Genomic DNA, 57,671 nt, shown 5'->3' with positions numbered 1-57,671 from the left:
GTTTAAAGCCATAGTTGCGATCACTGCCTTTCAGTAAATCTAACGCATCTACTGTTTTTGCTACAATCGCACCGTTGGTTGCACCAATACCTGCACTGGCTGAGCCCGCCCCTTTCTTGACAGACACATTTTTCAACAACGACGGATCAATAATAAAACGCCCTTGGTGATATAGAATCTGGCTATCCGATGACGCACCGTCTACGACAATATCCACCGAGTTCTGCCCCATTCCACGAATGGTTAAAAACTGCGAGGTACCGTTACCGCCGCCAAACTCAATGGATGGTTCAGGGCTGAATAAACTGCGCAGATCCGTTTCAGTACTCTGATTGCGTTGTTCTAAAGTAACCACATCCGTTGCCGTTTTTGTGCCGGAATTAGCGATTACTTCAACCATATCAAGCGTTTCCGATTGGTTGGCGTAGAGGCTGGAAGAGACGGCGCACAAAATCGCCACGGTTAATTTGTTTTTATTAAACTGCATAATAACTCCATTTAGGCTTTTAAGTAATGAGATACGTTATAGAGTATACAACACCAAAATTGATAATCAATCTCTTTTGCATTATATTCGTAAAAAATCCCCAAAATCTCACCGCTTGTCATTCAAAAAATGCCTGTTTTACGCTATCCTATGAGACAATTTTTTTCACAAATTCAAGGTTAAAGTTTATGCAACAACACTATAATCCCAGTGCGATCGAGCCGAAAGTGCAACAGTACTGGGCGGAAAACAAGGTTTTTAAAGCGGTAAAAGATGCGTCTAAAGAGAAATATTATTGTTTATCAATGTTGCCGTACCCGTCCGGTCGCTTACATATGGGGCACGTTCGCAACTACACCATTGGCGATGTCGTCTCCCGCTATCAGCGAATGATCGGCAAAAACGTGTTACAGCCGATGGGCTGGGACGCTTTCGGCTTGCCGGCGGAAGGTGCTGCGGTTAAAAATAATACCGCACCGGCAAAATGGACATACGAAAATATCGAATATATGAAAAACCAGCTCAAAGTGCTGGGCTTTAGTTATGACTGGGATCGGGAAGTTACCACCTGCCGTCCGGAATATTACAAATGGGAGCAGTGGTTTTTCACGGAATTGTACAAAAAGGGGTTGGTTTACAAAAAAACCTCCACAGTAAACTGGTGCCCGAACGACGAAACGGTACTTGCCAACGAGCAAGTTCACGAAGGCTGCTGCTGGCGTTGTGATACACCGGTAGAGCAGCGTGAAATCCCGCAATGGTTTATCAAAATTACCGATTATGCCGAGCAATTATTAAACGGTTTGGATAGCTTACCGCAGTGGCCGGATCAGGTTAAAACAATGCAACGCAACTGGATCGGGCGTTCCGAAGGGGTACAAATCACCTTTAAAGTGAAAGACAGCGATGATACGGTGGACGTTTACACCACCCGTCCGGATACGTTCTACGGCGTAACCTATATGGCTGTGGCAGCGGCTCACCCGCTGGCAACCCGTGCCGCCGAAACTAATCCCGCACTTGCCGCATTTATTCAAGAGTGTAAAAACACCAAAGTGGCAGAAGCCGAACTTGCCACAATGGAGAAAAAAGGGATGGCAACTGGCTTATATGCGATTCACCCAATCACCCAAAAAGCCGTACCTATCTGGGTGGCAAACTTCGTCTTGATGCACTACGGCACGGGAGCCGTAATGGCTGTACCGGCACACGACCCGCGAGATTACGAATTTGCCGGCAAATACGGTTTGCCGATTTCACCGGTAATCGCACCGCTTGACGGCAGCGACTGGGATTACAGCCAAGCCGTTTTTGCCGAACACGGTAAATTGATCAACTCCGATGAATTTAACGGCTTAGGCTTTGAAGCGGCATTCAACGGGATAGCCGATAAATTAGAAGCAATGGGCGTGGCAAAACGCCAAGTCAATTACCGCTTGCGTGATTGGGGGGTCTCCCGCCAACGCTACTGGGGTGCGCCAATCCCAATGATGACCTTAGAAGACGGCGAAGTCGTTACCGTGCCGTTAAAGGATCTCCCGATTATTTTGCCGGAAGACGTGCAAATGGACGGCGTAAAAAGCCCGATTAAAGCCGATCCAAACTGGGCGAAAACCACCTTTGAGGGTAAACCGGCACTCAAAGAAACGGATACGTTCGACACCTTTATGGAATCCTCTTGGTACTATGCACGCTACACTTGCCCGCAATTTGACCAAGCAATGCTAGATGCAGACGAGGCAAATTACTGGTTGCCGGTCGATCAATATATCGGCGGGATTGAACACGCCACAATGCACTTGCTCTACTTCCGTTTCTTCCACAAATTGCTACGAGACGCAGGGTTTGTTAATAGCGATGAACCGGCGGAAAAATTGCTCTGTCAAGGAATGGTGCTTGCCGATGCCTTCTACTACACCAGCCCGACCAACGAACGTATTTGGGTTTCACCAACGGAAGTTACCCTCGAAAAAGACGAAAAAGGGCGGATTTTAAAAGCCTTCGACAAAACAGGGCGTGAGTTAGTGCATAGCGGAATGACCAAAATGTCCAAATCCAAAAATAACGGTATCGATCCGCAAGAAATGGTGGACAAATACGGTGCGGATACGGTTCGCCTGTTTATGATGTTCGCCAGCCCGGCAGAAATGACGTTGGAATGGCAAGAATCCGGCGTAGAAGGGGCAAAACGTTTCCTTGGTCGCTTGTGGAACTTAGCTTATGAATATCAACAAAATCCGGCAAATGTTGCCTTAGATCCCGCTGCATTATCCGCTGCTCAAAAAACGCTCCGCCGTGATGTGCATAAAACGATTGCCAAAGTGAGCGATGATATTGGCCGCCGCCAAACGTTCAACACGGCGATTGCGGCGATTATGGAATTGATGAATAAGCTCACGAAAGCACCGCTTGCAGACGAACAAGATCGGGCGGTAATGGCGGAAGCCTTGAGTGCGGTGGTACGAATGCTCTACCCAATCACCCCGCATATCTGCTTTGAACTGTGGCACGCCCTCGGCAATAAAGACACCATCGACTTCGCCCCGTGGGTGCAAGCCGATGAATCAGCGATGGTCGAAGACGAAAAATTAGTGGTGGTACAAATCAACGGTAAAGTGCGTGGCAAAATCACCGTATCAGCCAATGCCACCGAAGCCGAAGTCAAAGCCCTTGCCAAAGCCGATGAAAATGTCGCCAAATATTTGGAAAATGTCGAAATCGTCAAAGAAATCTACGTTCCGTTAAAAATGGTGAGTTTTGCAGTAAAAGGCTAATTGAATAGAAAATATAAATAAGGCTCGCTAGGCGAGCCTTTAATTTAAGAGAAAGATACGGAAATATTCGTTGGCAACAGTGGCTTGAAAATTATAAAAAAGCAGTTAATCAACTCCATAGTGCCAAATAATATGGCAACAGGATTAAATTAGGAAAAGTAAAACCAAACATCACAAAAAACATAGCACAATATATTGAAATTTAAGATAATACCCGACCTTAATTGATGACCAAACAAGGCATAAAATGGCGAAACGACAATCTATTGAACCGAATATTGCAGATTTAGCAAACGGCTGGCTAAAAAAATATCAATTAGATTATAAATTAGAACAAGAAACACTCAATGATGAAATTGATAAAGCGTTAAAAGATTATTTTTCTAAAAATGGTGGTGTAGGGGTAAATCGTCCTGACGCAAAATTGTTGTTACAGGCAGCCAATACCGAATATTACCCTATTTTAATTGAGTACAAAGGCTATGGCGACAAGTTGGCAAAATTAGATGCCGAAGGTAATGTAGATAATCGCACGGCGAAAAACCAACCAAATTTCAAGCATATCAACGGCTATGCGGTTAATGGTGCAGTGCATTATGCTAATGCTTTACTTCATCACACCAGCTACACCGAAATTATCGCCATTGGTATGACGGGCGAAAAAGACGAAAAAGGCAAAATTCGTCATCAAATTGGGGTTTATTATGTGGCGAAATCCAATCTTGGTGTAGGACAAAAAGTCGGCGAATTTTCCGATTTTTCTTTTCTTGCCAAAGAAAACTTTGACGATTTTATCGCACAAGTTAAGCAATTAACGCTTTCTTCCGAAGAATTAGAAAAAATCAAAGAAAAGCGTGAAAAAGAGATCGATGCTAGTCTGACCAAACTTAATAACGATATTTACCAAAACGAAAAAGGTTTGGGCGAAAACGACCGTGTTTATCTTGTTGCAGCTTCAATCATTGCGACACTTGGCGTACCCAACAAGGTAAAACCTTTAGAAAAAGAAGATTTAAAATCATCTGAAGAAGAGGGTAATCGAGATGGTGATATTATTATTCGTAAAATAAACGCTTTTTTTAATAAAAAGCAATTACCACAAGATAAAAAAGATTTAATTATCCGCACTTTGTCTAATACACTCTTAACCGACAACATCAACAAACCGCAAAAAGGCGAAAGCCAGCTTAAACGTGTGTTTACCAAAATTGTTGATGATTTGGGTATTTATTACAAAATCGGCTTAACCACCGATTTCACAGGCAAGCTGTTTAACGAAATGTACTCTTGGCTCGGGTTTACGCAAGACAAACTCAACGATGTGGTTTTAACACCGTCTTATGTGGCTACTTTGCTGGTTAAATTGGCGCGGGTGAATAGAGACAGCTATGTTTGGGATTTCGCCACAGGTTCGGCTGGGCTATTAGTTGCTGCGATGAATGAAATGCTTAAAGATGCTAAAGCCAATATTCAATCCCCCGAAGAACTGCGCCAAAAAGAAGCTCATATCAAAGCCAAACAACTGTTGGGTTTGGAATTACTTTCTAGCGTTTATATGCTTGCCATTTTGAATATGATTATGATGGGCGATGGCAGCTCAAATATTATCAACAAAAACTCACTGACCGATTTTGACGGTAAATATGGTTTTGGTAATACCAATGACAAATTCCCCGCAGACGCTTTTATTCTTAATCCGCCTTATTCCGCGACTGGTAATGGAATGAACTTCGTGGAAACCGCCTTAAATATGATGAACAAAGGCTATGCAGCGATTATTATTCAAAATTCTGCTGGTAGCGGTAAGGCAAAAGAAATCAATCAACGCATTTTGCAAAAACATACTCTAATTGCCAGTATTAAAATGCCGATTGATTTGTTTATCGGAAAATCCAGCGTACAAACCAATGTTTATGTGTTTAAGATTGGCGAAAAACACCACGCCGATAAAATGGTGAAATTCATTGATTTTAGCAATGATGGCTATACCCGAACCAATCGTAAAAAAGCCAGCAATAATCTGAAAGATACCGATAACGCTCGTGAACGCTATGAGGAAGTCGTTAATTTAGTGCGTTTTGGCAAGTCTAAATTGAAGTTGTTTACCGAAAAAGAGTATTACGAAAATACCATAGACCCGAAAAACGGCGCAGACTGGAACCAAACCGCTCCGATAGACACCAAACCTACGCTTGAGGATTTTAAAAAGACAGTTAGCGATTATTTAGCGTGGGAAGTGGCAAATATTCTAAAAAAACAAGACTTAAGCAACGAACATTTGGGAAAATAGAAGCCCATTTAACACAAGCATTGCAGCAAGTTAAATGGGCAGAATTTGAGTTGCAGGAGTTGTTTGAAAAAATAAAAGTAAAAAAACTCAACTATAAAACTAATAATTTACCGGATAAACCAGAAGGAGATTTTAATTTACCGGCTCTAACTGCAGGTATTCAAAATCAAGGATTGAAAATTATGTGCCTAGAAATAATGCAACTATTTTAAAAAATGTTATTTCTATTTCAGCTAATGGTGCAAATACGGGCGCAACCTTTTATCAAAATAAAGAATTTACGGTTTTACAAGATGCTTACGCTATTAAATGGATATATACCAATGATATTTTGACGGATAATCAGCACATTTTTTTAACAGCAAGCATTTCAAAAGCAATTTATGGTAACTATGAATGGACGAACAAAGCCGGTTGGGAAAAAATTAAAGGAAATAAAATTCCTCTCCCAATAAAACCCAACGCCAATTTGGATAAGATTTCCCAAATTGATTTTGAGTTTATGGAAAATTTCATCTCACAGCTTGAGGTACTCCGCATCTCGCAACTTGAAGCATATTTATTATTTACAGGTTTAAAAGACTATACACTCACTACCGCTGAACAACAGGCACTTGTCGATTTTGAAAACAGCAAGGTGGTTTGGGGAGAGTATAATCTTGAAAAACTATTTGGCAAATCCACTAGAGGTAAACGCCTAAAAAGTGCGGATAGAATAGCCGGAGATTTACCTTTCGTTACGGCAGGAGAAGCCGAAACAGGCGTATCTGCATTTATCGGTAATGAAGTAGAAATATTTAAAGCCAACACAACGACAATTGATATGTTTGGTTCTGCCAAATATCGCAACTATGATTATGGAGGAGATGATCATATTGCTGTAGTTCATACCGAGGATTTAAATAAATATGCGGCGATTTTTATGACTTCGGCAATACATAAATCGTCCTATACAGGTAAATTTAGCTATGCACGAAATTTTTATGCTAAAGATGCTGACGAGCTAAATATCCAACTTCCCACAAATAACCAACAACCTGATTACAGTTTTATGGAAACCTTAATTTCTGCTGTGCAAAAGTTAGTAATTAAAGATGTGGTGCGTTATGCCGATAATAAAATCGCAACTACAAAACAAGTAATTAGTAGCTAATGAAAGCGGTCAATTTTTTGCAGTTTATTGCAAGAAATTGACTGTTTTAAATATTTCAGGCTCCCTAAATATCAATCCCCCTATTCCTTCAACCACTCCGTCAAATGCTCCATTACTTATACATTATCGGTATCAGACATTGAGAAATATGTGCTGCCTTTAATACCTACTTTAGTCAGTTAGATTACTACCATATTGCCTTTGTATTTGTTTACCCCCGTCCATTATTTGAATAAGCTCAAACATACATACTATTATTCTTCTCCTTAGTTTAAATTCGGATAAATGCCGATACAAAATTGGGCAAACCAAAACTGGTCGTCCGGCATAGCTTTTACTTATACCTTTTTAGCCACAGGGATTTATGCTAAAGTAGCATTCGTTTTAATATGATAGGGCATTGTATTGCCCGGTATTCAAGGAAATCCTCAATGTTAAAAAAATGCTTTGCAATCTTTGCGCTGTTTCTGACCGCTTGCAGTTGGCAATTCCAAAATAGTGAAACTCTGCCTGAACAGCTACGCACATTGCGTTTTGAAAGTGCCGATCAATATAGCGAGATGTCTCGAACACTACGCAGTCAGTTACTGCTGCACAATATTCGCCTTGTGCCGTCAGACAGCACACAGCAAGCGGCGACTTTACGGCTAAATTCTGCAAATAGCGGATCTCGTGTTGCCTCGGTGTTTAAACAAGCCCGTGAAGCCGAGAAAATTTTAAGCCTGACGGTGCAAGCTACGGTAACAACTCTGAATAATCAGCACTATCCGCTGGAAGTGTCCGTACACCGCACTTTCTTTGATGACTCCCGTGCTGCCTTAGCAAAATCGGAAGAACAAGAGGCGATTATGCGGCAAATGTATGAGCAAGCCTCACGCCAGTTGATCATCAAAATGGCGGCATTGCCGCTTTCCCATCCGGCAAAATAATGCTGCAACGCATTTTCTCCGAAGGGCTGAATGCTCAACTTGAAAAAGGTTTAGCCCCTTGCTACTTATTGAGCGGGCAAGATTTGTTGTTGGTGAATGAAAGTAAGGATGCAATTGTCAAGCACGCCCGCCAACAACAATTTGATGACAAAATCGAAGCGGCGTTAAATAATGAAACCAAATGGGACGATCTCTTCGAGCAAGTGCAATCTAACGGTCTTTTTTCCCAACGGCAAATCGTGATGCTGAATTTGCCGGATGCTCTCACTACACCGCAACAAAAGCAACTGGCTGCGTTATTGGCATTCAGCCACACCGATCTGCTCTTCATTTTACACGCTCCGAAATTCAACAAGCAGACGGAAAAACAGGCGTGGTTTAGCCAAATTGAAGCAGATACAACGGTGGTGAACTGCCAAACGCCGGACATCAGCAAGTTGCCAATGTGGTTGAACCACCGAGCAAAATCAATGCAGTTACAGCTTGAACCGGAGACAATACAATTCCTCTGTTACAGCTATGAAGGCAATTTATTGGCGTTAAAGCAAGTTTTAGCTATCTTGCAATTGCAGTATGCCGATAAACCGATTGGGTTAAATCGAGCCAAAGAAGTGGTGGAGCAGTCGGCACAATTTACTCCGTTTCAGTGGGTAGATGCGTTACTGGGCGGCAAAACGGCTCGAGCGGTGCGTATTCTCAATCATCTGCAAAATGAAGAAGTGCAACCGGTGGTGCTATTGCGGATTATGCAAAAAGAGCTGCATATTTTACTGGAGATCACCCATCAGCCCGACAGAGTAACCTTGAGCGAGCAGCCACTGGCAACGGGCAATTTACGCACGGAATTTGACCGCTTAAAGATTTGGCAAAACCGCCGCACGCTCTATCAACAATTTGTGCAACGCCATACTTACCGCAAACTTTATCAACTGATTCAAGATCTTGCCGAGCTGGAACGGCAAGTGAAACACGATTTCAGCGATACGGTTTGGCTAGATCTGGTGCGTTTTTCCAGCCAATTCAGTTAGCCAAAAACAGCGGTCCAAGCGGATTTTTCGGCAAGGCATATTTTTCCGGATACAGTACATCAACTAAATACAGCCCTTCGGCTTTGGCGGTCGGTGCGGCAAGGGTACGATCTTTTTGTGCCAACAGCCATTTAATCCACTCGACCGGCTGCCTGCCCTGCCCAACCTCAATCAAGCTGCCGACAATGTTACGCACCATATGATGCACAAACGCATTGGCTTGAATATCTATCACAATATAATCCTGCATACGGCTGACATTCAGATGATGCACATTCCGCCACGGCGTATGCGATTGGCATTGCGCCGCCCGAAAGCTGCTGAAATCGTTCTCGCCAAGCAAAAACTGCCCTGCCTCGTGCATTTTGTCTGCCTCTAACGGGTGATAATAGTGGGAGATCCCCTGCGGCAAAATGGCAGAACGCAACTTATGATTATAAATAATGTAGCGGTAACGGCGGGCGGTCGCACTAAAGCGAGCGTGAAAATCGTCCGCCACCTCCGCCGCCCAACGCACCGCAATGTCGTTCGGCAAATGGGTATTCGTCCCGAAGCACCAGCTTTGGAGCGGGCGTTTAACTGTGGTTTCAAAATGCACCACTTGCCCCGTGCCGTGTACGCCGGCATCGGTTCGACCGGCACAAAACACTTCACAAAGGGCATTGGCGATAATCGACAACGCCTCTTCCAATTTTTGTTGCACGGAGGCGACATTCTGCTGCCGTTGCCAGCCGAAATAACGGCTACCGTCATATTCAATGCCAAGGGCGATTTTCATAGCGTATCCCAAAGAAGACAAGCGGTCGGTTCAGGGCAATTTTTTGCGAGAGGATGTCGCCGTTTCGCAACTTGAGATAACGGCTCACTCTGCACATTTTTGCCACAAACCGACCGCTTGCAACGGTTATTTGTTGATCAGGGTTAAAAACTCTTTGCGGGTATCCCGATCCTGCAAGAAAATCCCGCCGTAAGCCGAGGTAATCGTTTGGCTGTTAGTGTCTTTCACACCACGGCACTTCACGCAGAAATGGGTCGCTTTCACATACACCGCCACATCTTCCGTTTCCAAAATAGTCTGAAAAGCGGTTAAAATCTGCTCGGTAAAGCGTTCCTGCACTTGCGGGCGTTGCGCAAAAAATTGCACGACACGGTTGATTTTCGATAAACCAATCACCCAATTTTTCGGGTAATATGCCACCGCGACTTTGCCGTCAATCGTTACAAAATGATGCTCGCAGGTACTGGTGAGAGTAATATCGTCTACCAACACCATTTCGCTCACCTTCATCTGATTTTTGATTTTGGTGATTTTCGGGAAAGTTTGGTAGTCCAGCCCACTAAAAATTTCGTCCACAAACATTTTTGCCAAACGGTGTGGGGTTTCCTCAAGGCTGTCATCTCGCAGATCCAAGCCAAGTAGCTCAAGCACCGCCCGCATATGCTGTTGAATTTCGGCACGGCGGCTGTCCTTATCTTTTTGATGATTGATGATCGGGGTTTCAATTCCCTTTGTAATCAGTGCATCACGCACGCTTCGGGCTTCCGGTGAGATGTCGCTCATTGATTATCCTCTAAAAATTTGAACGCAGGATTTTACCAAATTGCCCTAAAAAAACAACGAAAGCCCCCAAATTCGTGTAAAATCTTTGTTTTAATTTGCTCGCTTAACCTTATGTTTTATCAATTTAATCCCGAGATTGTCCCGGCAGCACAACAAGCCTTTGTCCGCCAACTGTTAGATTGCAAAAATTTCAGCATATCCGAGCGCTTGCAAGGATCGTCCAAAGGGCGTGGCATCACTTGGTTTTTACATACGCAAGATAAACTGGGGGTGGACGCTGTCCATCGCCACTACTATCGTGGCGGCTTATTCGGCAAAATAATTCGGGATCGCTACTGGTTTAACGGCTATGCCGACACACGAGCGGCAAAAGAATTTGCCTTGCTGTGCCAACTGCATCAATGGAGTTTGCCTGTCCCACAGCCGATAGCCTTTAAAATTGAGCGTAGTTGCGGTTGCTATCAAGCGGATATTTTGTTGCAAAAAATTGCAAACACGCACGATTTAAGCCAACTTCTCCAAACTGCGCCGCTGGCTGAGCAACAGTATCACCATATTGGCAAGCTGATCCGCCGTTTGCACGATCACCAAGTGCATCATTCCGATCTGAATATCCACAACATTTTGTTAGACGATCAAGGCAAATTTTGGTTGATTGATTTCGATAAATGCCGCATTGAACAAGGAGAACAGTGGAAAGCCGCTAACTTAGCCCGCTTGCTCCGCTCGTTCCGAAAAGAACAAAAACGTCTGGCAATTCATTTCAGCGATGTGCATTGGCAAGCCTTACTCACTGGTTATCACTCATAAAAAAACGCCGAGCATTGCTCGGCGTTTGTCCGTTTTCATTATTGTTTAGCAACTACTTGCCCGTCTTGGAAATCCAAGACGACCGGCAAATTCGGCAACAATTTGCCGGACAAAATTTGCTGTGCCAATGGGTTTTCCAGTTCTTGCTGAATTGCCCGTTTGAGCGGTCTTGCCCCAAATAACGGGTCGAAACCGGCTTTGCCGATATGATCGAGTGCCGCATCGGTTACGCTAACTTTGTAGCCTCGTTCCGCCATTCGTTTGATTAAGCGTTGAAGCTGAATGTCGGCAATTGCACGGATTTGAGCTTGACCAAGTGGGTGGAATACCACCGTTTCATCAATTCGGTTGATAAATTCCGGGCGGAAATGCTGCCCAACCACTTCCATTACCTGCGCTTTCATTGCCTCATAATCGCCAAGGTGCGCATTTTCTTGGATCAGGTGCGAACCAAGGTTTGAGGTCATAATCACCACGGTATTGCGGAAATCCACCGTGCGACCTTGACCGTCCGTTAAACGCCCGTCATCTAACACCTGCAATAAAATGTTAAACACATCGCTGTGGGCTTTTTCCACTTCGTCCAACAAAATCACGGAATATGGACGGCGGCGAACCGCTTCGGTCAAATAACCGCCTTCTTCGTAGCCAACATAACCCGGAGGCGCACCAACAAGCCGTGCCACGCTGTGTTTTTCCATAAATTCCGACATATCAATGCGGATCATCGCCTCTTCACTGTCAAATAAGAAGGTGGCTAAGGTTTTGCATAGCTCGGTTTTCCCAACGCCGGTCGGCCCTAAGAACAAGAAAGAACCAATCGGGCGGTTCGGATCGGACAACCCTGCACGGCTACGGCGGATAGCATTAGCCACCGCATCGACCGCTTCATTCTGCCCAATCACCCGTTTATGTAACACTTCCTCCATTCGCAATAGTTTCTCTTTTTCCCCCTCCATCATTTTGGCTACCGGAATGCCGGTCGCACGGGAAAGCACTTCGGCGATCTCCTCATCGGTTACTTTGGTGCGCAGCAACTGATTGTCTGCATTATCATCGCCACGGGCTTGGGCTTCGGCAAGCTGTTTTTCCAAGTTCGGAATGACGCCGTATTGTAATTCCGCCATTTTTTCAAAATTATTTTCACGGCGTGCCTGCTCCATTTTTAAGCGTGCCGTTTCCAACTCTTCCTTAATATGCTGCGTGCCGAGCAATGCTGATTTCTCCGCTTTCCACACCTCTTCCAGCTCAGCATATTCACGCTCACGAGCGGTCAGATCATCGGTTAATTTTGCAAGACGCTGACGGCTCGCTTCATCGTCTTCTTTCTGTAACGCCTGTTGCTCTAATTTGAGTTGGATAATCCGGCGTTCCAAGCGGTCGAGCGGCTCCGGTTTTGAGTCAATTTCCATTCGCAAGCTCGATGCCGCCTCGTCAATCAAATCAATCGCTTTATCCGGTAGCTGACGATCGGACACATAACAGTGGGAAAGGGTTGCCGCCGCCACAATCGCCGGATCGGTAATTTGAACGTGGTGGTGAATTTCATAGCGCTCTTTCAAACCACGTAAAATTGCAATCGTGTCTTCCACGCTCGGTTCATCAACCAGCACTTTTTGGAAACGGCGCTCAAGGGCGGCATCTTTCTCAATATATTGGCGATACTCGTCCAACGTCGTCGCCCCCACACAATGCAACTCGCCACGGGCAAGGGACGGTTTGAGCAAATTGCCTGCGTCCATTGCGCCATCGGTTTTGCCTGCGCCGACCATTGTGTGAATTTCATCAATAAACAGAATGACTTGCCCTTCCTCTTTTGCCAATTCATTCAACACCGCTTTTAAGCGTTCCTCAAATTCACCACGATATTTCGCACCGGCAATCAATGCGCCCATATCCAACGAAAGCACCCGTTTGTTTTTCAAGCCTTCTGGCACTTCGCCATTGACAATCCGTTGTGCCAAACCTTCCACAATCGCTGTTTTGCCAACACCCGGTTCGCCGATCAGCACAGGGTTATTTTTGGTACGGCGCTGTAATACTTGAATGGCACGGCGGATTTCTTCATCACGCCCGATAACCGGATCGAGCTTGCCGTTTCTGGCACGTTCGGTTAAATCAATCGTATATTTTTGCAATGCTTGACGGGTCTCTTCTGCATTTTGATTATTCACTTGCTCGCCTCCTCGAATTTGTTGAATAGCTTGAGTAACGTTCTGCTTGGTCAAGCCCCATTTTTTCAATAATTTGCCGACATCGCCGTTATCATCCAATGCCGCCAGCACAAATAATTCTGACGAAATAAAGCTGTCGCCAAATTGCTGGGCTAACTTATCGCATTGATTTAATAGGCGAAATAACGCTTGGGACGGTTGGACATTCACGCCCTCAACTTGCGGCAAACGCTGAATAATCGCCGCCAATTCATCGGCAAGCTGTTTTGGCGGCACATTCAACGCCGTAACAAGCGGTGCGATACTGCCGTCATTTTGCAACAATAAGGTGTAGAGTAAATGCGCCGGTTCAATATAGGCATTGTCTTTGCCGACCGCTAAAGATTGCGCTTCCGCCAACGCTTCCTGAAATTTGTGAGTTAATTTATCAATGTTCATTTTCATTCCTTAACATTCGGTTGATCTTTTCTGACTACGAGAGCCACTCTCGCTTGACGAAAAGATAAATTGGGCTTGTCAAGTCAATTTCAAGAAAAAATGTGAACAAGCTCACAAAAACTCAATCAATCGCATAAAATTTCAGCGCATTTTGTGTCGTTTGATGGGCGACAAACTCAGTAGGGAGGGATTTTAGGGCAGCGATTTGTTCAACCACAGCAAGTAACTGCTCGGAAATCGCGTGCGGCGCAAAGCCTTGATGTTGCCACGGCGCGTCCGTTTCAATCAGCAAACGCTCGATCGGAAACCGTTTCACCACCGCTTGTGTTTTGACATTCCAAAGAATATCAGGGGTAATGCTGACGACATAATCGCTTGCCAATAATTTTTCGATGACACTGTCATTGGCTTTGAACCAATGAAAATGGGCTTTTTTGATCTGATACTTCGCCAACAATTCAAGCGCAATCAACGCATCATCATAAACAATATGCAAATTTATCGGCAAATCATACCGCTTGCTCAAGCGGATAAACTGTTCAAGCAGGGCAATATAGGGGCGGTAATCTAAATTGGGGTGTTCACGCTGACGATAATGGGGCAAACCAACCTCACCGCAAGCGGTTAGCTGAGTACGATTTTTTGCAATCCAATCAAACAGTTGCTGTTGCTCTACCTCGCTCGGCAATGGTTGTTCGGGGTGAAAACCGGCGGCAATATGAATATGCGGATAGCGCTGTTTTAACGCTAACAAGCGCTGACAACTGGCGAGATCCGTTGCAACCGCCAACACACTGCATAATTTAAGGTCATTCAGTATTGCGGTAATTTGGGTATCACTGAATTGATCGAGGTGAATATGGCTGTCGAATACTTTATTCATTAGGTATATTTGCCAGGATAAAACTCAATATTATCAATAAATTTATCCTTTAATCAGTTCAATAATCTGTTTTAAAGACGCTATTTCATTTTGTTTTTGTCGCAAAAATTCATCTTTATTTTTAATTATTTCATCTATTAGCAATAAAAAACGGCAGGTAATAACCTGCCATTTTCGTATTAATTTACTTCACCCCTGCTGCTTGGCGTAGCGCATCAGCTTTGTCAGTTTTTTCCCAAGGGAAATGTTCACGACCAAAGTGTCCGTAAGCAGCTGTTTCACGGTAAATCGGGCGGATTAAATCCAGCATTTGGATTAATCCGTACGGACGCAAATCAAAATGCTCACGCACTAAAGCGACCAATAATTCGTTCGCCACTTTGCCTGTGCCAAAGGTTTCCACCATAATTGAAGTCGGTTCGGCAATGCCGATAGCGTAGGAAAGTTGGATTTCACAACGATCCGCCAAGCCCGCTGCCACGATATTTTTCGCCACATAGCGTGCCGCATACGCCGCCGAGCGATCCACTTTTGACGGGTCTTTACCGGAGAATGCCCCGCCACCGTGGCGTGCCGCACCGCCATAGGTATCGACAATAATTTTACGACCGGTTAAACCGCAGTCGCCCATTGGGCCGCCAATCACAAAACGTCCGGTTGGGTTGATGAAATATTTAGTGCTTTGGCTTAACCATTCGCTTGGCAGTACCGGCTTGATGATCTCTTCCATCACGCCTTCGTACACCTCTTTTTGCGACACGGATTCAGCGTGTTGGGTAGAAAGTACAACCGCATCAATCCCTTTGATTTTGTTATCTTCGTAGATAAAGGTGAGCTGGCTTTTGGCATCAGGGCGTAACCACGCTAATTTGCCGCTTTTCCGCACCTTCGCCTGTTGTTCCATTAGGCGATGTGCATAAGTAATCGGTGCCGGCATTAACACGTCGGTTTCATTGGTGGCATAGCCAAACATAATGCCTTGGTCGCCCGCGCCTTGCGCGAGCGGGTCGGCACGATCCACGCCCTGATTGATGTCCGGCGATTGTTTGCCGATTGCATTTAATACCGCACAAGAGTGGGCATCAAAGCCCATATCCGAGTGAGTGTAACCGATATCGCAAATCACTTTGCGAGTAAGGTTTTCAATATCCACCCACGCCGAAGTGGTGATCTCTCCGCCGACTAACGCCATACCGGTTTTCACATAGGTTTCGCACGCTACACGAGCTTTTGGATCTTGTTTTAAAATTTCATCTAACACCGCATCGGAAATTTGGTCGGCGATTTTATCCGGATGCCCTTCGGAGACGGATTCAGAAGTAAATAAGTTGATTGCCATTTTTCTATCCTATTGATTTATCACTACTTTAATTTAAAAATACGCTTGTTTTTCACTAAGACAAGCGGTCGGATTTTTGCAAAAAATTTGCCGTTACCGACCGCTTGCGATCCATTTATTCTTTAGATGTATTGCCATCTAGACGGCTATAATACGTTTTTTATCCGATAATGACAAACAATTTTTCAAATAGGTAAACTAGCACACGCAGATTATGTTCGTCTCCCTTTTTTTTTAGGGTAAAATTGCGAGTTTGTATTTTTTCAAAGGTTTTCAAATGTCTAAGGACAAAATCGGTTTATTTTCGCTCACTGCATTGGTGCTAAGCTCAATGATTGGCTCCGGTATTTTCAGCCTGCCTCAAAATATGGCGGAGGTTGCCGGTGCGCAAGCATTGATTATCGGCTGGCTTATCACCGGTGTCGGCATCATTTTTTTGGGCTTATCGTTCTTTTTTCTTTCCCGTCTTAAACCCGAACTGGAGGGCGGTGTGTACCCCTATGCCCGTGAGGGATTTGGGGATTTAGCCGGTGGGCTGACCGCTTGGGGCTATTGGCTCTGCACCGCTATCGGTAGTGTCGGTTATTTGGTGGTTGCCTTTGAGGGCATCGGCACTTTTGTGGATAGCGAAACAAACGTGATCTTCGGGCAGGGCAATACGCCGTGGGCAATCTTCGGCGCATCGGTTATCGTCTGGCTGGTGCATATTTTAATTACGCAAGGGATTCGGGAAGCGGCGGCGGTCAATTTAATCGCAACGATTGTGAAAACGCTGCCCCTGTTTCTGTTCATCGGTTTAGCCCTTTGGTATTTCTCGCCCGATCAATTTTCGCAGGATTTTGCGGGGGAAAGTTTAAACCGTCCGGTATTGGATCAAATTAAAAGTACAATGCTGATTACCTTGTGGGTGTTTGTCGGGGTTGAGGGAGCGTCTATTTTATCCGCCCACGCAAAAAAGAAAACGGATGTCGGTTTGGCTACCTTACTCGGTATCTTGATCACCCTTGTACTTTATGTGACGATTACCGTGTTGTCGCTAGGCATTTTACCCCGTGAAGTCATCGCTCAACTGCCCAATCCCTCTATGGCGGCAATTTTAGAGCAGTTAATCGGCACAAGCGGTAAGATCATCATTACTTTTTGCTTGATTGTGTCGGTGTTGGCATCTTATATGAGCTGGACAATGTTTTCTTCCGAAATTCCTTACCAAGCGGCAAAAACGGCGGTCTTTCCGGCAATCCTTGCCCGTAAAAATCAGCGTAATGCCCGCATCGGCGGCTTGTGGATGACCAACCTTGCCATTCAGTTCAGCCTGTTATTAGTGCTGTTTACCGGCAAAGGCTATACGGTGCTGATCCAAATTTCCACCGCAATGATTTTAGTTCCCTACGTTTTAGTCGGGACATATTTGCTTAAAATTGCCTTACAGCAAGGTGCGGCGTGGTATATCCAATTTACCGGTTTAATGGCAAGCCTTTACGGGCTGTGGATCGTCTATGCCGCCGGCTTGGATTATTTATTACTCTCATTCTTGCTTTACTTACCGGGGATTGCGGTGTTTATCTACGCCCGCTATCAACATCAAGGTAGATTGTATTTCCACCACAGCGAAAAAATCTGGCTTGTTGCGATTTCCCTGCTCTTTATTTGGGCAAGTTATTACAGTTTAACCACATTTGAATGGGGCTAACCAGAGTGAAACAGAACATTCTCGCCGTGCTACAACGGCTTGCGAAGGCTTATCACGCAGTAGAGCAGTATTTTACAAGCGGGTCGTTCGGGGTGAAATTTTACCCGTTCTTAATGCCCCCGTGCGTACGCCGTAGCCACGCTCTTCTTATTCGCCTGATCGCCGTTATTTCGGCATTTATCGGGCTTTACTACTTTTTCGCAGAGCTTGTTGCGGTGCTGTTCAGCCAAGGGACGAAAGTCTATCTTAACCATTCAACCCTTGAGTTATTATTGCCGATTGGTACACTGGTTGATACGCAAACTAGCCAACTCTCACCGCTCTCGTATATGATGCGGGTAGCTTTTATGCTGCAAGGCATTTTCTTCGTTTGGATTTATCTACTCGGCATCTCCCAAATTACCGCCCCCAAATACCGCTTAATCGGTACTGTGTCAGCACTCTGCTTTAGTCTCGGCGCAACACTGATCGCCTCCAGTCAAGGTGGCAAATATGTAGAGGGCGGCTTACATAATCTCGGCGCAAGCATCACCTTTATATTCGGGCATCTTACCCTCTTGGCAACCGGCTTGGGCATTGTCAGCCGCTCTTTTTACCGGTTAAAGCGTTACGCAATCCTTGCTTCGATCTGCGGTATAAGTGCGATTTTAGCCACCATTTTTATCCCGACCGCCTATTTTGCGCTTCTTGAACGGTTCGGCATTTATACCATTTTAATTTGGGAAATCGCCGTCAGCTTTGCAATTTTAAAACAGGTAAAATAATGAAGACACTTTCCTTTATCGAACGTTATCGCCAGTTAATTGAGCTTCCGACAATCAGCAGCTTGGAAGCCCGGCAGGATCAATCTAACCAAGCGCTAATCGAACGGCTCGCCGGCTGGCTGGCGGATTTCGGCTTTCACACCGACATCATCGCCGTTGAAAATAGCCGTAATAAGTATAATTTGCTGGCAACCTATGGCACAGGCGAGGGCGGTTTATTATTAGCCGGACACTCTGATACCGTCCCGTTTGATGAAGGACGTTGGCAGTGCGATCCCTTTACACTCACCGAACAAAACGGACGTTTTTACGGCTTAGGTACTGCGGATATGAAAGGCTTTTTCGCCTTTGTGGTGGAAGCAGTCAGCCGGTTAGATCTGAGTAAACTACAAAAGCCATTGCGTATTCTTGCAACCGCAGACGAAGAAACCACAATGCTCGGCGCAAGAACATTTGCTCAACACAGCCATATTCGACCGGATTGTGCGATTATTGGCGAACCGACTTCACTCAAACCGATTCGGGCACATAAAGGGCATATGGGCGAGGCAATTCGCATTATCGGGCAATCGGGGCATTCCAGCGATCCGGCTCAAGGGATCAACGCGATTGAAGTGATGCACAGTGTAACCGATCGCTTGCTATCGCTGCGGGATCAGCTTAAAACCCGTTACCATAACCCACTGTTTCAAGTGCCTTACCCAACAATGAATTTAGGTAATATTCACGGCGGCGATGCGATTAACCGGATTTGTTCCTGCTGTGAATTGCAGCTTGATATACGCCCATTACCCAATTTAGCGCTACAAGATTTGGAAGATTTATTGCGGGAGCAACTTGCACCGTTAATTGAGCAATGGGGCGATCGGATTCAAATTCGCTCACTGCATAGCGGTATTCCCGGCTATGAGTGCGAACATTCCGCCCAAGTGGTGCAAGTGGTGGAAAAATTGTTAGGCGAGCCGTGTCAAGCGGTCAATTACTGCACCGAAGCCCCGTTTATTCAGCAGCTCTGCCCAACGCTTGTGCTTGGGCCGGGCTCGATTGAACAAGCTCACCAACCCGATGAATATTTGGACAGCCGATTTATCACCCCGACGATTGATCTGCTCACCAAACTCATTCACCATTTTTGTTTCAACACGCGGTAGGATAACAGCGATTTTTTGCAATACGACTGATCAGACTTAGCTTGATAAATACTAACGTCTTACAATGATTATCTCTCATTACGGCACAACCATTGCGCCCCTTTCGTGAAAGAAGTCAATGTCTGCAATGGCTAGATCATTTTGAATTTTGCCTAAAATACCGCTCAACCGACCGCTTGCCATAGGAGGAGAGAATGTTTTTAGATGCGTTGTGGTTTAGCCTTGGCGTTACCCTACCGACCATTTTGATGCTGATTTTAGGTATTGTGTTATACCGCCGCCAAATGATTGACGACCATTTTTGCCACACGGCATCAAAGTTTGTCTTCAACATTACCCTCCCCTGTTTACTGTTTATCAACATCGTCAAACAGCCCACCGATTACGGCAGCCAATTATGGCTTGTCAGTGCAGGGGTAGTCGGCACAATGGCGGTTTACCTTGGTGGTGAATGGCTGGCAGCACGCTACATTGCCAAGCGGGAACATCGAGGCATTTTCGTGCAAGGTATTTTTCGGGGAAACAGCGGTATTTTAGGGCTGGCATTGTGTGTTAATGCTTACGGCACGGCTGCCACCGCGCCGGCTTCCGTGTATGTTGCTTGTTTGACCCTGTTGTTCAATGTCCTCGCCATAATTACCTTGACACACTCGCTAGGCGATGGGAAGTTAAATGGCGGTAAAATGCTTGCCTCATTAGCCAAAAATCCGTTAATTCTTGCCATTCTATGCGGGCTGATTGTCAGCAAATTTGAGATTACGATCCCCGTTCCGCTTATCCGCACAGGCGATTATCTTGCCCATATCACCCTGCCTCTTGCGCTCATTTGTACCGGTGCGAGCCTGGATTTCAGCCAGCTCAAACAAATTAAAACGCAGCCTAGTGCAGACACATTAAACCAAATTGTGATCTATTCCAGCCTTGGACGACTCTTTCTCACCCCGATCGTGATGATTTTATTAGGCAAATATCTGTTCCAATTAGAGCCGATGGCGTTGGGAATTTTATTCCTGATGTCCTCCACACCGGTTGCCGTGGCAAGTTATGCAATGGTGCGTAGCTTTGGCGGCAACGCAACTGCCGCCGCTAACTTAATTGCGATCACCACCGTCGGCGCAATGTTTACCTCCAGCCTCGGCTTGTTGATCCTACGCCAGCTACACTGGATCTAAATTTCAGGCAAAAAAAAGCCTCCGAAACGGAGGCAATTCTTTTGATCTAATCCTAGGAGGTATGAATCACTGTTTTATAAAAGGAGACAAATAAAACAAGATCAAAAGAAAAAACTAAAGGAGGAAATTGTTGGCTCCTCTTGCTGGACTTGAACCAGCGACATACGGATTAACAGTCCGCCGTTCTACCGACTGAACTAAAGAGGAACTTTACAGGTAGGAATAGTAAGCTAAATCGGTTTAGTGGTCAAACCATTAAACCAAACTTTGCATTTCTTAACAAATGTGAATTTTACTCGCTTTTTTGATGACAAACCATACAATCCGGCTGTTTTTGTAAATTTAACGTGCGAACGGCAAAATTAAGCCCGTCAATCATTAACAATTTGCCCGAAAGGGACTGCCCGATACCCAATAATAACTTCATTGCCTCAAGCGCTTGCAAACTGCCGACAACGCCAACAATCGGTGAAATCACCCCCGCTTCAACGCAGGTGAGGTGATTTTCACCAAATAATTGGCTTAGACAATGATAACAGGGGCTGTGCGGGCGGTAATCAAACACGCTGATCTGCCCTTCAAACCGAATCGCCGAGCCCGATACCAACGGCACTTTCGCCTGAAAACAGCTTTGATTGAGCGTCTTACGGATAGCGACATTATCGGTACAATCCAACACCACATCATAATGCGGGATCAACGCCGCCCACTCCTCTGCCGATAATTGATGATTGAGTGTATCGATCTGAATATGGGGGTTAATTTCCGTCAAACGCTGCCGCGCCGACAACACTTTAAATTGTTCAATATCCTGATCGCGATGCAAGATTTGCCGTTGTAAATTTGACAGCGAAACCCGATCAAAATCCACCAACATCAGTTGCCCGACACCGCCGGCGGCAAGATATTGACCGGCGGCACAGCCTAGCCCGCCCAGCCCGACAATCAATGCCCGACCGGCTTTGAGCTTTTCTTGCCCGTCAAAATCCACGCTTTTCAGCATAATTTGACGGTTGTAACGTAACATTTCGTGATCGGTCAGTTGCATATTAACTCAATAACGTATTAAAAGGTTGGATCATCACCTGCTCGCCCGCCGCTACATCACCTTGTTCTTGGGCTAACACAATAAAGCAGTTACTTTGATGAAAGGCACTAAAGATATGCGAACCTTGCGCACCGACAGGCGTTACCTCCAGTTGTCCGCTTTGGTTAAGGCGGTAAAATCCCCGTTGGAAATCCTGCCGCCCGACCGCTTTTTTGAGTGCAACCATTGTGCAAGCGGTCAGATAAGGGGAAAAATCTGCAACTTTTTTTGCATTAACACCGGCTAAGGTGAGCAATGCCGGCTGCACCAGCTGGTAAAAGGTAACGAGTGCTGAAACAGGATTACCCGGCAAACCGAAACAGTGCGCCTTGCCGATCTGCCCAAAGGCAAAAGGCTTACCCGGTTTCATTGCGATTTTCCAAAAGCCGATATTGCCCAATTTTTCCAACACGGTTTTGGTGAAATCCGCTTCCCCCACCGACACGCCGCCGCTGGTAATGATCACATCAGCGGTTTGTGCCGCTTCCGTAAACCTTTGCTCAAATAAGTGCGGATCGTCCGGCAAAATACCGTAATCCATCACATTCAAGTGCAATTTTTCCAGCATTAACCGCAAGGCAAAACGGTTACTGTCATAAATTTGCCCCGCTTTTAACGGCTGACCGACCGGCACAAGTTCATCGCCCGTAGATAAAATAGCGACCTTTAACGGTTTGAATACCTTGATCTCTGCTATCCCAAGTGATGCCAGCAGCGGCAAGCTGGTAACATTCAGCTTGCTACCCTGCTCCAACACTAATTCTCCTTGTTGAATATCCTCGCCGATTCGGCGGATATTTGCCCCGACCGAAACATTGCTGTTAAAACTAACCGTGCCGTCTGCATTTAATACGGCTTCTTCTTGCATAATCACGGTATCGGCATTGGTCGGGATTTTCGCCCCCGTCATAATCCGCACGCACTGCCCCGCTTGCATATCCTCCTCAAAAGCATTGCCGGCAAAGGCTTTGCCCACAATGTCAAATTGAGAGAAACAGGTTAAATCATCAAATCGCACGGCATAGCCGTCCATTGCGGAATTATCAAAAGCCGGTACGTTAATCGGCGAATAAATCGGCTCGGCACAGATCCGATTTGCTGCGTGTGCCAAACTCACTAATTCCGTTTCAGTTAAAGGGGTAAGGCAAGCCGATATTTTTTCAAGGGCCTGCGCAAGAGTCAGTAATGCCATTTTCTATTCCTACAAAATAAAAATCCTCCGTATAAGAGGATTTCAAAAAATCATCGCCATCAGCCCGCTTGCGTAATGAAATCCCGCAGCCCGATTAAGATATTATTGATCGCCACCGCACATAAAATCAGCCCCATTACTCGGCTGATAATCGCCGCCCCTGCGTTACCGATTAAATGTTGAATTCGGTTTGCCGCTAAGAGCAACAGGTAGGTAATCAATAACACCGAGAGCATAATTACCGTGGTAACAACCTGATCGGTAAAGCTATAACGGTGGTTATCCGTCAATAAGACGACCGCCATCATCGCCCCCGGCGATGCAATAGACGGCACAGCGAGCGGGTAAACGGCAAGTTCACTGATGTTACTTTTCATTTTTATTTCTTGATCATGCTTACTTTCCCCAAAAATCATCGAAAGGGCAAATAACAGTAGCACTAAACCGCCTGCAATTTGGAAAGCCGATAGCGGGATTTGCATTGCGTCAAGTAACCATTGTCCCAGCACTAAGAAAAAGAGTAAAATCCCTGCGGAGATTAAAATCGCATTGCGTGCGATCTTACGGCGGTCTTCAATCGACAATCTTACCGTTTTGGCGAGATAGACAGGGATTGAACCGATAGGATCAATGACCGCCCAAAGTACCACAAATTGTACAACTAATGAATCAAACATTGACTTTCCTTATTTCAATAAAACAATGGCAGTTATTGTGCAACAAATTTGAGTTTCAACAAATAGTTAATTTAGATTTCAATGATTTTTTTTACAGATTTAACCCTCAAACGCGGGCAAAATACATTACTTGAGCGGGCAAACGCCACAATTCATACCGGACAAAAAGTCGGCTTGATCGGCAAAAACGGCTGCGGTAAATCCTCTCTGTTTGCTCTACTGAAACAAGAATTGAGTGCCGAAGGCGGTGAGGTAAAATACCCGCAAAACTGGGCGATTGCGTGGGTAAACCAAGAGACACCGGCACTAGATACGGCTGCGATCGATTATGTGATTGAAGGCGATCGGGAATATACGCAGCTAATGGCGCAATTAGACAAAGCCAATGCGGACAATAACGGTCATCTGATTGCGACATTACACACTAAACTCGACACCATTGATGCGTGGACAATTCAATCTCGAGCGGCAACACTGCTCAACGGCTTAGGCTTTCAGCCCGAACAATTACAGTTACCGGTCAAATCCTTTTCGGGCGGCTGGCGAATGCGTCTTAACCTTGCGCAAGCCTTACTCTGTCGCTCCGATTTACTGCTCTTAGACGAGCCGACCAACCACCTCGATCTTGATGCAGTCATCTGGTTGGAACGCTGGCTCAGCCAATACCGTGGCACGCTATTGCTGATCTCCCACGACCGTGATTTTCTCGACCCGATCATCGATCGGGTACTGCATATCGAGCAACAAAAACTGCACGATTACACCGGCAATTACACTGCCTTTGAAATCCAGCGGGCAACCAAACTCTCACAACAAAATGCTGCTTACCAATTACAACAACAAAAGATTGCGCATTTACAGAAATTTATCGACCGTTTCAAAGCAAAAGCCACCAAAGCCAAGCAAGCCCAAAGCCGGGTGAAAGCACTAGAAAAAATGGAACTGATTGCCCCAGCTTATGCGGACAGCCCGTTTTCCTTTGCATTCCGCCCGCCACTCTCTCTGCCAAGCCCGTTGCTCTCAATGGAAAAAGTCAGCGCCGGCTATGGCAACAAAACCGTATTACAATCGGTGAAACTGAACCTTGTCCCCGGCTCTCGTATCGGGCTACTTGGGCGCAACGGCGCAGGAAAATCCACCCTAATCAAACTGCTGGCAGGGGAAATTTCTGCGCAAAGCGGTCATATTCAACTGGCAAAAGGCGTGCAGCTTGGCTATTTCGCCCAACATCAGCTCGATACCTTGCGACCGGACGAAAGCCCGCTATGGCATCTCGCCCGTCTTGCACCGGAGCAAACCGAGCAAGCACTGCGTAACTATCTCGGCGGGTTTGCCTTTAGCGGTGATAAAGTTAAACAGGCAGTGCAGAGTTTTTCCGGCGGTGAAAAAGCCCGCTTGGTACTTGCCCTGATCGTTTGGCAACGCCCGAATTTACTGCTCTTGGACGAACCGACCAACCATTTGGATTTGGATATGCGTCAAGCCTTGACCGAAGCTCTCACCCACTACGAAGGCTCGCTAGTGATTGTCTCCCACGATCGCCACCTGCTACGCAGCACCGTGAACGAATTTTATTTAGTCCACGACGGGCAAGTGGACGAATTTCACGGCGATTTAGAGGATTACCAAAAATGGCTGAATGAGTTGAATGCTCAAACCGTTGCAAAAAAAGCCTCAGAACCGACCGCTTGCCAAGCCAACAGTGCTGCCAACCGTAAAGAGCAAAAACGGTTGGAAGCCGAACGCCGTCAGCAAACTGCCCCACTACGCAAACGCTTGGCACAGCTTGAAAACAATTTAGAAAAACTGACCGCTTGTTTGGCTGATCTCGAGCAAACACTCGCCGATCAAACCCTTTATGAACCACAAAATAAAGTCCGCTTAACCGATACGCTTGCCAAACAGATCGACACCAAGAAAGCCCTTGAAGATACCGAATCCGAATGGCTGGCGTTACAAGAACAGTTAGAGAATTGGGCAGGATAAACCAAAGGAGCACCTATGCGCCGAGTTAATTGCTATCGCTATACCATTCCCGTAGAAACCGGGGTCATCTTGCGCCAACGCCGTCTAAAACAGCGGGAGGGCTTATTGGTGGAATTGCACGAAAACGGGCAAGTTGGGTGGGGGGAAATCGCTCCCTTGCCGGAATTTAGTGGTGAGGATTTACCCCAAGCCGAACAGCAATTAAAGCAGTGGCGGATAAATTGGCTCAACGGACAGGACGATGATCTCGACCGTCAGTATGCGCCGTCCGTTGCTTTCGGGATCAGTTGTGCTTTGGCAGAATTACAGGGAGATCTAGGGAGTGAAGGTTGTTACGATACTGCGCCGCTTTGCTACGGCGATCCCGATGAACTGTATGCCAAATTGCAACAAATGAGTGGTGAAAAAGTGGCGAAAATGAAAGTCGGGCTTTACGAAGCCAATCGAGACGGGCTGATTGCGGATATGTTTTTAACGGCAATCCCCGATCTCAAACTGCGTCTTGATGCCAATCGAGCGTGGACACTGGAGAAAGCAGCACAATTTGCTGCCAAAATTGCCGAATCCAACAAAAAACGTATTCAATTTATTGAAGAACCTTGCCGTACCCCAGCAATGTCAATGCAATTTGCCGCTCAACACAACATTGCGATTGCGTGGGACGAAACCACACGAGAGCCGAACCTATTTGCAAAAAAAAGCGATCATCTGACCGCTTTCATCATTAAACCAACTCTCTTTGGTTCATTACAAAAATGTATTAGTCTTATTGAATATGCCCATAAGCAAGGGCTAACAGCAGTCATCAGCTCCAGTATTGAATCAAGCCTTGCCCTCACGCAACTGGCGCGTTTTGCCGCCCAATATACTCCCGATACGACACCGGGCTTGGATACATTGAATTTAATGCAAACCCAGCTACTTCGCCGTTGGCAAAATTCGCCCTTGCCTCTTGCTGATCTGAATAGCCCTTTTATTACACCGCTCGCACTTTAAACACAAAAGGCTAGTCTTGCGACTAGCCTTGTTGTAACTAACTGAATTAGTGTGCAAATTTTTGGTCTAATTCCGATTGCAGTTTTTGTAACTCAACACCACCTTGCATTAAAGCTTCTGTTTTCGCTTGGAAAGCTTTTTTGGCTTCCTCTGTTTGATTTGCCATCAATGCGACCGTATCACCGATTAAATCTTTAGATAGCACTAGATTTGATTTCACTTTTTCTTTAAATGCGATAATTGACTCGTTTTTGAACTCCAACGCATCTAAACTTTTTATTACATCATCTACTTTTGCAGTGAAAGCTTTATAACCGACTTCGATTTGCGCTTTATCGCCGCTTGAAAATTTTTGTTGAAGTTCAGTATTTGCTGCAGCAATCTCTTTCTCTAAGCTCGCATTCCAGTCAAGCAATTTTTTATACTCTTCCGCACCTTGTGTATCAACTGTTTTTGCAGCTTGTTCCGCTACCGCAGTTTCTGCTTTTGGCGCTTCCGTTGCCGGCTGTGTTGCTGGCGTAGCTTCCACTTTTGGTGCTTCTGCTGCTTTATTTGCCGGCTTATCACACGCAGTTAAAAAAAGTGCGAATAATGCTGCCGCACTGATTTTTGTCAATTTTTTCATCACATTTTCCTCAAAGGTTTCACATAAAAGATAAACAACCCGATACACAGGCTGCAACGTTGTACTGCTAATAGACAGGGTGCTTGGCAGTTTAGTTCCAATCGCTCAGCAAATTGCTGTGCAATAGCACAAAAAAGCAACGCAGCTAAACCCCTATCGCCTGTTCGATTAACAATTTTTTCGCAAGGGCATTTTGGTTGGTTAAACTTAACCCCACGCCTCTCACCAATTTTTTGAGCGGGTGATCGCCGCTAAAAAGCTGTTTCAGCCCTTCCATTGCCACCAGTAATTTTACCGCTTCTACCTTTCGTTCACGTTCAAATTGGCGTAAATGGCGGTATTCGCCAATATCTTTACCCGCCTGCCAATGTCGTTGAATCTCTTGTGCCAACTTTTGTGCATCGGCAAAGCCGAGATTAACGCCAAGCCCTGCCAGAGGGTGAATGGTATGTGCTGCATCGCCAATGAGAGCAATGCGTGGTTGGGCGAAATCTCGTGCATAGCGGGCAACAAGCGGGTAGATTGCCCGCTCGCTTTGCAATTCACATAAGCCGAGCTGATGGTCAAAGGCGATCGCAAGCTGTTTTTGGAAAGTTTGTTCATCACATTCCAGCAGTTGTTGAGCTTGCAGTGGCGGTAACGACCACACAATCGAGCAAAGCCGTTCGTCATTGAGCGGTAAAAATGCCAAAATGCTGTCGGGAGCAAAAATCTGACGGGCTGTCTGTTGGTGGCTTTCCGCCGTCTTGACATTACACACTAACGCCGTATGCCGATAATCTCGGCTAATCAACGGAATATCGGCTTGGCGACGTACCCAAGAGTGAGCGCCGTCCGCGCCGACAACTAACTTTGCCGTCAGCATTTCGCCATTGGAGAGGGTAAGAAAAGCACCGTTTTCACTGATCCCTAATGTTTGCGGCTCGGCAAGCATCATTTCAACATTCGCTTGTCGGCTCACTTGTTGCCACAGGGCAAAACGGATATGTTGGTTTTCGATAATAAAGCCAAGCTGTTCCAGCCCTAATTGTTTGATTGCGGTATCTTGATAATCAAACTCAATGCGGGCAAAACTGTCTTTTTCCCGTACTTGCATTTTGCCGTAAGCCGAACGTCTCTCCGTAGGAATTTGTTGCCACGCGCCAATCTGTTCCAACATAAGTTGGCTGGCACGGTTAATCGCACTAACCCGATAACCGAGCGTATCTGACGGTGGCGATGGCGGGGATTGTTCAACAATTTTAATCCGACAATCGCAATCGGCAAGCAACGCTGCCAAGGCAAGCCCGACCATTCCGCCACCGATAATGACAATATCTGCTGTTTTCATCGACTACCCCTTTTGTTGCATCTCAAGGCTACGGTGGCGTACCTGCACACTTTTACCCAGTCCGGTGAAATAATCGGCAAGTTGCTGTGCAATATAGACCGAACGATGTTTCCCGCCCGTGCAGCCAATTGCAATCGTTAGGTAGCTGCGATTATTTTGTTCCAATGCCGGTAACCAAGCGGTGAGATAATCTTCCGTTTTTGCAATAAAATCTGCCACTTCCGGCTGGCTCACCAAAAAGTTGATAACCGGCTGTTCAAGACCGGTCATCGGGCGTAAATTCACGTCCCAATGAGGATTGGGCAGAAAACGCACATCAAAGACATAATCGGCATTTGCCGGCACGCCGTACTTAAAGCCAAAAGATTCCACAATAATTTTTAGCGTTGTTTGTGCCGTGCCTTTGAGCAATTCACGCAGTGTTTCGGCTAATTGATGGGAAGATAACCTTGTCGTATCAATAATATAATTGGCTTGTTGGTAAAGGGGATCAAGGCGGCGTTTTTCCAAATCAATCGCACTTTCAAGGGACAGATCTTGGTTTGAAAGCGGGTGTAAGCGGCGGGAATCACTATAACGACGAATGAGAGCATTACGTTCGCAATCAAGGAAAATCAATTTCGTGGTGATATTGGTCGGCAAGGTTTTGAGCATTTCCTCCAACGCATTGGGATCTTCCGGCAAATTGCGAATATCCAAGCTCACAACGGCGGAGCGATTAGCATTGGCAAGGTAGCTCGCCAGTTGGGAAATCAGTGGGAGCGGAATGTTATCGACACAATAGTAGCCAACATCTTCCAATGCCCGTAATGCTACCGATTTACCGGACCCCGAACGCCCGCTGATGATAATTAGCTCCATAATCGCTCCTAAGGTTGTTCACCGTCAAATGTCTGATCCGCATACACCAATACCTGCCAAATATCTTGAGCGGATTGTGCCGCCCGCAAATGTTTTAGCAGGGCTTTATCGCTTAATTGTCGGGCAATCGTTTGCAATTCGCCCCGATACTGTTCACAACATTGATCCGGAAATAATACCGCATAAATAAAATCGACCGCTTTATTATCGCTCGCGTCGTAATCAATCGGCGTTTCAAGCTGCAAACAGACGGCGATAGGTTTCTCTAACGTTACGCAACTGTTCGGCGGCAATTTGGCGTGCGGGAGAGCAACACCGTTATTGATTGCCGTTGAGCCAAGTTTTTCCCGTTTAAACAAATTCGCAAAACATTCCACCGGGCAAACCGGTTCGGAATGTTGCTGTTCGCTTGTTTGGTCGGCAGCTTGGCAGTTTATATAATCCGCCACCAGTTTGCCTACCATTTCCAACGCCCGTTTTTTGCTGGAGATAAACACGCCTTGGCGAATATTATCGGGCGATAAAAAAGTTGTTAATGCCATTCTAGATTGAGTTGCAAGCGGGTCGTTATTAGCCATTGTTTGCAAAAATAGTCGCCGATCCGCCCGCTTGTCTTACAGTTTAAATTGATCACCCAGATAAACCCGTTTCACGTCCGGATTCTCCAACACCGCTTGCGGCGTACCGCTCGCAATCATCTGCCCGCTGCCGACTATGTACGCCCGTTCACACACATCAAGGGTTTCACGCACATTGTGATCGGTAATCAGCACACCCAATCCCCGTTCTTTCAAATTGACGATGATCTTTTTAATATCAATGACGGAGATCGGATCGACTCCGGCAAAAGGTTCATCAAGCAAAATAAATTGCGGATTGGCCGCTAACGCCCGAGCAATTTCAACCCTGCGGCGTTCTCCGCCTGATAAGGACTGCCCGAGGCTGTGGCGGATATGATCAATATGAAATTCGTTAATCAATTCATCGGCTCTGGCTTTGCGTTGCTGATCGGTGAGATATTTACGCACTTGTAACACCGCCATTAAATTGTCATACACACTTAAACGGCGGAAAATCGAAGCTTCTTGGGGCAAATAGCCGATCCCCTGTTTTGCCCGATCGTGCATCGGTAAGGTGCTGATATCCTGATCATCAATCCGAATTTTGCCCTGATCGTGGCGAACCAAACCGACTACCATATAGAAAGTGGTTGTTTTACCTGCCCCGTTCGGTCCAAGCAAGCCGACAATTTCGCCGGCTTTCACATTCAAGCTCACATCCTTGACGACTTGGCGGTTTTTATAGCTTTTCGCCAAATGTTCTGCATAAAGTGTTGGCATTTGATCCTACTTTTTCTGTGTCTTTTTGCTGTCTTGTAATTGTGCCGGAATTAACACGGTTTTCACCCGTGATTTGCCGCCACTGCTCGCTTTCAGTTGTTGTTTTTTCACATCGTAGGTAATTTTTTGCGCTTTAATAAAGCTATCTTGCTGTTTAAGCTCTGCGTTGCCGGTCAAAATCAAAAATTCCGTTCCTAAATCATAATGGACGCTATTGCTCTTACCATTGACCGGTTTACCGTTATCCAATGTTTGTTGGAACGTTACCGGCGAGCCGTTTGCATCAATGGTCTCTTTTTTGCCTTCCTGACGGGTAATAGTTACCTTGGCTGCATTGATTTTAATTGAACCTTGCGTAATCACCACATTATCGCTAAAGACCACGATATTGTTTTCCATATCCAAAGATTGACTACCGGAATCAATATTGATCGGTTGGTCGGTATCGCCTTTTAACGCATAAGCAGACAAACTGCTCGCAAATAATGCACTAAATAGCACTGATTTCATTATAAATTTCATCTTTAATCCTTATTTTTATCGCTCATCGGCGTTTTTTGAATTACGGTCGGCTCAATATAGGTTTTCACATCGTACAACAGGGTAGTGACCTGTTTTTTCAGATTGCCCGTCAAGCCCCGTCCGGTTGTGGTAAATCCACTGCCTTGTGATTTGACTACACTTTCGCTGGAAATATCTTGCGTATTTAAATCGACCGACAACTTATCCGTTTCGATTTTTTGTAAACGGGACTGCGGATCAAGGCTTTCAATCTTCACATTTCCCTGCAAATTGAGCTGCTTGGTCTTAGTTAATTCGGCATAATCGGCACTGACTTTCCACTGTTTTAATGCCTTTTCCCGATCAAATAAATCTAAAAAAGGTTTAAAAAACTCGGTACGTTCGGTAACCTCATAGCGTTTAATTTCCTGTGCTTTGGCAAAATATTGCGGCTTACCGGCTATATCATAGACCATTGTCGTCATTTGGTTGCCGGTATAATCCGCTTCGCCCTCTTTTTTAATCAGATTTTCCAAACCGGTTTGCGCCGACTGCTGCTGGCTGTAATACCAACCGCCTAGAATGGCAACAATAACGAGTAAAAGAAGATTTAAACGTAAATTCATAGCGTTTTATTAACATTGAATGAACATTGAATCATACCATAAATTTTCATTGAATAAAAAAATATGCCCTAACATCGTTAGGGCATTTTGTACGGAAGATTATTTCGCCGCTTTTAGCTCTTGATAATATTTTTCGTATAATTCAATCGCTTCGCCGACATCATCTTGCCAGTGGCTTTTTTGCAAGACTTCGGCAGTCGGATAGATTGCCGGATCTTCGGTAATTTCTTTCGGTAAAACTTCCAACGCTTTCACATTTGAAGTCGGATAACCGATTTCTAGGGTTAATTTTTCCGCTACCGGTGCACTTAGTAAGTAGTTGATTAACTTATGAGCGGCATCCGGATTTTTGGCATTGGACGGAATTGCAAGATTATCCACCCAAAGCACCGGCCCTTCTTTCGGGAACACCATATCGACCGGTGCTTGCTCTTTTTTCGCAATGCGGATCGAACCGTTCCATAACTGACCGACTTCCACTTCACCTGCAATGAAAGAATTTGCCGGGTTGTCCGAGCTGAACGATAGCACATTCGGGCGTAGTTTGAGTAACTCCTCGTAAGCCGCTTTAATCACCGCCGGATCTTGCGTATTCGGATCTTGTCCTAATTTTAACAGGGCAATATTGAAGACTTCGCGGGCATCATCTAATAATTGGACTTTACCCTTGTACTCTTCTTTCCATAAATCGCCCCAAGACGTGAAGCTGCTACCTTGATAGCTTCCGGTATTATAAGCAATACCCGGTGCGCCTAATAACTGAGGTAAAGAGTATTTATTGCCTTTATCATAAGGTTTGTCCAACCAATCCGGATTAAGCTCTTTGATCACCGGTAATTTACTGTGATCCAACTCCATTAACATCCCTTCACGCGCCATTTTTGACACAAAATAGTTAGTCGGCGCAATCACATCGTAGCCGCCGTCTTTGCCTTGAATTTTGAGTTTTGCATACATTGTCTCGTTTGATTCAAGGGTCGATACAACAACTTTGATGCCCGTCTCTTTGGTAAATTGCTCAAGCAAACCTTCCGGCACATACTCCGTCCAAGTGTAAAGGTGTACGCTCTCTTGCGACATTGCATTGGCACTGAACATTACCATTCCCGATGTTAAAGCCACAGCCCATTTTTTCATTTAAGTTTCTCCTAGTGATGAAAACAAGCGGTTGGATTACTCCAAAGTTTGACAACCTTTCCCCAAGAAAGGTGTTCGCCATTCTAAGTTACCCCCGTCATTTTGCAAGAAATTTATCGCAAAAACGATTGATTTTTCACCACTTATTTCAAACTACATCACCACCACATCAAATTGATCTTGGTGATAATAACTTTCCGATTTGATTTCGACTTTTTTCCCCAAAAAGACTTCCAATTCCGCCAATAAGGCGTGGGATTCTTCGTTAATCAAATACTCCGCCACCGTTCTTGCCGCATAAACCACATAGCGCTCGGACGGATACAAATGATGCACCCGCACCACTTCCCGCAGGATTTCATAGCAAACGGTTTCAATACTCTTGATCGTGCCACGCCCTTTGCAAGACGGGCAATCACAACAAAGCACCCGCTCTAAACTTTCCCGTGTGCGTTTGCGGGTCATCTCCACTAAGCCGAGTTGGGTAAAGCCGTTTACATTAGTTTTTACCCGATCGCCTTTCAAGGCTAGTTGCAACGATTCCAACACCCGCTGGCGATGTTCATCTTCTTGCATATCAATAAAATCAATAATGATAATCCCGCCCAAATTGCGTAGCTGTAACTGGTGAGCAATCGCCTGTGTTGCCTCAATATTGGTGTTAAAAATCGTATGGGCTAAATTACGATGCCCGACAAAAGCACCGGTGTTAATATCAATCGTCGTCATCGCCTCGGTCTGCTCAATAATTAAATAGCCGCCCGATTTCAGATCTACCCGTTTGTCCAACGCTTTTTGAATCCCTTCTTCAATCGAATACAGATCAAATAGTGGCTGCTTACCGCTATATAAACGCACCGTATCGGTTAGTTCCGGCATAAATTCCGCTAAAAATTCTTTCACCTGTTCATAGGTCATTTTTGAATCAATCTGAATGGAATGAATGCGCGTGCCGACAAAATCCCGCAAAACCCGCTGCGCCAACGCCAACTCGCCATAAAGCATTGATTTGGCAGGGTATTTCGCTTTACGTTCCAGCACTTTCCGCCACAAGCGTTTCAGAAAGGCAACATCTTGTTGCAAGCTCTCCTCGCTTACCTCCTCCGCCGCCGTACGCACGATAAAACCGCCTAGCTCATCGCAATAGGGTTCAACCAACGCTTTTAGGCGGTTACGCTCGTCTTCGCTCTCAATCCGCTGCGACACACCGACGTGGCTGTTTTCCGGCATAAAGACTAAATAACGAGAAGGCAAGGTAATATCGGTAGTCAATCTTGCCCCTTTTGTGCCGAGCGGATCTTTCACCACTTGCACCACAATATCCTGCCCTTCCCGCACCAGCTCGCTGATATTTTTCACCACAAATTGTTTTTTCTCATTTTCATCGACACATTCTGTGTGCGAAACAATATCCGAAGCATGCAAAAACGCTGCTTTTTCCAAGCCGATATCAACAAATGCCGACTGCATTCCCGGCAGCACACGGGTAATCCGCCCTTTATAAATATTGCCGACAATGCCCCGTTTCGCCTCCCGCTCCACGTGCAGCTCTTTCAATACCCCGTTTTCAACTAACGCCACCCGAGTTTCGCTCGGCGTAACATTCACTAATAATTCGCAATTCATTTGGTTTATCTTGACAAAACTGAAATTCGGCGAAGATTTTATCACTAACACGCGGTCGGTTTGTGAAATTTTTTTGCAAAATACCGACTATCGTTTTATTTCCGCAGCGGAATTTGGTAGTCTGCACGCTATTTTGGTTAATTGAGAAAAACTATGACGCAAACCTTTATTTTGGGCAAAGATGCCGCCCTTGAAGACAGTATCGCCGGCTTTCAAACCAAGCTGAAGAATTTGGGCTTTAATATTGAAGAAGCCTCGTGGCTCAACCCCGTGCCGAACGTCTGGTCGGTGCATATCCGTGATGCCGACTGCCCGCAATGCTTCTCTAACGGCAAAGGCGCAAGCCAAAAAGCCGCCCTTGCTTCCGCGTTGGGTGAATATTTTGAGCGTTTATCCACCAACTATTTTTGGGCGGATTTCTATTTAGGCAAAGCAATCGCCGACAGTGAATTTGTTCACTACCCAAACGAAAAATGGTTTGCGGTTGAGGACGAAGAAACGCTCCCAAGCGGGCTGTTAGATCCGTTTTTACACCAATATTTCAACCCGAACGGTGAACTGACGCCCGATTTACTGATCGATCTACAATCGGGGAATGTCGAGCGGGGTATTGTTGCCTTGCCTTACACCCGCCAGTCCGATCAACAAAGGGTTTATATCCCGCAAAGTATTATCGGCAATCTGTTTGTGTCGAACGGAATGTCAGCCGGCAATACCAAAAACGAAGCCAGAGTACAAGGTTTGTCGGAAGTGTTTGAACGCTATGTCAAAAACCGCATTATCACCGAGGCAATCAGCCTACCGGAAATTCCGCAGTCCGTGATTGACGGCTACCCGACCATTAAAGCCTCGATTGAAAAACTGGAACAAGAAGGCTTTCCAATCCTCTGCTACGATGCCTCCCTCGGCGGCGAATTTCCGGTTATCTGCGTGATTTTACTCAACCCGCACAACGGCACTTGCTTCGCCTCTTTCGGCGCGCACCCGCACTTCCAAGTGGCATTTGAGCGTACCGTTACCGAGCTGCTGCAAGGACGTAGCCTAAAAGATTTGGACGTTTTCGCCCCGCCGTCTTTCAACAATGATGACGTTGCCGACCACGCCAATTTAGAGACCCATTTCATCGACTCAAGCGGTCTGATTTCGTGGGATCTTTTCAAACGTGATGCCGATTACCCCTTTGTACACTGGGATTTTGCCGGCACAACGGAACAGGAATTTGCCAACTTAATGGAGATTTTCAACAAGCATAACCAAGAAGTCTATATTATGGATTATGAACATCTCGGCGTGTATGCCTGCCGCATTCTTGCGCCGGGAATGTCGAACATCTACCCGTCCGATGATCTCATTTATGCCAACAACAATATGGGAATGGACTGGCGTGAAATCTTGCTTGATCTGCCGTATTTCCATCACGATCGTGAAACTTATCAAACATTATTGGATGAATTAGACGAACAGGGGATTGACGATCTCACCCGTGTGCGTGAATTTATCGGTGTGGTGGCGGATAAAGGGTCGGCACTCCAAACGCTACGGATTGGGGAATTAAAATCAATGCTGCACCTCGCCTTAGGCAATTTAGAAGAGGCATTGGATTGGGCGAGCTGGACGGCAAATATGAACGCCAGCGTATTCAACCCTGAACGCAACAACTACTACCGTTGCTTAATCAGTAGCTTAGAGCTGTTCCTTGACGAAAGCCGTGAACCGACACAATATCGCGCTGTTTTTGAGAAAATGTACGGGCAACAAGCGGTTGAATTTGCCTGGAATGCGGTAAACGGCGGCAATCCGTTCCACGGTTTACAAGGCTCGGACGAAAGCCTCACCAATATGGCAGCTCACCAAAAACTGTTGGCAGCCTATCAGAAATTGCAAAAAGCTAAAGCAGCTTATTACGTTGCCTAACCTTAGTTTAGGCATAACGTTTCTAACAAAAGCCCCCGCATTGCGAGGGCTTTATTTTTTGCTGTTTTAGCAATGAATTATTGATTAACCTTTACCGGAAAACAACGGTAGAGTTGCATCTCTCTATCGGACATAAACGGATAACGGCACTGGGTTTTCAGATGATTAATTTCATCAATGGAAAGCGGCTGCTGTGCACCGACTCGCAATTCTTCTTCAGACAAACCTGACTCGTTTTCCGCATTACTGTACGAGGCTGCCGATTTTACCCGCTGATGTTGCTCTTTTTTCACCTGCTCTTTTGCCGGTATTGCTTTTTTCGGCGCTTTCCGTTCGCTCACTTGAGCCGTTTTCGCAACCGCTGTTTTTACTGCCGTATTCTCCCGTTTGACTTCAACGGCTTTCTCCGTGGCTGTCGGCTCGGCATTTTCAGTAGCGGGCGATACCGGATTATCTGCCGCCGGCTTTGCCTGCGTACTATTTTGATCCGTAGCAGCATTTGCAGATGTTGGCGCAGAACTGACCGCTTGCACGCTTTCTGCTTCATTTGTCGTTTTATCCGCCTGCACCGTTACCGTACTTTCCTCATTCGCATTTTTCACCGCCTCGACAGGCTTAGCTTGTGGTTCTGATTGCGAACTGCTCGGCGTACTCCCTGTCGGCACGCTGTTTTTTTCATTCCCGTCGCACCCGGACAGTAACAACGCTAATCCCATTAGCGTGATGATTTTTTTCATTTTAATTTCCTCAAAAAAGGCGAATAGTTGCCTACTCGCCAAATAATTAACGCATTGTAACAAATTCTTCCGAACCGGTCGGGTGAATGGCAACCGTATTATCAAAATCGGCTTTGGTCGCGCCCATTTTGATCGCCACCGCAAAGCCTTGAATCATCTCATCAACGCCGAAGCCTATGCCGTGTAAGCCGACCACCTTTTGCTCTGCGCCGACACACACTAACTTCATTCGGCACGGCTGGCGGTGTTGTGTTACGGCACTGTACATCGGCGTAAACGATGACTGGTACACTTTCACATTTTCCGCCCCATACTGCTCAATCGCTTTCGACTCGGTTAAACCGATCGTGCCAATCGGCGGGTGGCTGAACACAACGGTCGGCACAAGGTTGTAATCCAAATGCTCGTTCGGTTTGTTGTTAAATAACCGTTCGGACAATCTACGCCCTGCCGCAACCGCCACCGGCGTCAGCTCAATACCGCCCTCGATAATATCGCCGACTGCATAAATCCCCGCCACATTGGTATTTTGGAATTTATCCACCTTAATAAAGCCGCGTGCGTTTGTCGCTACACCTGCCGCGTCCAGATTGATGTTATCCGTTGCCGGTTCACGCCCAATCGCCCAAATTAAGCAATCGACCGTCTGCTCGTTGCCGTTTTCTAACTTGAGTGTGAGGGAATTATCCGCATTTTTTACCACTTCTTGCGGAATAGAATGGCTGTGTAAGTGAATGCCGTCTTGAGCCATTACCTCAAGCAATGTTTCCACAATCAGCGGATCAAATTGACGCAATGGGGCGTGCTGGCGCACAAATAAATGCGTTTCTGCCCCAAGGCTATTCATCACGCCCGCCAGCTCCACCGCAATATAACCCGCACCGACAACCGCCACTCGCTTTAGTAACGTCGTCAGTTCAAACACCCCGTCCGAATCAATGCCGTATTCCGCCCCTTTAATGTTCGGGCGGCTCGGACGCCCGCCGGTGGCAATCAAAATGTGATCGGCGGTGATCTGCTCGCCGTTCACCTCAAGGGTATTGGCATTCACAAACTTGGCAAAACCGTTGATCACATCAATATTATTTTTGGCTAACACATTATGGTAAGAGGTGTGAATCCGGCTAATGTAAGCGGTGCGATTTTCGACTAACTTTGCAAAACTGAAATTATTCACTTTCACATCAAAGCCGTAATCCGGCGCATATTGGTGAATGGCTTCGGCAATCTGCGCACCGTAAAACATCACTTTTTTCGGCACGCAGCCGACATTAACACAAGTCCCGCCAAGTTGTTTGGCTTCAATAATCGCACATTTTTTGCCGTAGCTTGCCGCACGATTAACGGAGGCAATCCCGCCGCTACCACTGCCAATGGCAATATAATCATAGTGTTTAGTCATAACATTTCCTTTTAAAATACAAGCGGTAAGATTCTAGCAATTTTTTGCAAAGAACTGAAATAGTTACGGATAATAAAAAAGGACGCTTTTCAGCGTCCCTCATTTATCCGACTTTAACGATTAAAGTGCAGATTTTGCTTTCTCAACTAATGCAGCGAAAGCGACTTTATCAAATACAGCGATATCCGCTAAAATCTTACGGTCGATCTCAACAGACGCTTTTTTCAAGCCGTTGATAAATTTGCTGTAAGATAAGCCGTTTTGACGTGCTGCCGCATTGATACGCGCAATCCATAATTGACGGAATTGACGTTTACGCTGACGGCGGTCACGGTAAGCATATTGTGCCGCTTTAACAACGGCTTGGAAAGCAACGCGATACACGCGTGAACGTGCACCATAATAACCTTTAGCAGCCTTAAGAACTTTCTTATGGCGTGCTCTTGCAATAACACCACGTTTTACACGAGCCATTATTTAAATCTCCTACGTTATTTTAGAACCTAAAGTCCTACATTTATAAAAACTAAAAAAATCGACTAACCGTACGTTGAGCTTAATACGCTTATGCGTATGGTAAGCAGGCAACGACTAATACTTGGTCTGCTTTCGCAACCATTGATTTATGACGTAAATGACGTTTACGTTTAGTGGTTTTCTTAGTCAAAATGTGACGTAAGTGAGATTGTTTACGTTTGAAACCGCCGGACGCTGTTTTTTTGAAACGCTTAGCAGCACCACGTACTGTTTTAATTTTTGGCATTGTTTAATAACTCCGCATTGTTGTTTAACATCATTATAATTAGGCGAACCAAGCGGTGAGATTTGCAAACAATTTTACCAATCTGCCCGCTTGCTTACTTGAACTGCACTAATTATTTCTTTTTCGGGGCAAGCACCATAACTACTTGGCGGCCTTCAAGTTTGCCCGGTGCGGATTCCACCACGGCAAGCTCGGCTAAATCGTTTTTAACACGTTCCAGCACGTCCATTCCAATTTCTTGGTGAGCCATTTCACGTCCGCGGAAGCGAACCGTGATTTTAGCTTTATCCCCGTCTTCCAAAAAGCGAATCAGGCTGCGTAGTTTTACCTGATAGTCGCCTTCGTCTGTGCCGGGACGGAATTTAATTTCCTTCACCTGCACAACTTTCTGCTTTTTCTTCTGCTCTTTTGCGGATTTGGTCTTTTCGTAAATAAACTTACCGTAGTTCATAATACGACAAACAGGCGGCTCGGCATTTGGGCTGATTTCAACTAAGTCTAATTCCGCTTCTTCGGCTTTTGCCAAGGCTTCTTGAATAGACACAATCCCGATTTGTTCGCCGTCTTGGTCGGTTAAACGAACCTCTTTTACACGAATCTCATCATTGATGCGATGAGCCCGATTTGTCTGAACACGTTTGACAGGTTTAATAATACATTCCTCTTGTAAATTTTATTCACGATCATACCGCTTGCAGAAGCTATGATACCTCAATCTCTCTAATGAGAGAAAAACGGGCGATATTTTACCCGTTCTCTCTCCGTTAAGCAAGCAACTTTGCTCGGATTGACGAAATTATTTAATCACGTCCAAGCCGTTCATATAAGGGCGTAATACCTCCGGCACGGTGATTGAACCGTCCGCATTTTGGTAGTTTTCCAACACGGCCACTAATGTCCGACCGACAGCCAACCCTGAACCGTTCAGCGTATGCACAAGGCGGGTTTTCTTCTCGCCTTTGGCTTTGCAACGGGCTTGCATACGGCGGGCTTGGAAATCCCACATATTTGAGCAAGACGAAATTTCACGGTAGGTGTTTTGTGCCGGCAGCCAGACTTCCAAATCGTAGGTTTTCGCCGCACTAAAGCTCATATCGCCGGAGCAAAGCAACATTTTGCGATACGGCAAGCCAAGTAATTGCAGCACGTTTTCAGCGTGTCCGGTTAATTCTTCCAACGCTTCCATTGATTTTTCCGGTGCAACGATTTGCACCATTTCCACTTTATCAAATTGGTGCATTCGGATTAAGCCACGCGTATCACGCCCGTAAGACCCCGCTTCCGCACGGAAACACGGAGTGTGAGCGGTATATTTGAGCGGTAAGCTCTCTTCATCTAAGATCTCATCTCTCACTAAATTGGTTACCGGCACTTCGGCGGTCGGAATCAGTGCATACGGTTTTTGCACTTCATTCGGATCTTGCCCTTCAAGCGGCTGGGTATGGAACAGATCTTCGCCAAATTTCGGTAATTGCCCTGTGCCGTACAGGGTGTCGTGATTGACCAAATAAGGCACATAGGTTTCCGTATAGCCGTGCTGCTCGGTGTGTAAATCCAACATAAATTGACTCAATGCACGGTGTAAACGGGCAATTTGTCCTTTCATCACCACAAAACGGCTGCCGGTCAATTTCACCCCAGCCGGAAAATCCAAGCCGACTAACTGCTCGCCAAGGCTGACGTGATCTTTGACCTCAAAATCAAACTGACGAGGCGTTCCCCAACGGGAAATTTCTACGTTTTCACTGTCATCTTTACCAATCGGCACTTCTTCCGCCGGCAAATTCGGAATGGATAACAATAATTCACGCACTTCCCCCTGCACTTTATCCAGCTCCGCTTTTGCTTGGACGAGAGCATCGCCCATTGAATCCACTTCTGCTAACAGGGCGCTAATATCTTCGCCACGGGCTTTCGCCGCCCCGATATTTTTGGAACGGGCATTACGCTCTGCCTGCAAGGTTTCTGTTTTGACCTGCAAGGCTTTACGCTGTTCCTCAAGGGCGGCAACCTTTTGTGCGTCTAAACTGAAACTGCGTTTTGTCTTGAGAATTTGGGCGACTTCATCTAAATGTGTCCGAAGAAGATTTTGATCAATCATTGTGTATCCTTAATTATCTGTTAGCATTTTTCATAATTCGATCTTTGGCGATTTTCCACTCACGATCCTTCACGTCTTCCCGCTTATCGTGCAGTTTTTTCCCTTTCGCCAATCCGATTTTGACCTTAGCCCACGCCTGTTTCCAATAGAGCGAGAGGGCAACTACTGTAAAGCCGTCTCGGTTCACTTTTCCGAACAGGGAATCCAATTCCCGCTTATTTAACAATAACTTACGGGTGCGAGTCGGATCGCAGACAATATGGGTTGAAGCAACATTCAACGGCGTAATCATCGCCCCGAACAAAAAAGCCTCACCGTTGCGGAAAATCACATAACTATCGCTAATATTTGCTTTGCCCGCCCGCATAGACTTCACTTCCCAGCCTTGCAGTTCAAGCCCTGCTTCAATTTCATCTTCAATAAAATATTCGTGGCGAGCCCGTTTATTCAGGGCAATCGTATTGGACGCCACCTTTGGTTTTTTACTCATAATCCCAATTCATCTATCAAAATTGCCCAAGATTGTACCCTAAATAGCACAAAGTTGAAATTCACAAGCGGGCGTTTATGTCGGAAAATTTGCAAAACATCGCCCCACCTATCCAATGCCGCTTTGCAAGCTGTTACCATTGAGTGATCGGCTTACGGCACATATTGCAAAAAATCCCCGCTATCGATCCGCTTCTAGCCGCTAATCAAATTGATCCGCTAGGATAAATTGCAACACGGCATCCATTCGGAAATGCGGAATGGCATCGGCAAAATCAAGTTTACGGGGTTCAAACTGATCAAACTCAAACCGATTAGTTTGCCAGTAGCTCGGGCTGGGTAGTCGGCTCGGCACACTGCCGGGGTAGAGGGTAATCTGCTTGTTATCTCGGCTGCGCGTTCCCCTTATTGCCTTAAATTTCTCGCCATTTTGGGTGGCAATGACCGCTTCGGTCGCCCGAATTGCGGCAATCGCTTGAAAAGCGGTTTCAATCCCGTCAAATTCTGCGTGCCGCCCTCCTTCCTGTACCAACTGGCGCATTAGGCTTTCTAAATGGGGAATTTGATCCGCCGTGATGTGATCCGCTTTGCTGGCAACAAATAACAACTTGTCGATTTGGGCGGAGAACAAACGGTTGAACAAGGAGCGGCTGCCATAATGAAAATGTTTAAAGAGCTGTTGCAAGCCGATTTTCATCTCAATAAACGCTTCGTGGCTGTGATTAAGCGGTGTCAGGCAATCGGCTAAAATCACTTGACGATCGAATTGCGCAAAATAATCTTGGTAAAACGGTTTAACAATTTTCTGCTGATAGTGGGCATAACGCTTTTTTAGGGTCTGAAAAATACTGTGCGGCGGGCTGTTTTCCAAGCTCTGCCACTGTTCCTCATTCAAATGCAGTAGCGGGAAAAATTGGTAAACCGGCGCTCCCCGCTCACTGTTGGGCAAAACAAAACGCCCCGGCTGGATATATTGCATTCCGGCGGCTTTGCAGGTCAGCAAATAGTCGGTATATTCCGCACTTAACGCAGCCAGTTGATTTTCATCGGCTTTCGCCGCTAAATCAAGCCCTTCCACCTTCGTCTGCCACGTCTGCGCCAATTTTGCCCGCTCGCCGTGATGCACCGCCTGCTGTGCCTGCGACCACTGTTTGAACGATTGCGATAGCAACGGCAAATCCAACAACCATTCCCCCGGATAGTCAAAAATATCCAAATATAAGGTGCTTTGTTCTTTGAAATGGCGTAACAGGCTATCCCGCCGCTGATAGCGAATTGCCAAGCGGATTTCGCTGATTCCGGTGGTCGAAGCCGGCCAGTGCGGCGGCTCTGTCTCTAAACATTGGCGGTTTTTATCATATTCAAAACGGGGAATGGTTAAATCTTGCTGTTCTACCCGCTTGACCGAGAGAATTTGCCCGCTGCGAGCCGGCAAAAACAGGTTGAGATGGGCATTCTCTTGTGTATTGATATGCAACAGTTGATCGACCAAGCTGGTGATAAAGGCGGTTTTACCGCTGCGGCTCAAACCGGTTACGGCCAAACGTAAATGGTTGTCTAGCCCGCGTTGCACAAAGCGGTGCAGTTTGTGTTGTAATTGATGAAACATTTTATCGGTCAATAAACAAAAATTCGTTAAAATATAGCAAATAATCAGTTTAAAGCCTAGAAAAACAGGGGGATAAATGGAAAACGAAATTGAATTGAAATTGATGCTGAATGCGGACAATATTCCTGTGATGTTAGATTGGCTCGCCCGTTTGCCGAGCCTTGCACAAGGGCAGGATCTGCTGGCAAATTGCTACTACGACACCGCCGATCAATTTTTTGCTCGTCATAAAATGGGGCTAAGGGTGCGAACGAAAAATCATCGGCACGAGCTGACGCTCAAAACCGCCGGTAATATTGTCGGCGGTTTGCATATTCGGCCTGAATACAATTTAGCGTTGCCGAACAACCAACCGGATTTCGCCGCCCTTGTAGCGCATTATCAGCTCCAATTTGGAGATATTGGCGAGCTTCACCCCATTTTCAGCACCGATTTTGAGCGGCAATATTGGCTGGTGGCCTACCACGGCTCGCAGATTGAAATCGCTCTCGATCAAGGTTGGATCAAAAACACTTTCGGCAAAGCCCCTATTTGCGAGTTGGAATTTGAGCTAAAACAGGGGAAAATTGCCGATTTGTTTGATCTGCTCGACACCCTGCCAAATGCCTCTGGAATATGGTTGAGCAGCTTGAGCAAAGCGCAACGGGGCTATTTGGTCGGCAACGCCGCAGAGATTGCAAAAAATATCGCAAAACTGACCGCTTGCAATGAGAAAGCGCTCTCCCCTACGGCTCAATATCAATTTGAACAGCAACTGGTGGATTTTATCCGACTTACCCAAGATCCCGCACTGATCGCCCTATATCATCAGCAAAATCCCGATCAACCGATTGACTCCGTGGATTATCTTTACAGTTACACCTATTTAACCCGCAACCTTGCGATAATGCGTTCGCTCGCCCTCCGCTAAGTGAAAAGAAAAGGCGCAAACGCGCCTTTAATTATTTGACTAACTCAAAAGTTTGGGTCGGAAAAATAATATCATCGACCCGAATATCGACCTTATATTTGCCCAAAGGGTCATTTTTATCAAAGCGCCAACATTTGCCGACTGTTTCTTGCCGATTTGGCATCATTGTAGTGATGGTATGGGTTTTCTTATCTTTTGAATATGCTACCGTTGCACCGGCAGACGTGAATTGTGCAGCCTTTGGCGAAATAAAAACTTCAACTACTTTATTCTGCATTTGGAACGGCAGATTAAATGCCGTCCAACATAATTCGTGGTGTTTATTCGCAATAGAATAGGTCAGCCCGACCTCCTGTGCGATTTTATTACTGGTGTCCACTACTCCAAAACGCAATACCGGCGCATTTTGTGGGATTGTTTGGCTCACTTGCGGCTCACTGCTTGCAAACACTGAGGCGGACAAAAATGCCAATGCGACTAAAGATTTCTTCATTCTACGACTCCGATAACGATTGTTGTTGATGTGCCTCTCGCAACTGTTTAGCAACGATAGCGATCGCCTCACCACTACTGATCCCCTGCTGCATCAAGGCTCGAATCTGTTCCACAGCCTGTTGCTGCTGCTCGTGGGTTAAACTTAAAAGTGCATTATCCATATTTGATCTCATCTGTCTAATAAAAATCGGGAAACGACCAGCCAAACCGTGCAAAAAGCTGCTGCCACTGGCTATCAAGCGGTGCGTTTATCGTCATTTTTTGCAAATTATAAGGGTGGGTAAACTGCAAACTGCGTGCGTGTAAAAAGAGCCGATCCACGCCGATATTTGCCGTTAATGCGCGATTTTGATGTAAATCGCCGTAATTGGTATCGCCCATAATCGGGTGAAACAGGTGCTTTAAATGGCGGCGAAGTTGATGTTTTCGTCCGGTTTTCGGGATCAATTTCACTAAGCTATAACGGGCAGTGGCAAATTTCCCTGCCGGATAGGGCATTTCAACCTGTGCTAAAGTAGCATAGTCGGTTACCGCCGGTTGTGCTGCTTTCGGCTGGGAAAATTTATCCGCAATTTTGTCCAGTTGCACTTTGAGCGGATAATCAATACGCCCCTCGCCGTTCAGATAACCCCGCACCACCGCCAAATACTGTTTTTCCACCTGATGGTGTTCAAATTGTTGGCTCATAATGCGGGCAGTATCACTGTCAAGGGCGAACAGTAATACGCCCGAGGTCGGGCGGTCAAGCCGATGAATCGGGAAAACGTGCTGCCCGATTTGATCCCGCAGGCTTTGCATCGCAAACACGGTTTCGTGCTTATCCAACCAGCTTCGATGCACCAGCATTCCCGCCGGTTTGTTTATTACAATCAACTGCTCGTCGTGGTAGAGAATATCCAGCATCATTCGGTTTTCAAGAGGGTTTCGAGCTTGAGCAACGGCTGGTGTAACGCCGCTAAATACGGCTCGTCTTTCAAGGCTTCTTCCAAATACGGCGTAATCGCAAAATTGCGTGGCAGCTCTGCCCCTGCCTCCAATATTGCCTGCATTCTGGGGATAAAAATCCACTGCAACCATTGGCTTGGGGTCAGCACGTTCACACAAAACGGATCGGTATTGGCTAATTTCTCCGGCGAGGGCGGTGTTTCTTCCCATAATTGATGCACCCTCAAGGCAATTTGCAATTCCCCCAGCAGTGCGCCGACTTGAGTTTTCATAGATTATCCTTTATAAAGCGTACATTAGCGGCAAAATATAAGGATAAAATATGCAAAATCAACCCACCATTCTCCAAAAGATTGTTAAAGACAAAGCCGTTTGGCTCGCCGAGCAACAGCAACGCTTGCCCCTTGCCGATTTTCAAGCACAACTGACCGCCTGCGATCGTGATTTTTATCACGCCTTATCGGTCGGTTCGCATCCGCGTCCGGTCTATATTTTGGAGTGTAAAAAAGCCTCGCCGTCTAAAGGGTTAATCCGTGCTGATTTTAATTTAGAAGCGATTGCGCAGATGTATCGCCATTATGCCGCCGTGATCTCGGTACTGACTGACGAAGCCTATTTCCAAGGGGATTTCCGCTATCTTGAGCAAGTCCGCCGCCAAGTCAGCCAGCCCGTGTTATGTAAAGATTTTATTATCTCGCCTTATCAAATCTATCTTGCCCGCTACTATCAAGCCGATGCCGTTTTACTGATGCTGTCGGTACTGGACGATGAAAGCTACCGCCGGTTAAGCGACATTGCCCACTCACTTGGAATGGGGGTTTTGACCGAAACCAGCAACGAGCAGGAATTTGAACGGGCGCTTGCCCTGCAAGCCAAAGTAATCGGCGTTAATAACCGCAACTTGCACGATTTGTCGATTGATATGCAGCGCATTGTCCGTTTGGTCGAAAAATACCAAGATCGCATTCCGCCCGACACACGTCTGATTAGCGAATCCGGCATTTATAATCATCAACAAGTGCGGCAAATCAAACCGTTCGCACACGGCTTTCTCATCGGCAGCAGTTTAATGGGGAATGCCGATCTCAACGGTGCGGTCAGAGCCATTATCTATGGTGAAAATAAAGTGTGCGGTTTAACCCGCCCGCAAGATGTCAGTACCGCCTATCAGACAGGGGCGCTATACGGCGGGCTGATCTTTGCCGAAAACTCGCCCCGAGCCGTGTCGCTACGCCAAGCGCAAGAACTGGTAACCCAAGCACCGCTGCGGTTTGTCGGCGTATTCCAAGATCAAGCGGTCGAATTTGTCGAAAAAATGGCAAAACAGCTCGAACTCTATGCCGTACAGCTACACGGTAATGAAGATGATAGCTACATTGAAACGCTGCGTACAAAGCTGGGGGAGCAAACACAGATCTGGCGTGCGGTTTCGATTGAGCCGAACCAAACCGAGTGCCATTTTTCGGATAACCCGCTCATCTCACGCTATGTATTGGATAGCAAAACCGCAGGGCAACAAGGCGGCACGGGCGTGAGCTTTGATTGGCACTGCATTCCGAGCGAAATCAAACCCAAAGCATTACTTGCCGGCGGGATCGGGCTTCACAATATTGACGCTGCCCTTGCACAAGGCTGCTTAGGCGTGGATCTCAACTCCGGCGTAGAAAGTGCCAAAGGGGTGAAAGATGCCGAAAAAATCCGTTGCCTGTTTTCTCGCATTGTTGAAGCCTAGGGGGGTTGTAATGAAAGATCGCTCTGCGGCACTCTTACTGATTTTGGGCTGTGTGTTATTCGGGCTAGGCAGCCTTATCGTCAAATTTGTGCCGGTCGGTACTTATGCCATCGCATTTTGGCGGCTGTTGATTGCCACCGGCATTTTTTGGTTGTTACTTAAACTGTACCGCAAACCGCTTCCTCGCAACCGTAAGGCAATCGGTTGGGCGGCATTATCGGGGGTTTTGCTCGCTTTCGATCTTGCCTTTTGGCACGAAAGTATCCACGCCGTCGGGCCGGGCATTTCGACACTACTGAACAGTTTGCAAATCTTCTTTTTAGCCGCAATCGGTTGGCTGTTTTTCCACGAAAAGCAGAGCAAAATGCAACTGTTCAGCCTGATACTCGCGGTTATCGGCGTGCTGCTGATCGCCAGCCCCGAACTTAGCCACAATCTACAAGGCGGTTACGGCATTTTTATCGGGCTGCTCTCCGGTGCGTGCTTGGCCGGTTCAATGGCGGCGATTCGTCAGGCACACCAAGCCCAGCCAATCGCCCTTTTCCCGTTAATGTGGATTATCAGTTTCAGCGGCGCATTGGCACTGATTTTGCCTGCGTTGTGGCTGAACGCTGACACGCTTTACCCAACCACCGCCAAAGACGTTGGTTTAATCGTGATTTACGGCATTGTAATGCAATGTATTGCGTGGGGGCTGATTGCCTACACCATTCCCAAATTAAGCCTTGGATTAACTGGGTTGTTATTACTAACCGAACCTATTGCGGCATTATTGATTGACGCATTTTGGCTGGCAAAACCGATTAACGCTTCCCGATGGTGCGGAGCATTTTTGACGCTGCTTGCTATCTATTTAGGCTCAAGCCGAGACAAGCATTAAATTTCCACTTAAATAAATAGCCAAATTGCATAAAAAATTTCTTTTTGCCGATTGACATAGCTATCTAGACGTCTAAAATACAAAACGTCATTTATTTAATAAGCGAGATTTATTCTTATGATTGAGCTGAAGCAAATCAGCAAACAATTTGAGGTCAAAGGACAGAAAATCACGGCGTTGGATAACGTGAATTTAACTGTTCCGAAAGGCACGATTTATGGGGTAATCGGCTCGTCCGGTGCGGGTAAAAGTACCCTCATTCGATGTGTGAACCTACTTGAACGCCCAACAATGGGGCAAGTGATCATTGACGGCAAAGATTTAACCGCCTTATCCGAAAACGAGTTAATTCTCGCACGCCGCCAAATCGCAATGATTTTCCAGCATTTCAACCTGTTATCATCACGCACCGTATTTGAAAATGTGGCATTGCCTTTGGAATTAAGCCATACGCCGAAAGCCAATATTGAGAAAAAAGTTACCGAACTATTGAGCTTAGTCGGGCTGGCGGATAAACGGGACGTTTACCCAAGCAACCTATCCGGCGGGCAAAAACAGCGGGTGGCGATTGCCCGCGCACTTGCCAGCGATCCGCAAGTATTACTCTGCGATGAAGCCACTAGCGCCCTCGATCCCGCCACTACCCAAGCGATTTTGCAGCTACTCAAAGAGATCAACAAACGGCTCGGATTAACTATTTTACTGATTACTCACGAAATGGACGTGGTGAAACGTATTTGTGATCGGGTGGCGGTGATTGATAAAGGTCGCCTTGTTGAAAGCGGTTCGGTCAGCGAGATTTTTTCCAACCCGAAAACCGAGTTGGCACAACGCTTTATCCAATCGACATTCCATATTGAGCTGCCGCAGGAATATATCGATCAGCTCTCCCCAACGGTCAGCGAGAGCCATTACAAACCGATTATCAAGTTTGAATTTACCGGTCGCTCTGTCGATGCGCCGCTACTTTCCCACGCATCAAAAAAATTCGGCATTGATTTCAGCATTTTAATGTCGCAAATCGACTATGCCGGCGGGGTGAAATTCGGCTTTGTGATTGCGGAAGTGGAAGGCGACAGCGATGCGATTGCCGAGGCAAAATTCTATTTAATTGATAATAATGTAAAAGTGGAGGTGCTTGGCTATGTGGGCTGATTTTCTCAACCAACTCACCCCGAAAATGTGGGAATTAGTGGCATTGTCCACCTTAGAAACGCTCTATATGGGCTTTGTAGCAACCTTGCTTGCCGTGGTAGTCGGCTTGCCGATCGGCTTTGTCGCCTTTTTAACCGGTAAAGGTGAAATTTTAGAACATAAAGGCTTACACCAAGTATTAGATGTGATCATCAACATCGGGCGTTCCGTGCCGTTTATCATTTTATTGGTGGTACTCTTGCCGTTTACTCGCTTATTAGTCGGCACAACCTTAGGCACAACGGCGGCGATCGTGCCGTTAAGCGTCTCTGCTATTCCGTTCTTTGCCCGTTTAACCGCCAATGCGCTACTTGAAATCCCAAGCGGTTTAACCGAAGCGGCAAAATCAATGGGGGCAACCAACTGGCAGGTTGTTACCAAATTCTATCTGCCGGAATCCCTGCCGATTTTAATCAACGGCATTACCCTCACCCTCGTGGCGTTAATTGGCTACTCGGCAATGGCGGGCGCAGTCGGCGGCGGCGGCTTGGGAAATTTGGCAATTAGCTACGGCGAGCATCGTAATATGGTTTATGTCAAATGGATCGCTACTGTCATTATTGTCGCGATTGTGATGATTAGCCAAAAAGTAGGCGATAACCTCGCCAAACGTTACGATCATCGCTAACCCTTTTCTTTTGTAAACACAACATAAGGATCTCCTATGAACTTCAAAAAAATCATCGGTATCGCCCTCGTTTCTGCTTTGGCATTAACGGGCTGTAAAGACGAAAAAAGCCCGCAAAGCTCGGCAGCAACACAAAAAATCAAAGTCGGCGTAATGTCCGGCCCTGAACATACCGTAGCGGAAAAAGCGGCGCAAATTGCCAAAGCACAATACGGTTTAGAGGTGGAATTTGTGCTGTTTAACGACTACGCCCTGCCAAATACGGCGGTAAGCAAAGGCGATTTAGACGCTAACGCTTTCCAACACAAACCTTATTTGGATAAAGACTCCGCCACCAAAAATTTGAATAATTTAGTGATTGTCGGCAACACTTTTGTTTACCCGTTAGCCGGTTACTCCAAAAAAATCAAAAATGCCGCAGATTTAGCCGAAGGGGCGGTCGTGGCTGTGCCGAACGATCCGAGCAACCTCGCCCGAGCGTTGATCCTGCTTGAAAAGCAAGGCTTGATTAAACTCAAAGATAACACCAGCTTATTTGCGACCTCATTAGATATTGTTGAAAATCCGAAAAACCTCAAAATTCAAGAAGTGGATACCTCTGTGGCAGCTAAAGCGTTAGACGATGTTGATTTGGCGGTGGTAAATAACACTTACGCTGGTCAAGTCGGCTTGAATGCGTCCGAACACGGCGTATTTGTGGAGGATAAAGAGTCCCCTTACGTCAATATTATCGTGGCACGTCAAGATAACAAAGAGAGTGCCGCTGTACAAAATTTTGTGAAATCCTACCAAACAGAAGCGGTTTTCCAAGAAGCCCAAGCCCACTTTAAAGACGGTGTGGTTAAAGGCTGGTAAAAGTTGTAAGCGGTCGGATAGTCGGCAAAATTTGCAAAAAACCGGCTCAAACTGACCGCCTGTTTTCACTTTGTTTACATTTTTCATATTTTTCGTATAAGGAATAAAAATGAACATTAAAAAATTATTCGGTTTAGCCGTGATTTCCGCCTTAGCTTTAACCGGCTGTAAAGAAGAACAAAACACGCAAGCTGCCAAAGTAGAAAGCCGTGAAATTAAAATCGGCGTAATGCAAGGCCCTGAAGCACAAGTTGCCGAAGTTGCGGCGAAAATTGCGAAAGAAAAATACGGCTTAAACGTAAAATTAGTGGAGTTTAGTGAATACACGCAACCGAACGATGCGCTACACCGTAAAGATTTAGACGCTAACGCTTTCCAAACCAAACCTTATATGGATCAGGAAAGTAAAGATCGCGGCTATACGTTGGCGATTATCGGCAATACTTTCACTTTCCCAATGGCAGCGTACTCGAAAAAAGTCAAAACCCTTGACGAACTCAAAGACGGCGCACAGATTGCTATTCCAAACAACCCAAGCAACGTCGGACGGGCATTGCTATTATTGCAAGCGAAAGGGTTAATCAAACTGCAAGACCCGACTAATCTGTTTGCAACCGAAATTGATGTGATTGAAAACCCGAAAAATGTTACGTTCAAACAGGTTGATAGCGCATTACTGCCTCGTACCTTAGACGATGTGGATTTAGCGGTAATCAACAATACCTATGCCGGTCAGGCAGGGCTTACCCCTGAAAAAGACGGCGTTGTGGTTGAAGATAAAGAATCGCCTTATGTCAATTTAATCGTATCCCGTGAAGATAACAAAGATGACGAAGCACTCAAAACCTTTGTGAAAGCCTGGCAGACCGAAGAAGTCTATCAAGCAGCACTCAAACTGTTTGAAGGCGGCGTTGTAAAAGGCTGGTAATTTTAACAGAATGTAGGGACACACTGCGTGTGTCCTTTATAAAAATCAAATTATTTCAATAGGTTCAAACCCGGACACACGCAGTGTGTCCCTACAAGCGAATAAAAAACAACGTTGTGCAACGGCTACATAATATTGAGAAAACACGGGTTATTTGCAAAAATAGCCGCCTTTCTCACCGCTTGCATTTTATTGATTTTTTGATGGATAAGGATTTTTATGAAACTCACCGGATTAGTTAAGGCCATTGCCCTCTCCACTTTATTCACCTTAGCTGCCTGTAATGAAAAGCAGGAAAAACTGAAAGTCGGCGTTATTTCCGGCCCGGAACACGAAGTAATGGAAGTGGCAGCCAAAGTAGCGAAGGAAATCTATAATCGAGATATCGAATTGGTCGTATTCACCGATTACGCCAGCCCGAACGAAGCGTTAAACAAAGGCGATTTAGATGTGAATGCCTTCCAACACAAACCCTATTTAGACAAACAAATTGAAGATAAAGGCTACAAATTAGTGCCGGTCGGCAATACCTTTGTTTACCCGATTGCTGCCTATTCCAAAAAGATCAAATCATTAGCCGAACTGAAAGACGGGGATAAAATCGCCGTGCCGAACGACCCGACTAATCTAGGCAGATCTTTGATTTTATTGGAAAAGCAAGGGCTGATTAAGCTCAAAGACAGTACCAATTTGCAATCCACCCGTGTGGATATTATTGATAATCCGAAAAACCTCGCTATTCAAGAGATCGAAGCCCCTCTTCTGCCAAGAACCCTTGACGATGTGGCATTTTCAATTATCAATACCACTTACGCTGGACAAATCGGTTTAACGCCGACTAAAGACGGTCTTTTTGTGGAAGACAAAGAGTCCCCTTACGTTAATTTGATCGTTGCACGCCAAGCCAACCAAGGTAGCCCACTCGTGAAAGATTTCGTGAAAGCCTACCAGTCGGAAGCGGTCTTTAACAAAGCAAACGAAGTTTTCAAAGGCGCAATGGTGAAAGGTTGGGAATAATCGCCATTTGAGATTGATATTGAAGGGGTTTTCAATCCTCTTTTGCAAACTGTCCTGTTAAACAGACCGCTTGCACTAGCAAGCGGTCTTTTCATTAAGGGATTTTACCGACTAGAACAGATAACTTAGCTGTGCGCCAATCTGTGTCCGTTTTAACTTCCCTTTTGCGACACCGTTTCGGTGGCTGGCATTCAGGCTTAGTTTTACATTCGGGCTAAAGGCATATTCGGCTTCACCTTTAAATAGTACCGCACTGCCTAACCGTCCTTGCTTAAAGGTTTGCTGCTGATTGGCAATAAGGGTCGCCGAGCCTTGATGTTCAATATTATGCTCATAGAACATACCGGCTTTAAGGCGTAATTTATCCAAATCAAGATTGAAGTAACTCCCTGCTAACGCTATAAAGCTACGATATGGTGTGAAATCTGCCTGCCAATTTTGTGCAAGATTATCCTGCACCGTCATAGTCAACTGTTGGTAGCCTACTCCTACAACGGGTGTAAGGCTGAATTGCCCGAACGGTATCCGATAGCCTAACTCACTACGCAAATTAAACTGTTTACCTTTCACTTTCGCACTCTCTTTGCTCTCTTGTGCCGAGATTTTCCCGCTGTGCCAATGATAATCTAGGTAGCTGTTAATCACTCCGTTTTGCCCCCATTGATTGTGTAAGCCCAACAATAAGGAGGTCGTTTTATAATTGGCTTGGCTCTCACCGTCTGCGGCATTTGGCGTTACTTTTTGTTTACTAAAGCCCACCCCTGCGTGAAGTTCGCTACGCTCGCCAAGCGGTAAATAGCCGCCAAACAACGTACTGTTTTGTTCCGCTTTGAAGCCGAAACCGTAGTCGTTAAAAGAGAGATCCGACTGATAACGTGAGTTGCTATGTAGCTGATTAACGTAAAATCCTTTTTTATTCTCTGCCCAAAGGTTTTGCGTAAACTGTTGTTGTAACATATTACCTTGCGCCACCATCGCTGTTTTTGCCACCAAATAAGACGGCATTCGTGATTTTAATTTGACACGCGCCTCGGCAGTATTGTCAATTTGTGGAGGTTGTGCCGTATTAACCGATGGTTTTTCTCCCGCCTTATCTTCAATATCTACCCTATTTTCTGTATTCGGTTGAGAGACGGCCGGTTTATCATTGCGAGAAGCGTTTTCACTCGGCTTGTTCTCAACATTTGCCGTTTCATCAGTATTTGGTTGAGAAACAGTCGGTTGATCGCCAGCGGTCGGATTGTCGTTCGGGCGATCTCCACTCACCGGCGGCTTAGGCTGCTCGGTATGGTTTTCGTCCGTTTGATTAGGCTGATTACCTTGCTCAATCGGTTGCTCGGCATAAGCAATTATTGGACTCACTTTTGTGCCGTCCTCACGAACTAACGCCGTTTGCAGACGGTAATCATAATAATCTGAATTATGTTCACCGAAGCCATTACTTGCCGCATCACTCATTCGTTTATCGACACTGACTAAGGCAAAATCAAAGAGATCATTCGGGTCATTTGCTATTGTTTCGCCGAGTTCAAACTGCCCAAGTTTACCCTGTCCTTTCACTTGTACAAGGGAGATACCTTCATCGGCATCATATTGTCCATTGCCGTTAGTATCGGAAAACCCTTTCTTACTGCCGTGGAGTTTGAGATCAACCGGAATGGCTTTCTCCGTATTGAGATTACCCCAAATCAAGAGCTGATCGTGTTGCCAATTCTTCATCTCATCTTGCGTATTCGCCACGCCTAACGCCACTTTAGCGCCAAGATTATCAACATCATTAAAGTGTAAGGTGTGTGGTGTAAAGGTTTCGGCAAAGGCACTTGGTACGATACGGCTGCCTTCCTCCCACGTTGCCGGTGCAGTGATGCGACCATTACCGCCGAGGGTAGTATCGGTTGCCAGCCTGAAATGGCTACCGCCTAATGTGCCGTTTAACGCTACCGAACCGCCATTGATATGGCTGACGCCGGTATGCCGATAATTTCCCGATAATGCCAAATGCCCTTCGCCCTGTTTAAAGAGATTACCTGCACCCGTTACTGTTGCATCAAGACGAGCGGCTTGATCTTTCTCACTATCGATCACTAAATTAGCATCTTGTTCTAATACCGCATTTTTCAGACTAACGTCAGTATTATTGACCAAATAAGCCATTGCGCCGGTACGGACAGTTAAATCGTTGGCTTGATGCTGACTGCCAGGGGCATAAACAATCGCACCGCTTTTCACATCAACAATATTCAACACACTATTGCCAGCCAATGCAAGGCTAGACACCGCGGTATTCGGGTGATAGGTGAGATCCAAAGCGCCTTTTTCATCGCCCATTTTACCCAGTATCGCCCGATGCCCGACTAAACGGTAGGTGAGTTTCGCCGGACTATCGCTATGATTGACGATATGTCCGTTAATCACATCGGCTCTTAACCCCGTATTTTCGTTATTCTGCTCGGCAAGTTCTAACAATTGTCCATTCACATCTAACGTACCTTGCTCCAAATAAATTTGACTTAAATTCATTTGATCAGCACTGCCCAAACGCACTGTACCGTGCTGGTTGACCAAGACGGCAGCAAAGGCTTGTTTTTCACCCTGCTCGTTGGCTTGCTGATTGAGAGTTGCAATGCCCTCATCTACAACTAAACGCCCGTTATTGATGCCTGCACCGACTTTGACCATTTCGCCATCGCCGATTTTATAAAAGGTTTCCTCTTGCTCTGTTTGATAGGAAAAATCTTTATTTTCCGGTGCTCTGCTATCACGGTAAATGATGTTATCTTTCCAAAGTAATTCTTGTAAATTCAAGCGAACAAACGCAATATCTCTCGCAGCTCCGTTTGCATCATCTTCATATAACAAGCCGATTTCGCCGTTTGGTAATTCTGTCAAGCTACTATAAGCGTATCGATCCGGTGAAATAGTTGTGTTGTATTTCCACTCAATTGAGCCGTCTTCTTGTACTTCTCCCAGCCATACTTTACCGTTTGAGCGACGTTGGCTGTTATGATTGGTATTGTGCGGATTAGACAAAATAACATATTCCTTGCCGTTAATCCGTTTGGAGTATTTAATTACGGAAAGCTGGGTATAAGGTTCAAGTATTACCGGGTCAATTTCAACATTAGGCAACCAAGTGTAACCGCCGTCCTTACTGGTAGCGATAAAGACATTACCTTTAAGGCTACGGGCAAAGAGTTTAACATCACCATTATCCAATTCGATTACTTGGGATTCGGTAATGATATGGCTATTATCATTAAGTAATCGAGAGCCGCCTGCTTGAGCGAAAATTCGGTCGTTCGGCGATTCTCCCCTTTCCCACGTTTCTCCACCGTCACGGCTAATAATCACCGCAGACGATTGTGAAGGACCGCCGTTAGGATTGGTATAGTAAATCGGCATCACTAAATTGCCGTTCTTTAACTGAATCCCAGACCCCGGACCAGTACCGATAAATCGCATCCAGTCGGCTTTGACTTGCGGTGTAATATCTTTCGGATTAGACCACGTTTGTCCGTCATCATCACTGTATGTCAGCCATAGGGAAGCGGTCTTTTTCGCTTTGAGCGGTGCAGAATCGTTACCTTCCCAATTTGTGAGTAAAAAGATGTTACCCAAACGCTGATCGCCTTGATACAAATCCCCTAAATCTTTAAAGGATCGCTGCGGTTCGCCTTCAACCACAACACGATAATCGGTCGGTTGATTTGCTTCGTTATAGACGATCCCGTTTTCCCGCACAGTAAACTGATTATTTTGAGCATCTAACAACACGCGGTAAGACTTACCGTTAATCTCCTTATAGCCCGTACCTTCACCTTCAAGGGAGTTGATGCCGAAGAAACCACGGGTTTCAGGGAACATATCTACCAGCATAAATACCCGTCCGGAGTTTTTATCCTGCACCATTAGCGGATCGATTAAAAATGCTGAATTTTCATTACCGTACGGCTGCTCGGCAAGATCAATAATCACCTTGTCCTCTTGCCAAGTTTTGCCCCCGTCCGTACTACGGCGAATCACCGTATCAATATTGCTCCAGTCGGCAGCATGCTGATGACGTTTATCTACCGCTGCAATGGTAACGCCGTTTTTAGTGGTGAGCAGTGATGGAATACGGTAATTCTCTGCACCGCCTTGCCCGCTAACAAATAACGACTGTTTCTCTGCTCTGAGTGCACCGAATGCCTCACCACGCCCTAAACGCTCCGTATGAGTCGCCAAAATCGCCTGATGCTTCGCTTTTACTTGCTCGGCGGTCAATACCTCTTTCGTTAAATCCGCATAATAAATATTACTGATAGTACGCCAATCTTTTATATCATTACGCTCGGTTCTGCCTAAAAAAGCTAAAAGCGAGCGAGATAAGTTGTGCGAAAAAAGTGAGATAATTTACTTCTCGACTTGTTTCACATACTGCAACAGTCTTACATTTTTATCCCCAG

The 57,671-nt window shown here is 45.9% G+C and carries 53 protein-coding genes and 1 tRNA gene (1 of these 54 running past the window's edge); 22 read left to right on the top strand and 32 right to left on the bottom strand.

Annotation, left to right across the window (positions count from 1 at the left end):
- On the bottom strand, positions 1–487 hold the 5' end (the start) of the coding sequence (locus RO21_RS04970; RefSeq protein WP_047976689.1) for a TonB-dependent receptor domain-containing protein. It extends 1,544 nt beyond the left edge of the window; 487 of the gene's 2,031 nt are visible here — the first part of the coding sequence; the start codon lies at positions 485–487; its stop codon lies beyond the left edge, outside the window.
- A 188-nt stretch (positions 488–675) separates the two neighbouring features.
- Between RO21_RS04970 and leuS the strand changes: the two genes are divergently transcribed.
- The 6 genes from leuS (at position 676) to holA (ending at position 8,661) form a co-directional block, all read left to right on the top strand.
- Positions 676–3,261 carry a leucine--tRNA ligase gene (leuS, locus tag RO21_RS04965; protein WP_047976688.1) on the top strand — a complete coding sequence of 862 codons (2,586 nt, stop codon included), beginning with the start codon at positions 676–678 and terminating at the stop codon, positions 3,259–3,261.
- Positions 3,262–3,508: 247 nt separating this feature from the next.
- Positions 3,509–5,551, top strand: coding sequence for an N-6 DNA methylase (locus RO21_RS04960; RefSeq protein ID WP_047976687.1), 2,043 nt, complete (start codon positions 3,509–3,511; stop codon positions 5,549–5,551).
- Positions 5,552–5,571: 20 nt separating this feature from the next.
- Complete coding sequence (locus tag RO21_RS12430) at positions 5,572–5,763, top strand: hypothetical protein (protein WP_084724250.1); 192 nt, start codon at positions 5,572–5,574, stop codon at positions 5,761–5,763.
- Positions 5,736–6,704, top strand: a complete 969-nt coding sequence (locus RO21_RS04955) for a restriction endonuclease subunit S (RefSeq protein WP_084724249.1) — start codon at positions 5,736–5,738, stop codon at positions 6,702–6,704. Before RO21_RS12430 ends, RO21_RS04955 begins: the two co-directional genes overlap by 28 nt.
- Positions 6,705–7,135: 431 nt before the next feature.
- The gene (locus tag RO21_RS04950) at positions 7,136–7,633 is read left to right on the top strand and encodes an LPS-assembly lipoprotein LptE (RefSeq protein WP_047976686.1); all 498 of its coding nucleotides are present in this window, start codon (positions 7,136–7,138) and stop codon (positions 7,631–7,633) included.
- 2 nt (positions 7,634–7,635) lie between these two features.
- Positions 7,636–8,661: a DNA polymerase III subunit delta gene (gene holA / locus RO21_RS04945; protein WP_047976717.1), complete on the top strand. Its 1,026-nt coding sequence runs from the start codon at positions 7,636–7,638 to the stop codon at positions 8,659–8,661.
- Here the strand turns inward: holA and truA are convergent.
- A complete protein-coding gene (gene truA / locus RO21_RS04940) occupies positions 8,654–9,439 on the bottom strand; it encodes a tRNA pseudouridine(38-40) synthase TruA (RefSeq protein ID WP_047976685.1) in 786 nt (261 codons plus the stop codon). The genes holA and truA overlap by 8 nt on opposite strands.
- A gap of 126 nt (positions 9,440–9,565) precedes the next feature.
- Positions 9,566–10,222, bottom strand: a complete 657-nt coding sequence (folE, locus tag RO21_RS04935) for a GTP cyclohydrolase I FolE (protein ID WP_047976684.1) — start codon at positions 10,220–10,222, stop codon at positions 9,566–9,568.
- Between the two features lie 111 nt (positions 10,223–10,333).
- Here folE and RO21_RS04930 point away from each other — a divergent pair, with 111 nt between their 5' ends.
- On the top strand, positions 10,334–11,032 hold the full coding sequence (locus RO21_RS04930; protein ID WP_047976683.1) for a 3-deoxy-D-manno-octulosonic acid kinase: 699 nt from the start codon (positions 10,334–10,336) through the stop codon (positions 11,030–11,032).
- A 38-nt stretch (positions 11,033–11,070) separates the two neighbouring features.
- Here RO21_RS04930 and clpB read toward each other — a convergent pair whose 3' ends face one another.
- From clpB to metK, 3 genes are all read right to left on the bottom strand, one after another.
- A complete protein-coding gene (gene clpB / locus RO21_RS04925) occupies positions 11,071–13,644 on the bottom strand; it encodes an ATP-dependent chaperone ClpB (RefSeq protein WP_047976682.1) in 2,574 nt (857 codons plus the stop codon).
- Positions 13,645–13,765: 121 nt separating this feature from the next.
- Positions 13,766–14,527: a TatD family hydrolase gene (locus RO21_RS04920; protein ID WP_047976681.1), complete on the bottom strand. Its 762-nt coding sequence runs from the start codon at positions 14,525–14,527 to the stop codon at positions 13,766–13,768.
- A gap of 184 nt (positions 14,528–14,711) precedes the next feature.
- Complete coding sequence (gene metK / locus RO21_RS04915; protein WP_047976680.1) at positions 14,712–15,866, bottom strand: methionine adenosyltransferase; 1,155 nt, start codon at positions 15,864–15,866, stop codon at positions 14,712–14,714.
- Between the two features lie 277 nt (positions 15,867–16,143).
- On the opposite strand from metK, the gene RO21_RS04910 reads away from it, so the two are divergent.
- From RO21_RS04910 to RO21_RS04895, 4 genes are all read left to right on the top strand, one after another.
- Positions 16,144–17,556, top strand: a complete 1,413-nt coding sequence (locus RO21_RS04910; RefSeq protein ID WP_047976679.1) for a basic amino acid/polyamine antiporter — start codon at positions 16,144–16,146, stop codon at positions 17,554–17,556.
- A gap of 5 nt (positions 17,557–17,561) precedes the next feature.
- Positions 17,562–18,320: a DUF998 domain-containing protein gene (locus tag RO21_RS04905; protein WP_157019631.1), complete on the top strand. Its 759-nt coding sequence runs from the start codon at positions 17,562–17,564 to the stop codon at positions 18,318–18,320.
- On the top strand, positions 18,320–19,471 hold the full coding sequence (argE, locus tag RO21_RS04900; RefSeq protein ID WP_047976677.1) for an acetylornithine deacetylase: 1,152 nt from the start codon (positions 18,320–18,322) through the stop codon (positions 19,469–19,471). Before RO21_RS04905 ends, argE begins: the two co-directional genes overlap by 1 nt.
- 194 nt (positions 19,472–19,665) lie before the next feature.
- On the top strand, positions 19,666–20,643 hold the full coding sequence (locus RO21_RS04895) for an AEC family transporter (protein ID WP_047976676.1): 978 nt from the start codon (positions 19,666–19,668) through the stop codon (positions 20,641–20,643).
- Between the two features lie 131 nt (positions 20,644–20,774).
- On the opposite strand, the gene RO21_RS04890 is transcribed toward RO21_RS04895, so the two are convergent.
- The 4 genes from RO21_RS04890 to RO21_RS04875 all read right to left on the bottom strand — a co-directional run bounded on the left by RO21_RS04890 (position 20,775) and on the right by RO21_RS04875 (position 23,599).
- Positions 20,775–20,850 (bottom strand) — tRNA-Asn (locus RO21_RS04890).
- An 85-nt stretch (positions 20,851–20,935) separates the two neighbouring features.
- The gene (gene moeB / locus RO21_RS04885) at positions 20,936–21,691 is read right to left on the bottom strand and encodes a molybdopterin-synthase adenylyltransferase MoeB (RefSeq protein WP_047976675.1); all 756 of its coding nucleotides are present in this window, start codon (positions 21,689–21,691) and stop codon (positions 20,936–20,938) included.
- Between the two features lies 1 nt (position 21,692).
- A complete protein-coding gene (gene moeA / locus RO21_RS04880) occupies positions 21,693–22,922 on the bottom strand; it encodes a molybdopterin molybdotransferase MoeA (RefSeq protein ID WP_047976674.1) in 1,230 nt (409 codons plus the stop codon).
- A gap of 59 nt (positions 22,923–22,981) precedes the next feature.
- Entirely contained in the window at positions 22,982–23,599 is a 618-nt protein-coding gene (locus RO21_RS04875) for a MarC family protein (protein ID WP_047976673.1), read from the bottom strand.
- Between the two features lie 81 nt (positions 23,600–23,680).
- On the opposite strand from RO21_RS04875, the gene RO21_RS04870 reads away from it, so the two are divergent.
- Together RO21_RS04870 and menC are read left to right on the top strand one after the other, a co-directional pair.
- Entirely contained in the window at positions 23,681–25,585 is a 1,905-nt protein-coding gene (locus tag RO21_RS04870; RefSeq protein WP_047976672.1) for an ABC transporter ATP-binding protein, read from the top strand.
- Positions 25,586–25,600: 15 nt separating this feature from the next.
- Entirely contained in the window at positions 25,601–26,581 is a 981-nt protein-coding gene (menC, locus tag RO21_RS04865; RefSeq protein WP_047976671.1) for an o-succinylbenzoate synthase, read from the top strand.
- 46 nt (positions 26,582–26,627) lie between these two features.
- Here menC and RO21_RS04860 read toward each other — a convergent pair whose 3' ends face one another.
- The 9 genes from RO21_RS04860 to rng form a co-directional block, all read right to left on the bottom strand.
- Positions 26,628–27,206, bottom strand: coding sequence for an alanine--tRNA ligase (locus tag RO21_RS04860; RefSeq protein ID WP_047976670.1), 579 nt, complete (start codon positions 27,204–27,206; stop codon positions 26,628–26,630).
- 145 nt (positions 27,207–27,351) lie between these two features.
- Complete coding sequence (locus RO21_RS04855; RefSeq protein ID WP_047976669.1) at positions 27,352–28,536, bottom strand: FAD-dependent monooxygenase; 1,185 nt, start codon at positions 28,534–28,536, stop codon at positions 27,352–27,354.
- A gap of 3 nt (positions 28,537–28,539) precedes the next feature.
- Positions 28,540–29,397, bottom strand: coding sequence for an RNase adapter RapZ (rapZ, locus tag RO21_RS04850; protein WP_047976668.1), 858 nt, complete (start codon positions 29,395–29,397; stop codon positions 28,540–28,542).
- 8 nt (positions 29,398–29,405) lie between these two features.
- Positions 29,406–29,939: a PTS sugar transporter subunit IIA gene (locus tag RO21_RS04845; protein ID WP_047976716.1), complete on the bottom strand. Its 534-nt coding sequence runs from the start codon at positions 29,937–29,939 to the stop codon at positions 29,406–29,408.
- A 72-nt stretch (positions 29,940–30,011) separates the two neighbouring features.
- The gene (gene lptB / locus RO21_RS04840) at positions 30,012–30,737 is read right to left on the bottom strand and encodes an LPS export ABC transporter ATP-binding protein (protein ID WP_047976667.1); all 726 of its coding nucleotides are present in this window, start codon (positions 30,735–30,737) and stop codon (positions 30,012–30,014) included.
- A 6-nt stretch (positions 30,738–30,743) separates the two neighbouring features.
- On the bottom strand, positions 30,744–31,259 hold the full coding sequence (lptA, locus tag RO21_RS04835; protein ID WP_047976666.1) for a lipopolysaccharide transport periplasmic protein LptA: 516 nt from the start codon (positions 31,257–31,259) through the stop codon (positions 30,744–30,746).
- A gap of 2 nt (positions 31,260–31,261) precedes the next feature.
- Positions 31,262–31,864, bottom strand: coding sequence for an LPS export ABC transporter periplasmic protein LptC (gene lptC, locus RO21_RS04830; RefSeq protein ID WP_047976665.1), 603 nt, complete (start codon positions 31,862–31,864; stop codon positions 31,262–31,264).
- Positions 31,865–31,963: 99 nt separating this feature from the next.
- Complete coding sequence (locus RO21_RS04825) at positions 31,964–32,968, bottom strand: extracellular solute-binding protein (protein ID WP_420911986.1); 1,005 nt, start codon at positions 32,966–32,968, stop codon at positions 31,964–31,966.
- A gap of 186 nt (positions 32,969–33,154) precedes the next feature.
- Complete coding sequence (rng, locus tag RO21_RS04820; RefSeq protein ID WP_047976663.1) at positions 33,155–34,627, bottom strand: ribonuclease G; 1,473 nt, start codon at positions 34,625–34,627, stop codon at positions 33,155–33,157.
- 153 nt (positions 34,628–34,780) lie between these two features.
- Here rng and ycaO point away from each other — a divergent pair, with 153 nt between their 5' ends.
- A complete protein-coding gene (gene ycaO, locus RO21_RS04815; protein WP_047976662.1) occupies positions 34,781–36,541 on the top strand; it encodes a 30S ribosomal protein S12 methylthiotransferase accessory factor YcaO in 1,761 nt (586 codons plus the stop codon).
- Positions 36,542–36,618: 77 nt separating this feature from the next.
- Here ycaO and RO21_RS12425 read toward each other — a convergent pair whose 3' ends face one another.
- The 8 genes from RO21_RS12425 to RO21_RS04775 form a co-directional block, all read right to left on the bottom strand.
- Positions 36,619–37,278 carry a hypothetical protein gene (locus RO21_RS12425; RefSeq protein ID WP_053067711.1) on the bottom strand — a complete coding sequence of 220 codons (660 nt, stop codon included), beginning with the start codon at positions 37,276–37,278 and terminating at the stop codon, positions 36,619–36,621.
- Between the two features lie 46 nt (positions 37,279–37,324).
- Positions 37,325–38,680 carry a glutathione-disulfide reductase gene (gene gorA / locus RO21_RS04805; protein ID WP_047976661.1) on the bottom strand — a complete coding sequence of 452 codons (1,356 nt, stop codon included), beginning with the start codon at positions 38,678–38,680 and terminating at the stop codon, positions 37,325–37,327.
- Positions 38,681–38,800: 120 nt separating this feature from the next.
- Positions 38,801–39,154 carry a 50S ribosomal protein L20 gene (rplT, locus tag RO21_RS04800; protein WP_006249240.1) on the bottom strand — a complete coding sequence of 118 codons (354 nt, stop codon included), beginning with the start codon at positions 39,152–39,154 and terminating at the stop codon, positions 38,801–38,803.
- Between the two features lie 91 nt (positions 39,155–39,245).
- On the bottom strand, positions 39,246–39,443 hold the full coding sequence (rpmI, locus tag RO21_RS04795; RefSeq protein ID WP_005596065.1) for a 50S ribosomal protein L35: 198 nt from the start codon (positions 39,441–39,443) through the stop codon (positions 39,246–39,248).
- A 112-nt stretch (positions 39,444–39,555) separates the two neighbouring features.
- A complete protein-coding gene (gene infC, locus RO21_RS04790; RefSeq protein WP_084724248.1) occupies positions 39,556–40,095 on the bottom strand; it encodes a translation initiation factor IF-3 in 540 nt (179 codons plus the stop codon).
- A 144-nt stretch (positions 40,096–40,239) separates the two neighbouring features.
- Positions 40,240–41,544, bottom strand: a complete 1,305-nt coding sequence (gene serS, locus RO21_RS04785; RefSeq protein ID WP_047976659.1) for a serine--tRNA ligase — start codon at positions 41,542–41,544, stop codon at positions 40,240–40,242.
- A gap of 13 nt (positions 41,545–41,557) precedes the next feature.
- Positions 41,558–42,034, bottom strand: coding sequence for an SsrA-binding protein SmpB (gene smpB, locus RO21_RS04780; protein ID WP_047976658.1), 477 nt, complete (start codon positions 42,032–42,034; stop codon positions 41,558–41,560).
- Positions 42,035–42,235: 201 nt separating this feature from the next.
- On the bottom strand, positions 42,236–43,642 hold the full coding sequence (locus RO21_RS04775; RefSeq protein ID WP_047976714.1) for a YcjX family GTP-binding protein: 1,407 nt from the start codon (positions 43,640–43,642) through the stop codon (positions 42,236–42,238).
- A gap of 76 nt (positions 43,643–43,718) precedes the next feature.
- Between RO21_RS04775 and RO21_RS04770 the strand changes: the two genes are divergently transcribed.
- Positions 43,719–44,552: a CYTH domain-containing protein gene (locus RO21_RS04770; protein ID WP_047976657.1), complete on the top strand. Its 834-nt coding sequence runs from the start codon at positions 43,719–43,721 to the stop codon at positions 44,550–44,552.
- Positions 44,553–44,583: 31 nt separating this feature from the next.
- On the opposite strand, the gene RO21_RS04765 is transcribed toward RO21_RS04770, so the two are convergent.
- The 4 genes from RO21_RS04765 to RO21_RS04755 are packed head-to-tail and all read right to left on the bottom strand — an operon-like array spanning position 44,584 to position 46,264.
- Positions 44,584–45,045, bottom strand: a complete 462-nt coding sequence (locus RO21_RS04765; RefSeq protein WP_047976656.1) for a hypothetical protein — start codon at positions 45,043–45,045, stop codon at positions 44,584–44,586.
- A gap of 1 nt (position 45,046) precedes the next feature.
- A complete protein-coding gene (locus tag RO21_RS12420) occupies positions 45,047–45,208 on the bottom strand; it encodes a YoaH family protein (protein ID WP_084724247.1) in 162 nt (53 codons plus the stop codon).
- 16 nt (positions 45,209–45,224) lie between these two features.
- A complete protein-coding gene (gene truC, locus RO21_RS04760; RefSeq protein ID WP_047976655.1) occupies positions 45,225–45,953 on the bottom strand; it encodes a tRNA pseudouridine(65) synthase TruC in 729 nt (242 codons plus the stop codon).
- Positions 45,950–46,264: a YqcC family protein gene (locus tag RO21_RS04755; RefSeq protein WP_047976654.1), complete on the bottom strand. Its 315-nt coding sequence runs from the start codon at positions 46,262–46,264 to the stop codon at positions 45,950–45,952. The genes truC and RO21_RS04755 overlap by 4 nt, the downstream gene beginning before the upstream one ends.
- A 50-nt stretch (positions 46,265–46,314) precedes the next feature.
- Here RO21_RS04755 and trpCF point away from each other — a divergent pair, with 50 nt between their 5' ends.
- The 7 genes from trpCF to metQ all read left to right on the top strand — a co-directional run bounded on the left by trpCF (position 46,315) and on the right by metQ (position 53,226).
- Entirely contained in the window at positions 46,315–47,724 is a 1,410-nt protein-coding gene (gene trpCF / locus RO21_RS04750; protein ID WP_047976653.1) for a bifunctional indole-3-glycerol-phosphate synthase TrpC/phosphoribosylanthranilate isomerase TrpF, read from the top strand.
- Positions 47,725–47,734: 10 nt separating this feature from the next.
- Positions 47,735–48,604 (top strand): DMT family transporter, encoded by an 870-nt coding sequence (locus RO21_RS04745; RefSeq protein WP_047976652.1) that lies wholly within the window; start codon positions 47,735–47,737, stop codon positions 48,602–48,604.
- A 117-nt stretch (positions 48,605–48,721) separates the two neighbouring features.
- Positions 48,722–49,759, top strand: coding sequence for a methionine ABC transporter ATP-binding protein MetN (gene metN, locus RO21_RS04740; protein WP_047976651.1), 1,038 nt, complete (start codon positions 48,722–48,724; stop codon positions 49,757–49,759).
- A complete protein-coding gene (locus tag RO21_RS04735) occupies positions 49,749–50,426 on the top strand; it encodes a methionine ABC transporter permease (protein WP_047976650.1) in 678 nt (225 codons plus the stop codon). Before metN ends, RO21_RS04735 begins: the two co-directional genes overlap by 11 nt.
- 36 nt (positions 50,427–50,462) lie before the next feature.
- Positions 50,463–51,281 (top strand): MetQ/NlpA family lipoprotein, encoded by an 819-nt coding sequence (locus RO21_RS04730; protein ID WP_047976649.1) that lies wholly within the window; start codon positions 50,463–50,465, stop codon positions 51,279–51,281.
- A gap of 109 nt (positions 51,282–51,390) precedes the next feature.
- Positions 51,391–52,209, top strand: a complete 819-nt coding sequence (locus tag RO21_RS04725) for a MetQ/NlpA family lipoprotein (RefSeq protein ID WP_047976648.1) — start codon at positions 51,391–51,393, stop codon at positions 52,207–52,209.
- 219 nt (positions 52,210–52,428) lie between these two features.
- The gene (metQ, locus tag RO21_RS04720) at positions 52,429–53,226 is read left to right on the top strand and encodes a methionine ABC transporter substrate-binding lipoprotein MetQ (RefSeq protein ID WP_047976647.1); all 798 of its coding nucleotides are present in this window, start codon (positions 52,429–52,431) and stop codon (positions 53,224–53,226) included.
- 111 nt (positions 53,227–53,337) lie between these two features.
- On the opposite strand, the gene RO21_RS12110 is transcribed toward metQ, so the two are convergent.
- Entirely contained in the window at positions 53,338–57,489 is a 4,152-nt protein-coding gene (locus RO21_RS12110; protein ID WP_053067710.1) for an exo-alpha-sialidase, read from the bottom strand.
- Positions 57,490–57,671: the final 182 nt, after the last annotated feature.

This window comes from Muribacter muris, assembly GCF_001038205.1.
Lineage (GTDB): Bacteria > Pseudomonadota > Gammaproteobacteria > Enterobacterales > Pasteurellaceae > Muribacter > Muribacter muris.
The sequence above is the reverse complement of the archived record's forward strand: the minus strand, read 5'-3'. Positions and strand labels throughout refer to the sequence as shown.

Excerpts from the sequence above, each read along its gene's own strand:
- leuS (WP_047976688.1), top strand. The coding sequence starts at position 676 with ATGCAACAACACTATAATCCCAGTGCGATCGAGCCGAAAGTGCAACAG.
- RO21_RS04960 (WP_047976687.1), top strand. The coding sequence starts at position 3,509 with ATGGCGAAACGACAATCTATTGAACCGAATATTGCAGATTTAGCAAAC.
- RO21_RS04950 (WP_047976686.1), top strand. The coding sequence starts at position 7,136 with ATGTTAAAAAAATGCTTTGCAATCTTTGCGCTGTTTCTGACCGCTTGC.
- truA (WP_047976685.1), bottom strand. The coding sequence starts at position 9,439 with ATGAAAATCGCCCTTGGCATTGAATATGACGGTAGCCGTTATTTCGGC.
- folE (WP_047976684.1), bottom strand. The coding sequence starts at position 10,222 with ATGAGCGACATCTCACCGGAAGCCCGAAGCGTGCGTGATGCACTGATT.
- RO21_RS04930 (WP_047976683.1), top strand. The coding sequence starts at position 10,334 with ATGTTTTATCAATTTAATCCCGAGATTGTCCCGGCAGCACAACAAGCC.
- clpB (WP_047976682.1), bottom strand. The coding sequence starts at position 13,644 with ATGAACATTGATAAATTAACTCACAAATTTCAGGAAGCGTTGGCGGAA.
- RO21_RS04920 (WP_047976681.1), bottom strand. The coding sequence starts at position 14,527 with ATGAATAAAGTATTCGACAGCCATATTCACCTCGATCAATTCAGTGAT.
- metK (WP_047976680.1), bottom strand. The coding sequence starts at position 15,866 with ATGGCAATCAACTTATTTACTTCTGAATCCGTCTCCGAAGGGCATCCG.
- RO21_RS04910 (WP_047976679.1), top strand. The coding sequence starts at position 16,144 with ATGTCTAAGGACAAAATCGGTTTATTTTCGCTCACTGCATTGGTGCTA.
- argE (WP_047976677.1), top strand. The coding sequence starts at position 18,320 with ATGAAGACACTTTCCTTTATCGAACGTTATCGCCAGTTAATTGAGCTT.
- RO21_RS04895 (WP_047976676.1), top strand. The coding sequence starts at position 19,666 with ATGTTTTTAGATGCGTTGTGGTTTAGCCTTGGCGTTACCCTACCGACC.
- moeB (WP_047976675.1), bottom strand. The coding sequence starts at position 21,691 with ATGCAACTGACCGATCACGAAATGTTACGTTACAACCGTCAAATTATG.
- moeA (WP_047976674.1), bottom strand. The coding sequence starts at position 22,922 with ATGGCATTACTGACTCTTGCGCAGGCCCTTGAAAAAATATCGGCTTGC.
- RO21_RS04875 (WP_047976673.1), bottom strand. The coding sequence starts at position 23,599 with ATGTTTGATTCATTAGTTGTACAATTTGTGGTACTTTGGGCGGTCATT.
- RO21_RS04870 (WP_047976672.1), top strand. The coding sequence starts at position 23,681 with ATGATTTTTTTTACAGATTTAACCCTCAAACGCGGGCAAAATACATTA.
- menC (WP_047976671.1), top strand. The coding sequence starts at position 25,601 with ATGCGCCGAGTTAATTGCTATCGCTATACCATTCCCGTAGAAACCGGG.
- RO21_RS04860 (WP_047976670.1), bottom strand. The coding sequence starts at position 27,206 with ATGAAAAAATTGACAAAAATCAGTGCGGCAGCATTATTCGCACTTTTT.
- RO21_RS04855 (WP_047976669.1), bottom strand. The coding sequence starts at position 28,536 with ATGAAAACAGCAGATATTGTCATTATCGGTGGCGGAATGGTCGGGCTT.
- rapZ (WP_047976668.1), bottom strand. The coding sequence starts at position 29,397 with ATGGAGCTAATTATCATCAGCGGGCGTTCGGGGTCCGGTAAATCGGTA.
- RO21_RS04845 (WP_047976716.1), bottom strand. The coding sequence starts at position 29,939 with ATGGCATTAACAACTTTTTTATCGCCCGATAATATTCGCCAAGGCGTG.
- lptB (WP_047976667.1), bottom strand. The coding sequence starts at position 30,737 with ATGCCAACACTTTATGCAGAACATTTGGCGAAAAGCTATAAAAACCGC.
- lptA (WP_047976666.1), bottom strand. The coding sequence starts at position 31,259 with ATGAAATTTATAATGAAATCAGTGCTATTTAGTGCATTATTTGCGAGC.
- lptC (WP_047976665.1), bottom strand. The coding sequence starts at position 31,864 with ATGAATTTACGTTTAAATCTTCTTTTACTCGTTATTGTTGCCATTCTA.
- RO21_RS04825 (WP_420911986.1), bottom strand. The coding sequence starts at position 32,968 with ATGGTAATGTTCAGTGCCAATGCAATGTCGCAAGAGAGCGTACACCTT.
- rng (WP_047976663.1), bottom strand. The coding sequence starts at position 34,627 with ATGAATTGCGAATTATTAGTGAATGTTACGCCGAGCGAAACTCGGGTG.
- ycaO (WP_047976662.1), top strand. The coding sequence starts at position 34,781 with ATGACGCAAACCTTTATTTTGGGCAAAGATGCCGCCCTTGAAGACAGT.
- RO21_RS12425 (WP_053067711.1), bottom strand. The coding sequence starts at position 37,278 with ATGAAAAAAATCATCACGCTAATGGGATTAGCGTTGTTACTGTCCGGG.
- gorA (WP_047976661.1), bottom strand. The coding sequence starts at position 38,680 with ATGACTAAACACTATGATTATATTGCCATTGGCAGTGGTAGCGGCGGG.
- rplT (WP_006249240.1), bottom strand. The coding sequence starts at position 39,154 with ATGGCTCGTGTAAAACGTGGTGTTATTGCAAGAGCACGCCATAAGAAA.
- rpmI (WP_005596065.1), bottom strand. The coding sequence starts at position 39,443 with ATGCCAAAAATTAAAACAGTACGTGGTGCTGCTAAGCGTTTCAAAAAA.
- serS (WP_047976659.1), bottom strand. The coding sequence starts at position 41,544 with ATGATTGATCAAAATCTTCTTCGGACACATTTAGATGAAGTCGCCCAA.
- smpB (WP_047976658.1), bottom strand. The coding sequence starts at position 42,034 with ATGAGTAAAAAACCAAAGGTGGCGTCCAATACGATTGCCCTGAATAAA.
- RO21_RS04775 (WP_047976714.1), bottom strand. The coding sequence starts at position 43,642 with ATGTTTCATCAATTACAACACAAACTGCACCGCTTTGTGCAACGCGGG.
- RO21_RS04770 (WP_047976657.1), top strand. The coding sequence starts at position 43,719 with ATGGAAAACGAAATTGAATTGAAATTGATGCTGAATGCGGACAATATT.
- RO21_RS04765 (WP_047976656.1), bottom strand. The coding sequence starts at position 45,045 with ATGAAGAAATCTTTAGTCGCATTGGCATTTTTGTCCGCCTCAGTGTTT.
- RO21_RS12420 (WP_084724247.1), bottom strand. The coding sequence starts at position 45,208 with ATGGATAATGCACTTTTAAGTTTAACCCACGAGCAGCAGCAACAGGCT.
- truC (WP_047976655.1), bottom strand. The coding sequence starts at position 45,953 with ATGATGCTGGATATTCTCTACCACGACGAGCAGTTGATTGTAATAAAC.
- RO21_RS04755 (WP_047976654.1), bottom strand. The coding sequence starts at position 46,264 with ATGAAAACTCAAGTCGGCGCACTGCTGGGGGAATTGCAAATTGCCTTG.
- trpCF (WP_047976653.1), top strand. The coding sequence starts at position 46,315 with ATGCAAAATCAACCCACCATTCTCCAAAAGATTGTTAAAGACAAAGCC.
- RO21_RS04745 (WP_047976652.1), top strand. The coding sequence starts at position 47,735 with ATGAAAGATCGCTCTGCGGCACTCTTACTGATTTTGGGCTGTGTGTTA.
- metN (WP_047976651.1), top strand. The coding sequence starts at position 48,722 with ATGATTGAGCTGAAGCAAATCAGCAAACAATTTGAGGTCAAAGGACAG.
- RO21_RS04735 (WP_047976650.1), top strand. The coding sequence starts at position 49,749 with ATGTGGGCTGATTTTCTCAACCAACTCACCCCGAAAATGTGGGAATTA.
- RO21_RS04730 (WP_047976649.1), top strand. The coding sequence starts at position 50,463 with ATGAACTTCAAAAAAATCATCGGTATCGCCCTCGTTTCTGCTTTGGCA.
- RO21_RS04725 (WP_047976648.1), top strand. The coding sequence starts at position 51,391 with ATGAACATTAAAAAATTATTCGGTTTAGCCGTGATTTCCGCCTTAGCT.
- metQ (WP_047976647.1), top strand. The coding sequence starts at position 52,429 with ATGAAACTCACCGGATTAGTTAAGGCCATTGCCCTCTCCACTTTATTC.